At 67.3% G+C, this 57,671-nt stretch carries 47 protein-coding genes and 1 riboswitch (1 of these 48 running past the window's edge); of the genes, 16 read left to right on the top strand and 31 right to left on the bottom strand.

The window, feature by feature from the left end; all coding sequences use genetic code 11:
* On the top strand, window positions 1–131 hold the 3' end of the coding sequence (locus D2E24_RS08305) for a DMT family transporter (protein WP_125968878.1). Its footprint begins 865 nt before the window's first position; the window shows 131 of its 996 coding nt (coding positions 866–996); its start codon lies off the left edge, out of view; it ends in the stop codon at window positions 129–131.
* 149 nt (window positions 132–280) lie between these two features.
* On the opposite strand, the gene D2E24_RS08300 is transcribed toward D2E24_RS08305, so the two are convergent.
* The 8 genes from D2E24_RS08300 to D2E24_RS08265 form a co-directional block, all read right to left on the bottom strand.
* On the bottom strand, window positions 281–1,063 hold the full coding sequence (locus D2E24_RS08300) for a GNAT family N-acetyltransferase (RefSeq protein ID WP_125968877.1): 783 nt from the start codon (window positions 1,061–1,063) through the stop codon (window positions 281–283).
* Between the two features lie 2 nt (window positions 1,064–1,065).
* On the bottom strand, window positions 1,066–1,506 hold the full coding sequence (locus tag D2E24_RS08295; protein ID WP_125968876.1) for a PH domain-containing protein: 441 nt from the start codon (window positions 1,504–1,506) through the stop codon (window positions 1,066–1,068).
* A gap of 73 nt (window positions 1,507–1,579) precedes the next feature.
* Complete coding sequence (tenA, locus tag D2E24_RS08290) at window positions 1,580–2,335, bottom strand: thiaminase II (RefSeq protein ID WP_164521064.1); 756 nt, start codon at window positions 2,333–2,335, stop codon at window positions 1,580–1,582.
* Window positions 2,324–2,427, bottom strand: a riboswitch (TPP riboswitch). Its footprint overlaps the gene before it by 12 nt.
* Window positions 2,428–2,599: 172 nt before the next feature.
* A complete protein-coding gene (locus tag D2E24_RS08285) occupies window positions 2,600–3,475 on the bottom strand; it encodes an HAD family hydrolase (RefSeq protein WP_125968874.1) in 876 nt (291 codons plus the stop codon).
* Window positions 3,476–3,580: 105 nt separating this feature from the next.
* Window positions 3,581–6,727, bottom strand: coding sequence for a bifunctional [glutamine synthetase] adenylyltransferase/[glutamine synthetase]-adenylyl-L-tyrosine phosphorylase (locus tag D2E24_RS08280; protein WP_241222929.1), 3,147 nt, complete (start codon window positions 6,725–6,727; stop codon window positions 3,581–3,583).
* A 145-nt stretch (window positions 6,728–6,872) separates the two neighbouring features.
* Window positions 6,873–7,724 carry a methylenetetrahydrofolate reductase [NAD(P)H] gene (gene metF, locus D2E24_RS08275; protein WP_125968872.1) on the bottom strand — a complete coding sequence of 284 codons (852 nt, stop codon included), beginning with the start codon at window positions 7,722–7,724 and terminating at the stop codon, window positions 6,873–6,875.
* A gap of 174 nt (window positions 7,725–7,898) precedes the next feature.
* A complete protein-coding gene (gene metE, locus D2E24_RS08270) occupies window positions 7,899–10,211 on the bottom strand; it encodes a 5-methyltetrahydropteroyltriglutamate--homocysteine S-methyltransferase (protein WP_125968871.1) in 2,313 nt (770 codons plus the stop codon).
* A gap of 218 nt (window positions 10,212–10,429) precedes the next feature.
* On the bottom strand, window positions 10,430–10,996 hold the full coding sequence (locus D2E24_RS08265) for a hypothetical protein (protein WP_125968870.1): 567 nt from the start codon (window positions 10,994–10,996) through the stop codon (window positions 10,430–10,432).
* A 201-nt stretch (window positions 10,997–11,197) separates the two neighbouring features.
* On the opposite strand from D2E24_RS08265, the gene D2E24_RS10645 reads away from it, so the two are divergent.
* Window positions 11,198–12,403, top strand: a complete 1,206-nt coding sequence (locus D2E24_RS10645; RefSeq protein WP_164521063.1) for a hypothetical protein — start codon at window positions 11,198–11,200, stop codon at window positions 12,401–12,403.
* On the opposite strand, the gene D2E24_RS08255 is transcribed toward D2E24_RS10645, so the two are convergent.
* The 5 genes from D2E24_RS08255 to D2E24_RS08235 form a co-directional block, all read right to left on the bottom strand.
* Window positions 12,367–13,023 (bottom strand): response regulator transcription factor, encoded by a 657-nt coding sequence (locus D2E24_RS08255; protein ID WP_125968868.1) that lies wholly within the window; start codon window positions 13,021–13,023, stop codon window positions 12,367–12,369. The genes D2E24_RS10645 and D2E24_RS08255 overlap by 37 nt on opposite strands.
* Before the next feature lie 3 nt (window positions 13,024–13,026).
* Window positions 13,027–13,584 carry a SixA phosphatase family protein gene (locus D2E24_RS08250; protein ID WP_125968867.1) on the bottom strand — a complete coding sequence of 186 codons (558 nt, stop codon included), beginning with the start codon at window positions 13,582–13,584 and terminating at the stop codon, window positions 13,027–13,029.
* Window positions 13,585–13,626: 42 nt separating this feature from the next.
* Window positions 13,627–14,682: a tRNA (adenine-N1)-methyltransferase gene (locus D2E24_RS08245; protein ID WP_125968866.1), complete on the bottom strand. Its 1,056-nt coding sequence runs from the start codon at window positions 14,680–14,682 to the stop codon at window positions 13,627–13,629.
* Window positions 14,683–14,802: 120 nt separating this feature from the next.
* Window positions 14,803–16,290 carry an ATP-binding protein gene (locus tag D2E24_RS08240; protein WP_241222928.1) on the bottom strand — a complete coding sequence of 496 codons (1,488 nt, stop codon included), beginning with the start codon at window positions 16,288–16,290 and terminating at the stop codon, window positions 14,803–14,805.
* A 93-nt stretch (window positions 16,291–16,383) separates the two neighbouring features.
* Window positions 16,384–17,604, bottom strand: coding sequence for an ATP-binding protein (locus D2E24_RS08235; protein WP_125968864.1), 1,221 nt, complete (start codon window positions 17,602–17,604; stop codon window positions 16,384–16,386).
* 223 nt (window positions 17,605–17,827) lie between these two features.
* Between D2E24_RS08235 and D2E24_RS08230 the strand changes: the two genes are divergently transcribed.
* Window positions 17,828–18,325, top strand: coding sequence for a GNAT family N-acetyltransferase (locus tag D2E24_RS08230; protein WP_125968863.1), 498 nt, complete (start codon window positions 17,828–17,830; stop codon window positions 18,323–18,325).
* A gap of 40 nt (window positions 18,326–18,365) precedes the next feature.
* Here the strand turns inward: D2E24_RS08230 and D2E24_RS08225 are convergent, their stop codons facing one another.
* The 4 genes from D2E24_RS08225 to D2E24_RS08210 form a co-directional block, all read right to left on the bottom strand.
* On the bottom strand, window positions 18,366–18,578 hold the full coding sequence (locus D2E24_RS08225) for a hypothetical protein (protein WP_241222927.1): 213 nt from the start codon (window positions 18,576–18,578) through the stop codon (window positions 18,366–18,368).
* Between the two features lie 69 nt (window positions 18,579–18,647).
* A complete protein-coding gene (locus tag D2E24_RS08220) occupies window positions 18,648–19,493 on the bottom strand; it encodes an ABC transporter ATP-binding protein (RefSeq protein WP_125968862.1) in 846 nt (281 codons plus the stop codon).
* Between the two features lie 209 nt (window positions 19,494–19,702).
* Window positions 19,703–20,950 carry a glycogen synthase gene (gene glgA, locus D2E24_RS08215; RefSeq protein WP_125968861.1) on the bottom strand — a complete coding sequence of 416 codons (1,248 nt, stop codon included), beginning with the start codon at window positions 20,948–20,950 and terminating at the stop codon, window positions 19,703–19,705.
* Window positions 20,951–21,143: 193 nt separating this feature from the next.
* Window positions 21,144–21,605, bottom strand: coding sequence for a tripartite tricarboxylate transporter TctB family protein (locus D2E24_RS08210; protein ID WP_125968860.1), 462 nt, complete (start codon window positions 21,603–21,605; stop codon window positions 21,144–21,146).
* Between the two features lie 215 nt (window positions 21,606–21,820).
* Here D2E24_RS08210 and D2E24_RS08205 point away from each other — a divergent pair, with 215 nt between their 5' ends.
* The 4 genes from D2E24_RS08205 to D2E24_RS08190 all read left to right on the top strand — a co-directional run bounded on the left by D2E24_RS08205 (window position 21,821) and on the right by D2E24_RS08190 (window position 25,408).
* Window positions 21,821–22,387 (top strand): hypothetical protein, encoded by a 567-nt coding sequence (locus D2E24_RS08205; RefSeq protein WP_125968859.1) that lies wholly within the window; start codon window positions 21,821–21,823, stop codon window positions 22,385–22,387.
* Between the two features lie 92 nt (window positions 22,388–22,479).
* Window positions 22,480–23,631 (top strand): hypothetical protein, encoded by a 1,152-nt coding sequence (locus tag D2E24_RS08200; RefSeq protein ID WP_125968858.1) that lies wholly within the window; start codon window positions 22,480–22,482, stop codon window positions 23,629–23,631.
* Between the two features lie 79 nt (window positions 23,632–23,710).
* A complete protein-coding gene (locus D2E24_RS08195; protein ID WP_125968857.1) occupies window positions 23,711–24,349 on the top strand; it encodes a response regulator transcription factor in 639 nt (212 codons plus the stop codon).
* Between the two features lie 639 nt (window positions 24,350–24,988).
* On the top strand, window positions 24,989–25,408 hold the full coding sequence (locus D2E24_RS08190) for a hypothetical protein (RefSeq protein WP_125968856.1): 420 nt from the start codon (window positions 24,989–24,991) through the stop codon (window positions 25,406–25,408).
* Window positions 25,409–25,494: 86 nt separating this feature from the next.
* On the opposite strand, the gene D2E24_RS08185 is transcribed toward D2E24_RS08190, so the two are convergent.
* Together D2E24_RS08185 and gltB are read right to left on the bottom strand one after the other, a co-directional pair.
* Window positions 25,495–27,027 carry a glutamate synthase subunit beta gene (locus D2E24_RS08185; protein WP_125968855.1) on the bottom strand — a complete coding sequence of 511 codons (1,533 nt, stop codon included), beginning with the start codon at window positions 27,025–27,027 and terminating at the stop codon, window positions 25,495–25,497.
* A gap of 1 nt (window position 27,028) precedes the next feature.
* Window positions 27,029–31,594 (bottom strand): glutamate synthase large subunit, encoded by a 4,566-nt coding sequence (gene gltB, locus D2E24_RS08180; protein WP_125968854.1) that lies wholly within the window; start codon window positions 31,592–31,594, stop codon window positions 27,029–27,031.
* Window positions 31,595–31,852: 258 nt separating this feature from the next.
* Between gltB and D2E24_RS08175 the strand changes: the two genes are divergently transcribed.
* Window positions 31,853–33,133: an O-acetylhomoserine aminocarboxypropyltransferase/cysteine synthase family protein gene (locus D2E24_RS08175; protein ID WP_125968853.1), complete on the top strand. Its 1,281-nt coding sequence runs from the start codon at window positions 31,853–31,855 to the stop codon at window positions 33,131–33,133.
* A gap of 108 nt (window positions 33,134–33,241) precedes the next feature.
* Here D2E24_RS08175 and D2E24_RS08170 read toward each other — a convergent pair whose 3' ends face one another.
* From D2E24_RS08170 to D2E24_RS08120, 11 genes are all read right to left on the bottom strand, one after another.
* Window positions 33,242–34,777 (bottom strand): aminotransferase class I/II-fold pyridoxal phosphate-dependent enzyme, encoded by a 1,536-nt coding sequence (locus tag D2E24_RS08170; RefSeq protein WP_125968852.1) that lies wholly within the window; start codon window positions 34,775–34,777, stop codon window positions 33,242–33,244.
* A 194-nt stretch (window positions 34,778–34,971) separates the two neighbouring features.
* A complete protein-coding gene (gene rlmN / locus D2E24_RS08165; RefSeq protein WP_125968851.1) occupies window positions 34,972–36,150 on the bottom strand; it encodes a dual-specificity RNA methyltransferase RlmN in 1,179 nt (392 codons plus the stop codon).
* A 113-nt stretch (window positions 36,151–36,263) separates the two neighbouring features.
* Entirely contained in the window at window positions 36,264–37,250 is a 987-nt protein-coding gene (locus D2E24_RS08160) for a phosphatidate cytidylyltransferase (RefSeq protein WP_125968850.1), read from the bottom strand.
* A gap of 69 nt (window positions 37,251–37,319) precedes the next feature.
* The gene (frr, locus tag D2E24_RS08155) at window positions 37,320–37,874 is read right to left on the bottom strand and encodes a ribosome recycling factor (protein WP_125968849.1); all 555 of its coding nucleotides are present in this window, start codon (window positions 37,872–37,874) and stop codon (window positions 37,320–37,322) included.
* 50 nt (window positions 37,875–37,924) lie between these two features.
* On the bottom strand, window positions 37,925–38,665 hold the full coding sequence (gene pyrH / locus D2E24_RS08150) for a UMP kinase (RefSeq protein ID WP_125968848.1): 741 nt from the start codon (window positions 38,663–38,665) through the stop codon (window positions 37,925–37,927).
* A 251-nt stretch (window positions 38,666–38,916) separates the two neighbouring features.
* Window positions 38,917–39,768: a translation elongation factor Ts gene (gene tsf, locus D2E24_RS08145; RefSeq protein ID WP_125968847.1), complete on the bottom strand. Its 852-nt coding sequence runs from the start codon at window positions 39,766–39,768 to the stop codon at window positions 38,917–38,919.
* Between the two features lie 88 nt (window positions 39,769–39,856).
* Entirely contained in the window at window positions 39,857–40,669 is an 813-nt protein-coding gene (gene rpsB / locus D2E24_RS08140) for a 30S ribosomal protein S2 (RefSeq protein WP_125968846.1), read from the bottom strand.
* A gap of 300 nt (window positions 40,670–40,969) precedes the next feature.
* Window positions 40,970–41,452: a peptide deformylase gene (gene def / locus D2E24_RS08135; protein WP_125968845.1), complete on the bottom strand. Its 483-nt coding sequence runs from the start codon at window positions 41,450–41,452 to the stop codon at window positions 40,970–40,972.
* The gene (locus tag D2E24_RS08130; RefSeq protein WP_125968844.1) at window positions 41,453–43,489 is read right to left on the bottom strand and encodes an AMP-dependent synthetase/ligase; all 2,037 of its coding nucleotides are present in this window, start codon (window positions 43,487–43,489) and stop codon (window positions 41,453–41,455) included.
* Between the two features lie 53 nt (window positions 43,490–43,542).
* Window positions 43,543–44,037: a hypothetical protein gene (locus D2E24_RS08125; RefSeq protein WP_125968843.1), complete on the bottom strand. Its 495-nt coding sequence runs from the start codon at window positions 44,035–44,037 to the stop codon at window positions 43,543–43,545.
* 165 nt (window positions 44,038–44,202) lie between these two features.
* Window positions 44,203–45,324: a GuaB3 family IMP dehydrogenase-related protein gene (locus D2E24_RS08120; protein WP_125968842.1), complete on the bottom strand. Its 1,122-nt coding sequence runs from the start codon at window positions 45,322–45,324 to the stop codon at window positions 44,203–44,205.
* A gap of 117 nt (window positions 45,325–45,441) precedes the next feature.
* On the opposite strand from D2E24_RS08120, the gene D2E24_RS08115 reads away from it, so the two are divergent.
* The 8 genes from D2E24_RS08115 (at window position 45,442) to D2E24_RS08080 (ending at window position 56,068) form a co-directional block, all read left to right on the top strand.
* Window positions 45,442–46,659: an NADP-dependent isocitrate dehydrogenase gene (locus D2E24_RS08115; RefSeq protein WP_125968841.1), complete on the top strand. Its 1,218-nt coding sequence runs from the start codon at window positions 45,442–45,444 to the stop codon at window positions 46,657–46,659.
* A 124-nt stretch (window positions 46,660–46,783) separates the two neighbouring features.
* Window positions 46,784–48,562: a substrate-binding domain-containing protein gene (locus D2E24_RS08110; protein WP_125968840.1), complete on the top strand. Its 1,779-nt coding sequence runs from the start codon at window positions 46,784–46,786 to the stop codon at window positions 48,560–48,562.
* A 254-nt stretch (window positions 48,563–48,816) separates the two neighbouring features.
* Window positions 48,817–49,317, top strand: a complete 501-nt coding sequence (locus D2E24_RS08105) for a YraN family protein (protein WP_125968839.1) — start codon at window positions 48,817–48,819, stop codon at window positions 49,315–49,317.
* Window positions 49,317–50,846: a YifB family Mg chelatase-like AAA ATPase gene (locus D2E24_RS08100; protein WP_125968838.1), complete on the top strand. Its 1,530-nt coding sequence runs from the start codon at window positions 49,317–49,319 to the stop codon at window positions 50,844–50,846. The genes D2E24_RS08105 and D2E24_RS08100 overlap by 1 nt, the downstream gene beginning before the upstream one ends.
* The gene (locus D2E24_RS08095) at window positions 50,843–52,330 is read left to right on the top strand and encodes a DNA-processing protein DprA (RefSeq protein ID WP_125968837.1); all 1,488 of its coding nucleotides are present in this window, start codon (window positions 50,843–50,845) and stop codon (window positions 52,328–52,330) included. The genes D2E24_RS08100 and D2E24_RS08095 overlap by 4 nt, the downstream gene beginning before the upstream one ends.
* On the top strand, window positions 52,299–54,161 hold the full coding sequence (locus tag D2E24_RS08090; RefSeq protein WP_125968836.1) for an FAD-binding protein: 1,863 nt from the start codon (window positions 52,299–52,301) through the stop codon (window positions 54,159–54,161). Before D2E24_RS08095 ends, D2E24_RS08090 begins: the two co-directional genes overlap by 32 nt.
* A gap of 251 nt (window positions 54,162–54,412) precedes the next feature.
* A complete protein-coding gene (locus tag D2E24_RS08085; RefSeq protein WP_125968835.1) occupies window positions 54,413–55,369 on the top strand; it encodes a 2Fe-2S iron-sulfur cluster-binding protein in 957 nt (318 codons plus the stop codon).
* Between the two features lie 21 nt (window positions 55,370–55,390).
* On the top strand, window positions 55,391–56,068 hold the full coding sequence (locus D2E24_RS08080) for an O-methyltransferase (RefSeq protein ID WP_125968879.1): 678 nt from the start codon (window positions 55,391–55,393) through the stop codon (window positions 56,066–56,068).
* A gap of 21 nt (window positions 56,069–56,089) precedes the next feature.
* Here D2E24_RS08080 and D2E24_RS08075 read toward each other — a convergent pair whose 3' ends face one another.
* Complete coding sequence (locus tag D2E24_RS08075) at window positions 56,090–57,352, bottom strand: Na+/H+ antiporter NhaA (RefSeq protein WP_125968834.1); 1,263 nt, start codon at window positions 57,350–57,352, stop codon at window positions 56,090–56,092.
* Window positions 57,353–57,671: the final 319 nt, after the last annotated feature.

Genomic DNA, 57,671 nt, shown 5'->3' with positions numbered 1-57,671 from the left:
GGCAGGTGCTCGGCAGCGTCGTCATCGACCATTTCGGTCTGTTGGAGACGCCGCGCAAGCCGGTGCGCATCCTGCACGTCGTCGGTCTGGCCGTCGCGTTCGCCGGCATCGCGCTGATCCGTCTGACCTGACGACGACGGCCGGTTCCCGGCTATCCCCGACCGCCTACCTTGCGAAACGGCGCCCGGCAATGCTGCCGCGGCGCCGTTTCGTATAAGAATATTTCGTATAAGAATAGGATGGCCCGTATTCCGCCGACGCGCGTCGCCGCGCGGAGGCGTCATCGCACCGGCTCGGGATGTCCCTGGTACAGGTAATAGGTATCCGTATGGTCCGACGCGCCGTCGTCGCCGACGCGGTCGCACCGGCTCGTGTAGTCGAGCGTGCGCGCGGCGACGCGGGTCAGGCCGCGACGGTCGTAGAATCCCACGTCGCACGACGTGTCGGTGTACAGGAAGTAGTCGCGCACGCCGCATGCGCGGAACGAGCGCATCATGCGGGCGAAGAGTCGGCCGCCCACTCCCCTGCCGCGCATGCACGGTCCGACGAGGAAGAGCGTCACCTCGGCGGCGTACGACCGGCCGGCGTCGCGCAGCAGCCGGGCGTCGACGCGCGCGATCGCCAGTTCGACGCGCAGCGCGCGACGGCCCGCCTTGGATGCCAGCAACGGCATCGACACGAACGCGGAGCGCAGATGGTGACGGTTGAGCCGCGTCAGACGGAACCGGCGGCGACGTTCCTTGCCCAGCCGCGACGGTTCGACCCGACCGAGGATCACGCCGACCGGCCGGCCGGCGGGCGCAACGGTTCCAACGGAGCCGGCACGGTCATCGGCACCGGTGAAACCGTCGGCACCGGCATCATCAGTATCGTCGGCGGGAATCTCGACCGCGACGAACGCTTCGGTCGAACGGGCCAGACAGTATTCGAAATCCGCTTCGGCGAGCCGGTGGGAACGCTCCTCCCCCAGTTCGGGATCGGCGTACCAGGTGCGGCGGAGGATCTCGATGAGCGCCGGATGGTCGTCGCGGCGCATGCGCCGCAGGCGGATGGTCGACGGCATGGTCAGTACCGCCCGTAGTCGGGATCAGCGTATCCGGCGTCGTCGTACGATTCGCCGTACGATTCGCCGTCGCCGACGCCCATGTATTCGCGGGCGCTCACGCGGTTCACGCTGCGGGCCTCGTCGACGGTGTGCTGGATCAGGCGGCGCACCTCGAACCCGTCGATGACGTTCCTGAGCACGGTGCGGCCGCCGGACGACTGGTCGCGCGTCTCCAGCACGATCGTGGACAGGCCGAACAGACGCTGCAGCAGGCTGCGCGTCACGGTCATGTCGACCACGCGGAACAGCTTGGTCACGTCGTAGGTTTCGCGCAGCACGCCGCTTTTGACAGCCAGTTCGTCCTCGGTGAGCGTGTACGTGGTGAACGTGAACGGCGTCCTGCACCAGTTGCGCTTGCGCTGGCTCCAGATGATCGCCCCGTCGGCCATCGTGCGTGACATTTCGACTCCTTGACTCCCGGCCGGAATCCGCACCCGGCCCCCGGCACCATCCTACGCCGTCGGGGGCACCGGATCAGGCGGCCGGCTCGCCGGACCGATCGTCCCATTCGGGACGCCACGAGTAGTGCATGTCGTAGGCGCTGGCCCAGAACATGTACTCGTGCTCCACGCCGGTGACGAAGATGTCGACGAGCTTCCGGCGATGCGCCTCGTCCAAACCGTCCACGAGCCGTTCGATGTGTTCGATCAGCCATGCCGACCCGCTCCAGAACTCATCAGTACGGTACATCTCGATCCAGCTGCGGTACGGGTTCCCGTCGAGCCCGTCGGCGAATTCGGCGGCGAGGCGCTGGCCGTAGTCGGCGTACACCCAGGCGCACGGCAGCACGGCCACGAGGATGTCGACGAGCGGATTGCCGTAGGCGATGGCGAGGATGTTCGACGTGTACGCGCGGGCGAACGCGGACTGGCGCACCGTGTCCATCTCCTGCTCGGTCACGCCATAGCCGGCCATGTAGGTGCGGTGCAGCTGCGATTCGACGTTGAAGATGCTGTTCTGCACGTTGGCCATGAACCGCATGACGTCCAGGTCGTCGGTCTTGGTGGCGGCCAGCGCGTGCACCTTCGCATAGTCGTTCAGGTAGCGGTAGTCCTGCAGCAGGTAGAAGGCGAAGCGTTCGCGGGCGAGCGTGCCGGCGCCGAGTTCGCGCAGGAACGGCTGGCGGTAGCCTTCCTCCCACACGCGGTCGGCGGCTTCGCGCAGGCGCGTGGCGAACGGCGGCAGATGGTTGAGAGTGATGGGTCCGAACGATGCGGCGTCGAATGACATGATGCTCCCTTCGATGGTGTTGGCCAACAGGTTCCAAGGGTCAGGCTCGAAGCCTTTCTCAACCCGGTTCACGGGTTCCCCTGCAATCGCGTTCATTATCGCGCGCGGCGGTGACAGTACGGCGTAGGAAACGCCGATGATACGGCGATCCGGGCCACATTGCGGGCGACGGCGCTGACGACGGCTCGGCATCGCCGGCATCGGCGCCGATCGCCGACGCACGTCGCCGGACGTCGCCGCACGTCGCCGCACGTCGCCGCCGCGTCAGATCAGGCCGAGCCGGGCGAACGCGTTGGCGACGCCGGCGTCGTGGATGTCGGTGGTGACGATGTCGCAGAACCGTTCGATGCCGTGGACCGAGTTGCCCATGGCCACGCTCGTGCCGGCGGCCTTGAGCATGGCGGTGTCGTTGTCGCTGTCGCCCACGGCGATCGTGTCGGCGATGTCCACGCCGAGCCGGGCGGCCACGTCGCGCACCGCGGTGCCCTTGTCGACGCCGTTGATGAGCAGTTCGCCGTTGTTGGGCGAGATGCGGTCGTACGAGGCGTGCACGGTGGTGAACCAGGGTGCGAGCGCCCGGCTCGTCTCCTCGAAGGTGACGTCCGTGTCCGGCTGGGCGAAGTAGGATCCCTTGCTCACGTGCGTGGACAGCACTTGGCCGAGCGTGGCGCCTTCGGGCACGTCGATGTCGTCGAGCAGGTGCCAGTGGCGGGCGAATTCGCCGCTGTTCCATATCCTGCCCTTGGATTCGAGGTGGCGTGCGTAGCCTTGCGAGATGTACATGCCGTCGTCGCCCTGCCATTGGTAGGCGAGGATGCCATGTTCGGCGAAGTGGGCGTGGGCCGCGTCGATCGCGTCGGCCGGGACCAAGTGGCGGAAGAGGATGCGTCCGTCGATGTTGGCCTGGGCGCCGGCGACGGAGACGATGCCGTCGAAGCCGAGGTCGAGGATGTCGCGTTCGATCTTGGGGATGGATCGGCCGGTGCAGATGAAGAGCCGGTGTCCGTTGCGTTGGGCGGCGCGGCAGGCTTCGCGTGCGGATTCGGGGACGATGTGGCGTTCGTCGGCGAGGGTGCCGTCGATGTCGAGGAAGACGAGTTTGCGGGTGCCGGCGGCAGCGGTGTTCGTGGGGTCGTTCATCGTGTGGTTCCTTGCTGGGGTTCCCCGGATGGTCCTTTCGGGGCGCTTCCGGATTGCGGGTGGCGTGGATGAGATCAGGTCGGGTGGTCGTGGCGAGTCGCTGGCTTACAGGCCGTAGAAGAGCCGTTCGGTCACTTCGCGTGCCTTGCGCATGGCGGAGAGCAGGTCGTTCTCGAACTGCTGGCCGCGGTGCGAGTCGTAGCCGAGGTAGACGGCGATGCCGCCGAGCGAATGCGTGTCGTCGGGCAGGATGTCGGCCTGGTTGGCGCGGCCGTTCCACAGGTAGTTGCCGTTGCGTGCCGCGGTGCACCGGTGCCATGCGTCGCGTAGGACGAGCGCGTCGGCCGGGTCGATCAGACCGAGCCGTTCGAGTTCGTCGAGTGCGCCGATGGTGGTGTTGACGCGCAGCGATTCGTGCGCGCCGGCGTGGCGCAGCTGCAGCAGCTGCACGGTCCATTCCACGTCGGACAGGCCGCCCTTGCCGAGTTTGAGGTGCCGTTCGCGGCGTACGCCGCGCGGGAGACGTTCGGCCTCCATGCGCGCCTTGAGCTTGCGGATCTCGCCCAGCTGCGTGTCGGTCAGGTCGGATGCCGGGTAGCGTAGCGGGTCGGCGAGCTCGTGCAGGAAGTCGTCGGCGAGCGCCCGGTCGCCGGCCGCGTGGCGGGCGCGCAGGAGCGCCTGGTGCTCCCATGTGCTGGCCCAGGATGCGTAGTATTCGCGGCAGGAGTCGTAGGAGCGTACGAGGGGGCCGTTCTTGCCTTCGGGGCGCAGGTCCATGTCGAGTTCGATCTTGGGTTCGAGGGTGACGGGTCCTTGGAGGATCTGCCGCATGGTCTCGCATACCTTGCGTGCGAACCGGTTGGCGGTGCGGTCGAGTTCGTCGCGCTGTTCTCGGGTGAGGGGTGCGGCGTCGTCCGTCATGTCGGGTCCGCCGGTGGTGGGCCGGTAGATGACGATGACGTCGGCGTCGGAGCTGAAGTTGACTTCGCGTCCGCCGTAGCGTCCCATGCCGATGACGGCGATGCGGGCGGGCGGCATGGTCGGGTCGCAGCCGTCGTCGGCGCATTGGCGGTTGACGGACCAGGTGAGTGCGGCGTCGAGGATCGCGTCGTACACGTCGGTCATGGAGGCGAGGCAGGCGTCGTCGTCCATGACGCCGCTCATCCAGGCGAGGCCGATGCGTTCGATCTCGTGGCGTCGCATGGCGCGCATGGACGTGGCGAAGTCGTTGATGTCGGCGGCGTTGCGGTTGAGCGAGGATGCGCATTGCACGTCGAGGCTGTCTCGGGTGCGGGCCTGGAGTCGCTTGTCGTCGCCGAGCCAGGTGACGGAGACGACGGATTTGTTGAGCGCGTCGCCCAGGAAGCGCGAGTTGGACAGGATGTGGCACAGGCGTTGGGCGGCGGAGGTGGAGTCGCGCAGGAAGCCGAGGTAGGGGCTGCCGTCGCCGAAGTTCTCTTCGAGGCGCCGCCAGTTGAGCAGACCCATGTCGGGGTTCTGGCCTTGGCCGAGCCATTGGAGGACGGCGGGCAGGAGGATACGGTTGATCTTGGCGGCGCGCGACAGGCCGCCGGTGAGGGCCTGGACGTGGCGCATGGCGGCGTCGGGGTCGGCGAAGCCGATGGATTCGAATCGTTCGGAGGCGGCCTGGGCGCTGAGCGTGGTGGTCTCGCCGTCGCCGGCTGCGGCGATGGGGAGCATGGGCCGGTAGTAGATGTCGAGGTGGAGGCGGCGGATCTCGCGGCGGGTCTCGTCATAGCGGTCGACGAGCTCCTCGGGGTGCATGCCGAGGGCGCGGGCGAGGCGGCGCAGCTCCATGTTGCGGTTGAGCTCGTCGACGTTCATGTCGCGCTTGCGGTCGAGGCCGCCCAGGCTGGCGGCGCCCAGGTCGGGGAACAGGTGGGTGCGTTTGAGCGACCACATCTGCTGGCGGTGTTCGAGGACGCGTTCGAACCGGTAGTCGAGGGCGAGGCGGGCGGCCTGGCCGCGGGACACGTAGCCGCCGTCGGAGAGGCGTTGGAGGGATTCGAGCGTGCCGCGCGTGCGCAGCGTCTCGTCGGTGCGGCCGTGGACGAGCTGGAGCATCTGGACGGTGAATTCGACGTCGCGCAGGCCGCCTTTGCCGAGTTTGATCTCGCGGTCCTTCAGGGGCGCGGCGATGAGGTCCTCGACGCGTTTGCGCATCCGCTGGCAGTCGTATACGAAGTTGTCGCGTTTGGAGGCGGTCCAGACGAACGGGCGGGTCATGTCCATGTACGACTGGCCGAGTTCGCGGTCGCCGGCGACGGGCCGGGCCTTGAGGAGCGCCTGGAACTCCCAATTCTCGGCCCACTGCTCGTAGTAGGCGCGGTGGGATTCGACGCCACGCACGAGCGGGCCGTCCTTGCCTTCGGGGCGCAGTCCCCCGTCGATCTGCCAGAGGGCGGGTTCGGCCACGCCCATGATGACCGACTGGCATACGCGCTGGAGCATCGTGGCCATCTTGGTGCTGGTGCGGGTCACCGTGTCGCGTCCGGTGTCCGGGTCGGCGGGTTCGGTCACGTAGATCAGGTCCACGTCGGACACGTAGTTGAGTTCGCGCGCGCCGAGCTTGCCCATGCCGATCACTGCGAAACGCACATGCTCGCTGCCGGGCGTGTTGGCGCGGGCGATGGCGAGCGCGCCTTCGAGCGCGGCGTCGGCCAGGTCGGACAGCTCCTCGCTGATGCGCGGCTGGACGGTCATGGGGTCGGGTGCGGCCATGTCCTGCGCGATGACGGCGGCGAGCTGGCGACGGTAGGCGCGGCGCAGCATCGTGGTCGTCTCCGCCAGGTCCGCCGCGGCGACGGGCGTGTCGGCGTCCGGGTCGGCGCCGACGGCCTGAAGGATGTGGGCGCGGCGCTGTGCGGGGTTGAACAGGTGCGAGTTGCACCGGTCGACGCTGGCGGCTTCGACCAGGTCGATGCGGAAGCGCATGGCCTTGCCCATCGCGTCGGATGCGCCCAGTACGGCGATGAGCCGGCCGAGCGCGTCCGTGTCGGGGAAGATCTCGTCGAGGGCGCGTCCCTGGGTCTGCAATGTGGTGACGATGTCGACGAGGTTGCGCAGCGCGGTGTCCGGATCGCAGGCGCTGGCGAGCGCGGTGAGGACGGCGTGGAGCCGTCCGGCGTCGACGCCTTCGTCGGCGAGCCGCGCGAACTGGGCGCGCGCTTCGGTCAGGTCCTGCAGGCCGGCGTGGATCAGGTCGCGTGCGCCGACGGTGAATTCTCGCATGGGGTCCATAGGGTCCTACTGTAGCGCCATCGCGGCGCGCATGCGGGATGATGCCTCGGCCCCGACGGGCGCGCCTGATGATGGCGGGGTCCCGTCGGAACGCGGGCGTCGTGCCGCCGGGTCCCCCAACGGGCCCGGCGACGCGTCATCGGGTGAACAGCGGCTCCACGTTGCGCCAGATGCGGCGGGCGGTGGCGGGACGGTTCATCGTGTACAGGTGGATGCCCTGCACGTCGTTGGCGAGCAGGTTGCCGATCTGCTGGGAGGCGAAGCCGATGCCGGCGGCGCGCAGCGACGGCAGGTCGTCGCCCCACTTGTCGAGCATCGTCGCGACGGCCTTGGGCACGCGTGTGCCGTTGCGGGCGGCCATCGCACGCACGGACTTGGCGGACGTGACGGGCATGATGCCTGCCTCGATCGGCACGTCGATGCCGGCGGCGCGCGTCTTGTCGAGGAACCGGTAGAAGTCGGCGTTGTCGTAGAACAGCTGCGACATGAGGTGCGTGGCGCCGGCGTCGACCTTCTCCTTGAGGTGGGCGACGTCCTCGTCGAGCGAACCGGATTCGACGTGGCCCTCCGGATAGCAGGCGGCGAACACCTTCATGTCGGGCTTGCGTTCGCGGATGTAGGCGATGAGGTCGGCGGCGTGCGGGAACACGCCGGTCTCCTCGCTTTCGCATCCGGGCAGGTGGTCGCCGCGCAGGGCGAGCACGCCGCCCACCTGCGCGTCCTCGAACAGGTCGAGCGCCTCGTCGATCTTCGCCTTGTCGGCGTAGAGGGCGGTCAGGTGCGCGACGGTGGGGATGCGGTAGTCCTTGCGGATCGTGTTGGCGATGCGCGCGGTGGCGGTGCGGTCGGCGTGCGTGCCGTGCCCGTAGGTCACGGAGATGAAGTCGGGTTTGAGGCCTTCGAGCCCGTCGAGCGTGTCGTAGATCGTGCCGATCGGCGCGTCGCGTTTCGGGGGGAACACTTCAAGGGAGAAGATCGGGGTGTGCATGGCGGGCTCCTGTGTTCGGTGGAGCGTCCCGTCCCGATGGGCCGGCTTCCGTGCGCGGCGGGGATGGACGGCGGGAACGTTCCGCAAAAGGGTATGATGGCCCGGCCGGCGCGCGTGCGTCGCACGTCGCGCCGGCTGTCGGGCCGGCTCTCGGGGAGGAGAGAGGGTGCGTGCTCAGCCGAGGCGGGCGCGCACGGACTTCGCGGCGGCGACCAGATGCTCCAGGCTCGGCCAGGTCTCGGCCTCGCCGCGGGTCTTGAGGCCGCAGTCGGGGTTGATCCACACCTTCTCGACGTCCATCTTCTTCAGGATCTCGTCGATGCGCTCCTCGATCTCCTGCTCGGAGGGGATGCGCGGGCTGTGGATGTCGTACACGCCCGGGCCGGCCTCGGTGGCGAAGTCGGCGTCGTGGATCGCGTCGAGGACGACGAGGTCGCCGCGGGACGCCTCGAAGGAGATCACGTCGGCGTCCATCGCGTCGATGTCGCGGATGATGTCGTTGAACTCCGAGTAGCACATGTGCGTGTGGATCTGCGTGGTCGGCTTGACGGCGGAGTGCACGAGGCGGAACGCGGGGATCGCCCAGTCGAGGTACTTCTTGTGCCAGTCGGAGCGGCGCAGCGGCAGCTTCTCGCGCAGCGCGGCCTCGTCGATCTGGATGACGCGGATGCCGGCGGCCTCCAGATCGAGCACCTCGTCGCGGATGGCGAGCGCCAGCTGGCGGGTCTGCTCCTCGTTGGTGATGTCCTCGCGCGGCCACGACCAGTTGAGGATGGTGACCGGGCCGGTGAGCATGCCCTTCATCACGTGGTCGGTGCGGCTCTGCGCGTACGCGGACCAGGCGACGGTGATGGGGTTGGCGCGCGACACGTCGCCCCACACGATCGGCGGCTTGACGCAGCGGGTGCCGTAGGACTGGACCCAGGCGTTGCGGGTGAAGAGGAATCCGTTGAGGTTCTGGCCGAAGTATTCGACCATGTCGTTGCGTTCGAATTCGCCGTGGACGAGCACGTCGAGGCCGATCTCCTCCTGGCGGCGGATGCATTCGTCGATGCGTTCCTTCATGAACGCGTCGTAGGCGGCCTGGTCGATGTCGCCGTGGCGCAGCTTGGCGCGTTCGGCGCGGATGTCGCCGGTCTGGGGGAAGGAGCCGATGGTGGTGGTGGGCAGCAGCGGCAGGCCGAGCGCTTCGCGCTGTTCGCGCTGGCGCTGTTCGCGGGCGGGCTGGCGTACGAAGTCGGCGTCGTTCAGGGCGGCGAGTCGGGCGACGACGGCCGGGTCGGCGGCGGTGCGCGTGCCGTCGAACAGGGCGCGGTTGGCGGCGAGGACCGGCGAGGTGGCGCGGCCGGCGGCGTCGAGTTCGCTCAGGGCGGCGATGTCGGCGGTTTCGCCGACCTTTTCGACGGCGAACGCGAAGTGCCTGAGCACGTCCTCGCCGAGCGCGTCCTCGCCCTGGGTGCTGAACGGTACGTGCAGCAGGCTGGAGGCGGTGGAGACGGCCACGTCGGCGGTGTGTTCGCGCAGCTGGTCGATGAGGGCGAGGCTGGCGGTGTAGTCGTTGCGCCAGATGTTGCGGCCGTTGACGACGCCGGCGAAGATCGTGGTGGCGGAGTTGACGCCGTAGCGTTCGATGGCGGCGAGGTTCTCGTCGCGGCCTTCGTTCAGGTCGAGGCCGAGGCCGTCGAAGCCGAGCAGGTTGACGGTCTCGTACACGTCGGCGATGTGGCCGAAGTAGGTGTTGAGCAGGATGCGCACGGTGCCGGCCTTGCCGGTGCGGGCGGGCAGGATCCTGGCGTACAGGCTCTTGAAGAGCTCCACGTCGCCCGGCTCCTTGTCGAGCACGAGGTAGGGTTCGTCGATCTGCACCCAGGCGGCGCCCAGTTCGGCGAAGCGGGTGACGATCTGCGCGTAGACGTCGGCCACGGCGTTCACGAGGCCCTGGTCGTAGTCGAGCTCCTCGGCCTGCGGGGTGCGGGCGAGCTTGAGGAACGTGTAGGGGCCGATGAGCACCGGCTTGGTCTCCACGCCCAGGGAGCGGGCCTCGAGGTATTCGTCGAACGGCTTGGTGCCGTTGAGGCGGATGGTGGCCTGCGGTTCGATCTCGGGCACGAGATAGTGGTAGTTGGTGGTGAACCACTTCTTCATCGGCAGGGCGGTCACGTCGCCGCGTTCGCCCTGGTAGCCGCGGGCCATCGCGAACAGCGTCTCCTCCGGGTTGTCGAACGCGAGGCGGCGGTAGCGCTGCGGGATCGCGTTGAGCAGGATCGCCGTGTCGAGCATCTGGTCGTAGTAGCTGAAGTCGTTGCTGGCGATCAGGTCGATGCCGGCCGAGGCCTGCAGCTGCCAGTGGCGGGCGCGCAGCGAGCGTGCGGTGGAGCGCACCTCGTCGAGCGTGGCGGCGCCCTTCCAGTAGGATTCGATGATCCTCTTCAGTTCACGGTTCTGACCGATGCGCGGGAATCCGGCGACGGAAGTGAGAACGGTCATGTTTCCTCCCCAGGATGACGGTTCGTGGTGACGTTTTTCGACCCGCTCAACCTACCACGGAACCGCCGGCTATAAGATATCAAATCGTTTTGAGTGTCGTTATCAGCTCAACTTATAACCCTAGGTATGACCCCTAAGTATGACCGTCACCACATGGCATGAATCGGTCCGGGAACCGACGAGCCCGGTAGGGGCCGCGTCGGTTCCCGGACCGCCATTCAGTCATTGGAATCGCCACGGGATGCGACGTATGCGCATATGTCTGCGGGGAGACCTCCAGCGTGGTTCGCGCCTTTGTCGGGAAGCACCATTCGTGCCGATTGCATCGCCTCATCGTAATCGATTTCACCGGATTCGTATGAGGCTTCGATATCATCAAGCCATCCTGAGATCTCGGCGTTTTCGGCACGATTCTCCAGATAATCGAAGAACCCCTCGGCCTCGTTCCATCCGGGAAGCACGGTCCCGTCCCCCAGTCCGGCCCAGGCTTGCTGCTTGTACAGGGAGGCGGTGTCGCCGTCAAGGGCCGGGAGACCGCCACTGTCACGTATGGCGGAGATCACGCCGGGATGTTCGGATTCGAAGGCCACTACGGCGGCGGACTCGTTCTCGAAGGTATCCACCAATTCGAAGGTCCGGTCAAGGAACACCACCGTATTCGTCGTCATCGCCATCGAACCCGCGATAGGTTCGGTTTCCTCGGCGTTGGCGGGGCAGACGGTCATCGACACCATCAGCCCACCAATGACGAGCGACGATACACCGTTGGCAAACATCCGTTTCATTGCAGTTCCTTTCACTGTCGTGCCGGCCTCGTTGCCGGTACTTGCACGCTATCAGCCATCGGATCCCGCGTATAGGACGATACAGAAAACCTGTATGCGTTGTGGGACAATGGCGGCATGGTCATACGCATGGACGGGCATGGCTCCCCCACGAGCAGCCGCGCAGGGTTCCGGAACGGGCCGTCTCCCGCCCGACCGCCGATGGCGGCCGTCTGCGCGGCCGCTGCCGTCGCCGTCCTGATCGAGACCGTGCTGCGATGGCCGGATGGTCATCTTCGCTCGTACCTGCTCATTCCGCTACTGGCGCTCGCGTCACTGGCCACGCTTCCGATCGTCCCGCAATCCGGCGCGTGGCTGATCGTCACGTTGTACTGCGTCGGACTGGTGTCGCCGTTCCCCATGTCGTATTCGTATACGCTGGCGTTGCTCGTCGCATTGGCCGTCATCGCCAAGGACAGCCGGGCCGCGGCGTGCATCGCCGGCGTACTGTCGGCCACCGCGCTGATGGTCGACCGGCGGCTGCTGTTCGGCTGGGGGTTGTCGGATTCGGTGGTCGTCTCGTTCGCCTACTGCATGTTCGCAATCGTGATCGGCATGGCGTCGCGTTGGCGGGCGGACCGGGCGCGCATGGCCGACCGGCTGCACCGTCAGCGGGAGCGCGAGTCGATCGCCTTGACGTTGCACGACGTCATCTCCAACGATCTGGCGTACGCGATCATGCGCATCGACGATACGCTCCGCCCCGACGCGCGTGCCGCGGACGCAGCGGATGGCATCGCCGGCGGCGGTCGGCCCGCCGGGCCGGACGGCTGCGGCATGACGTCGCACGGCGGCGACCATGCCGGCACGCTGCGGGAGCTGCGTTCGGTCCTCGACCATGCGTTGCACGGCACGCATGCGGTCATCGCCACGCTTGACGGACGCATGCCGGATCCGGAGGATTCGGCCGAACCGGAACGGCACCATCGCGCAGGCGATCGGACGGAGCGCATCGTCTCCTGCATCGACGAACAGGAGGAACGGCTGCGACGGCTGGGATTCTGCGGGCAGACGCTGCTGCCGGACACACTCCCCCATCTCAGCGAAACGAGAACCCTACTGTTGACAGGTCTGCTTGAGGAGATCTACATGAACATCGCCAAGCACGGCGACCCCGGGCACGGCTATGTGGTGGCGCTCGCCCGGGAGAACCCGGCACGGACCGGATTCCGGGAACGCGGCGGCCGGCAGGACGGAACGGACGGATCCGACATCATCGTCGTGACCGCCGCCGACACGCCACGTCGGACGCCGGCTTCGACGGGCTTGGGCAGCGGACTGGAACGATACCGGCGGATGGGCGTCGGCATCGACGTCACGGCCGACGCCGATCAGTGGACGCTGTCCGCCCGACTGCCGGCGAGGTAGGCGCGCACCGCCTCGGCGCGCGTGGCAACCCCCAGTTTGGCCTTGGCATGGCGGACGACGACGAACACCGTGGACGCCCGAATGCCCAGTAGGGCCGCGATCTCCTCGGTGTCCAGATTGTTCGCATAGCCGTCCAGCACCTGCCGTTCCCGTTCGGACAGCATGGTCCGGGAACGCTCCGCGGCCGCGGCCGCCACACGCTCATGCGCGACGGCGGCATCCATGAAACCCGATTCCATGGCACGACCGTCGGCGACCGTCCCGATCGCCGACGCCAGATCCCTCGGACGGCAGCTTTTGGATATCAGCCCCTGCGCGCCGGCGTCGATGGCCGTCTCGCGATAGTGCCCCACATCATACGACGTGATGCACAGCACCGCCGGACGCGCCGACGATTCCCGGATCCGGCGGCATACCGTCAGCCCGTCCATGTCGGTCAGCGACACGTCCAGCAACAACACGTCCGGGCACGTATCACCGCCGTACAGGCAGCGGTGCAGCGCGCCCGCACCCGATTCGACCGCCCAGAGCACCCGTCCGCCGGGGACGGCTCGGCCGACCGTCTGCGCGAGCAATGCCAGAGCGAACCGGTCGTTGTCGACGATGCCGATCGTGATCATCGGTCAGTCGACGTCGTTGGGGGTGAGCACGCCCAGCAGGTCTGCCTCGTGCAGACGCCACCGGGAGAACGGCAGGTCGGAGCCGAACACCGCGACCGACGCGGTCGACAGGCCCAGGTTGAGCAGGTCGCGCGTCGCCGGGTCGGAGGACGGCGAGGCGAGCCACTGGCTGGCGATCGACATCGTCGGCTCATGGCCGAGGACCATGAGCGTGCGATGCGCGTCCTTCGTGTGCGCCAGCTCGTCCATCACCGCCTGCATGCCCGCCTCGTACAGGCTCTGCCGGTAGTCGACCACCGGCTTGTCGCCGAACGAGCGGAGCATGCGCTCGCACGTCTGCATCGTGCGCGTCGCCGCCGAACAGGCGATCCGGTCGGGCGACAGGCCCATCGCCAGCAGGCCACGGCCCATCGCCTTCGCCTGCCTGCGGCCGCGCTCGGCCAGCGGCCGGTCGTAGTCGCCGGTCGGACCGTACGGTTCGGCCTTCGCATGGCGCATGACGATCAGCACATGCCCGTATCCCTTCGCCGCCTCGGCGACCTTGTCCGCCCTGATTCCCATCGTCGGCACTCCTTTCCCATCCGATTCCGTATCACAACACCGTCAGAGGCGGTCGACCTGCGCGTCCAGGTCGCGCAGCACCTTGCGCAGCTTGCGGTCGGAGATGTCGCGCAGCTCCAGATCCTCCAGCTGGGCGGCGCGCTCCTCGTCGGTCAGCGAATCGATGTCCGTCGTCGTGTCCTTGGCCGGACGGTCGCGCTTCTTCAACGCGGCGAAGCCCTCCGCCATCGCACGCGACACCACGAGGAAGCCCGTGTGACCGATCATCTGATGGTCCGGACGCACCGCGAGCGCCTGCACCTTCCAGCTGCGTTCCATCGTCTCCTGGATGTCAGGTTCGGTCCAGCATCCCGCGTCGCGCAGCGCCTCGGCCAGACGGGACAGCTGCGTGGTCGTCGTCACGTAGCAGATGAGCACGCCGCCGGGCGCGATCACCCGGTACGCCTGCTCCAGTCGGTTCCACGGGTCGAGCATGTCGAGCATGATCCGGTCGTACGCGTGTTCGGGCAGCTGGGCGGCGACCGAGTCGAAGTCGCCGGTCTTCAGATCCCACCATGCGGGGCGCTCGCCGTAGTAGATGGTCGCGTTCGCTTCGGCGACGCGCGCGAAGTCGGGGCGCAGTTCGATGGTGGTCAGGTGGCCGGTCTCGCCGACCGCGTCGAGCAGGTTGAGGCTCATCGCGCCCGATCCGGCGCCGGATTCGAGCACGGTCAGGCCCTTGCGGATGTCGCCCAGCTGGATGACCTGCGCGATGTCCTTCGGGTACATGATCTGCGCGCCGCGCGGCATGGACAGCACGTAGTCGGCCATGCGCGGTCGCATGACGGCGTAGTCCCAGCCGCCGATCGCGCGCGCCGCCTTCCACGGCTTGTTCGCGTCGCGTTCGGGATGCTCGCGGTTGACCTGCGCGTCGCGTTTGGCGGTGACGGTCGTCACGACGATGCCTTCGGTGCGGCCGATGACGTCGTCGTGCAGGATCAGACCGTGTTCGGTCTGCGTGCTGCCGCCGGCAGTCAGCTGGTCGGTGATCCTCTTGCCCTTGCGGTCGGTGAACTGCACCTTCTCGCCTGCGCGCAGCGTTCCGCGCCTCTCCTGCATGGCTGTCTCCTTACGGTTGTCTCGTGTCGGCTTTCCCCTGTGTAGAGGATACCAATGAATGACGTTGACGAATTCCGGGATGCGGCTGATCAGTTCCCGGCACCTCGCGCTTTTGTCATCTCAGGCCCCTCCTTCCTGAGCGGTTGCGTCCGCAAGTATGTACCGGGTGGAGCGTGCGGCTCCTACGCGCAGCAACAGACCACGGTTTATCAAGTCGGAAAGCACTTTTCTTGCCCTGCGCGGCTGGACGTCAAGTAGGACGCTGACCTCATCAGTGTTCGCATGTCCTTTCTCGCGAACGTACTGATAGACGGTATTCTGCACCGGGGTAAGCCACTCAGCAGTATCCGGCACATGTTCGACAGTATCCGGCACACCCAATGCAGTATCCGGCACATTTTCGACAGTATCCGGCACACCCAATGCAGTATCCGGCACATGTTCGACAGTATCCGGCACACCCACAGCAGTATCGCACACTTCGGCAGCGGACTGACGGTAGATGTTGATGCGCAGGTCGGTGTCGCCGCCGAGGAATTCCGGTTCGCGAAGTCCGGCCTCACGTACCGCTCCGATGATGCGCGGGATGCCGCTTCCCCAGTGCTCGATGAGCCCCATATAGGCGAATGCGGAGGCCAGCGCCTCGTTGCGGATCTTCGAATAGCCTTCCTTCATGCGGGTGAAGTTCTGCCCTGCGGGGAGCCTGCCCGGCGAGGTGATTTCCAGACGGTCGTCGTAGATGGCGACCTGGATGCTGGAATGGTCGATATAGCTGCGGTGCACCACCGCGTTGATGATGAGTTCACGGATCGCATCCGGCGGAATCTCGTACACGTCCTGACGGTATACGCCTTCGAACCGTGCGCCCATGTGAATGTTGCGCAGCACGTACTGGTATGCCTGTTCGATGAGTTCCCATGGGGCGCCCGTGAATTCGCGCCGGTCCACGAACACGGCTTTGGTGGAGCCTTTGAACACGCCGCATTGGATGACGGAACGCACCGGACCGTTGATGCCGGCCAATACCGCATACGCGTTCGTCGGTTTGAGTTCGCCATCGCGTTCGACCAATACTCCCCAGGACAGCAATTGGTTCACGGTCACCGCTCGCACCTTGTCGGCGCCATCTTTCGCGTTGGCTTTGGCGACCGCCGTCATCGCATCGCACAGCTCGGCGATGTTCTGCTCGGAGGCTTCCAGTTCAAGGCAGATGGTCTGGTCGAAGCTGCGGTTGCTGCCTTCGAACAGAAGCTCCTTAATCAGGGGCATATCCGCCTGGCGCGTGGTGCCGGCGACGCGCACGAATGTGCCTTGCTCCCGTCCCAACGACTTGATGTAGTACGGTCGTTGCCGTCCCGGCATGATTTCGGCGACGATTACTGTTTTGCCATCGACGTCCCGCATGGCGATGTCAGGAATGATCAGCGGTTCGCAACTGTCTGCGATGGCGTTGGAGATGGCGTCCATGATGGTGAACACCTGGTCCTCCGGTACACCCACCACGTTCAACGTCTGGTCTTCGATACCGAAGACGATACGTCCACCCTCGCCATTGGCGAACGCCACCGCCGTCTTGGTGTACTTGATGCTCCGGTCCGGCAACGTCACCTTATACTCGATGTTCTTCGACTCGCCGGATATCCAATCATTAACGCACACAATCCCTCCGATCTGCAGCCCTCACCCAAACACCCATCGTTTTTATCGGTCAGCTTCGTCGTCAAGCAGCCAATCCAATGCGTAGATCTGCCTGATGCCTTCGTGTGAAACCGGACGCTCGTCATCCAAGGTGATCAGCGTCTTCGGATAATTGTCCCGTACCGCACGCAGCGACGACAGTTCACGTTCCAACGTGTCCGGATCATGTACCGATTCACTCACCTGATAGTAGCGAGGCCCGTCCGCGCCATTGGTGATGAAGTCGATCTCACCGCCCGTACCTTGTCCGATGAACACGTCACCTTCCTTGCGCATCAGTTCGAGGAACACCACGTTCTCCAGAAGGCGTCCGGTATCGCGCACCCTGTTGGAGCACAGCATGCGCCTCATGCCCAGATCCACGGCGTAATACTTGCGTTCCTGCCTCAGGGCACGCTTGCCTTTGATGTCGTACCGTTGCACCGGATAGAAGATGAATGCCGCCGCAAGCCCTTCCAAGTAGTTGGACACCGTCGGGGAAGAGATCTTCGACCCCATCGAGGTCATGGCGTTCGCAATGGATGTCGGATTCACCAGATTGCCCACATTGTCGAACAGGTATCGGGTCACCGTTTCCAGCGCCCGGATGTTGGAGACTCCCAATCGAGCGGCCACATCCTTGAACAGCACGGTGTTAAGAATGCCGTCAAGGTAATCGTGCAACATCGTCTCACTGCCGGAAAAGCCCACTGTGGCGGGGAGCGCACCATCGTGCAGATAGTCGGACCATGCACGCTGCATGCTCATCCCCTCGGAGGAGCGTGCACTCCAATACTCGGCGAACGAGAGCGGCGTCATGGCGATCTCCACGTACCGGCCGGAGATCAGGGTCGCCAACGTTCCGGACAGCAGCATGGCGTTCGAGCCGGTGATGTAGAGGTCCACGCCGCCTCTGGCCTGCAGGCTGTCGAGCGTCTTCTGGAAGTCAGGCACGTTCTGGATTTCATCGATCAGCACATACCGCATGCCGCCCCCATCACCGCAGCGACGGAGAATCTCCTCGTACAGGCGGTGATATTCCAGGAGCGGTTCGTTCTCCAGCAGTTCGAGGTTGATGTGGATGATGGATTCCGGGGCGACACCGTATCGTTCGATCAGCCTCTGTTCCCAGAGCGTCATCAGCGTCGACTTGCCGCATCGGCGTACACCCGTGATCACCTTGACCACGGCCCGGTCTTTCCACTCGTCGAGTTTGTGCAGATATCTCGGCCTGTCAATCACCACAATCACCCCTTATGGAAAACGTTTTTTAAACCACACCCAACATTTACATAAATTCTAAATCTATTTTAAATCCATGTAAAGACTTGTGCACAATGCAAAACGCTTTCGCACGCGATCAGTGAAATCAAAGCTTCTTGGACGGGGACATCCAGACTACACTTCGTAACGGAATACGGCACGCGGCTCGGCATCGAGTCACACAACGGAGGGAAGGACGGACGGCATGCGGATCGAACGGGTCGAGGGCGACAGGCGTAGGTATATGGATCTGCTGCTGCTCGCCGATGAGGATGAGCGGATGGTCGCGAAGTATCTGACGCGCGGCGACATGTTCGTGCTCCACAATGACAATGGCGACACCGCCGGTGCTGCCGACGATAGTGGCGCCACCGCCACCGCCGGTCGCGTGTGCGCGGAATGCGTGGTGACCGATGAGGGCGACGGCGTGCTGGAGATCAAAAATCTGGCCGTCGCCCCGGCCTGGCAGCGGCGCGGGTACGGGCGCATGATGATCCGGTTCGTCGAGGAACGTTATCGCGGCCGGTATCGGATGCTGCAGGTCGGCACCGGCGACAGTCCGCTGACCGCCCCCTTCTACAAGCGCTGCGGGTTCACGGAACACCATCGGGTCAAGGATTTCTTCCCCGACAACTACGACCATCCGATCGTCGAATGCGGCGTGCTGCTGACCGACATGGTGTATTTCGCCAAGCCGCTGTAGCGTATGGCGCAGCGCACGTCCCGTTTCGGAAGACGAGCCGTCAGCCGGACTGGCGGCTGATGCCGCCCTTGCGTCCGGTCGATTTGAACGGGCGTGTGGTCTTCGCGCCGCGCGGCACGCCTCCGCCCACGCCGACCTGTCCCGTCCTGCCGGCGCTGGACGCGGCGGATGCATTGCCCCCGCTGTGTCCCGCTCCGGAATCCACTGCGATGCCTTTGGCCCGCAGCGCCTTGGCCCATCGTTCGTCCATCATCGTCCCATCCGCATCGTCACCGCTATCGTCACCGCTATCGTCCGTCGCCCACGTGCCGCCGTGCGATGTTCACACCGCGTACGCGTTCCAGCGTCCGTCGGCGTGGGTGACGGTCAGGTCGAGGCCGAACAGGTCGCTCAGCCGTTCGGACGTGAAGCCGCCTTCGAGGTCGCCGGTGTAGACGATCGTGCCGGGCGCCGGGTCGTTGCCGGCCACGTTGTCCGCGTACGCGTCGGCCTCGTTGCCGCTGATGCGGCCCATGATCGCCACATGGTCGAATCCGGCGGGGATCTCCTCGAGCCGGTGCGTCACGAGCAGTACGGTCCGATCGGTGTCCTCCCTGCCGATGCGGCCCAGCGCGCGCAGGGCGAGCTCGCGGCCGCCCAGATCGAGGCCGGTGGTCGGCTCGTCGAGGATCAGCAGGTCTGGGTCGGCCATCAGCGCGCGGCAGATGAGCACGCGCGTGCGTTCGCCTTCGGAGAGCTTGAACATCATCTTGCCTTCGAGGTAGCCGATGCCGAATTCGGCCATCAGGGCGCGTGCGCGCGCATAGTCCTCGTCGGTGTACGTGTCGCGCCAGCGGCCGGTGGTGGCGGTCAACGCGGTGACGACCACGTCCAGCGGGTCCTCCTCGGGCGGGAACGCGCGCGACAGTTCCGCCGACGACAGGCCGATGCGGTTGCGGTAGGAGAACACGTCGACCTTGCCGAGCCGGTTGCCGAGGATGTCGACCGTGCCGCACGACGGGAATCCGCGCGTGCTCATCATCTGCACGAGCGACGACTTGCCGATGCCGTTGGGTCCGAACAGCACCCATTTCTCGCCCCGGTTCACCGTCAGGTTCACGTCGGTGAGGATGACGCGGCGGCGACGGCGGAATTCGACGTCGGTGAGCTTCAGCGCGGGTTCGGTCATGGTGATGCTCCTCTGCTTCTGGTAATGGTCCCGGTCGGCTTCGTATACGGTTATCAGGGTATGGGGACGCGCGCGTCCGAGGGTCCGTTCCGACCGACTGCCGGACATGCGACGATGCCGGCACATCATGCGATGAACGCCCTCCCCTCGGCGTGAGGGAAGGGCGTTCATCCGACGGTCATGCCGATGCCGTCCCGGACGGCGTCAGGTCACTTGGCCTGTTCGGCGAGAACGTCCTCGTAGACCTTGACGGTCGCGTCGGCGATGGACTCCCAGCTGAACACGTCGCGGGCGCGCTCGTAGCCGGCCTGGCCCATCTTCTTCGCCAGCTCCGGATCGGCCATGATGCGGTTGATCGCGTCGGCCATGTCGTGCACGAACTTGTCCGGGTCGGTGGGCGTGCCGGTGCCGTCGTGCAGCTGGTCGATCGGCACCAGGTAGCCGGTCTCGCCGTCGACGACGACCTCGGGGATGCCGCCGGTGGCGGACGCGACGACCGGCAAGCCGCAGGCCATCGCCTCGAGGTTCACGATGCCCAGCGGCTCGTAGATCGACGGGCAGATGAACGCGTCGCACCCGTGCTCCAGGGCGCTCAGCTCGTTCTTCGGCAGCATCTCCTCGATCCAGATGATGTTGCCGCGCTCCTTGTCGAGTTCGGCGAAGGAGTTCTTGACCTCCTCCATGATCTCCGGGGTGTCGGGGGCGCCGGCGCACAGCACGACCTGCACGCCCGGGTCGACGAAGTGCAGCGCCTTGAGCAGGTACGGCAGGCCCTTCTGGCGGGTGATGCGGCCCACGAACAGCAGCGTCGGCTTGCTGCGGTCGATGTTGTAGCGTTCGAACACCTTCCAGCCCGGATCGTCGTCGGCGGGCGTGGCGAAGTCGGCCATCGTGATGCCGTTGTACACGACGACGACCTTGTCCGGGTCGAGGTTCGGGTAGGCGGAGAGGATGTCGTTGCGCATGCCGCCGGACACGGCGATCACGCGGTCGGCATGCTCGTAGGCGTCCTTCTCGGCCCAGGAGCTCAGCTCGTAGCCGCCGCCGAGCTGCTCGCGCTTCCACGGGCGGAACGGTTCGAGCGAGTGGGCGGTGATTACCAGCGGGGTGCCGTGCAGCATCTTGGCCAGGTAGCCGGCCAGGCACGCGTACCAGGTGTGCGCGTGGATGATGTCGGCGTCGACGTCGTTGGCGATCTGTAGGTCGACGCCGAAGGTCTTGAGCGCGCCGTTGGCGTCCTTGAGTTCGGCCGGGGTGTCGTAGCCGACGAGGGTCAGGGAGCCCTTGGGATCGTCTCCGGGGATGGCGGGCACGTCGGCTTCGGTGCGCACGCCGTCGAAGGCGCGCACGGTCACGTCGATGCGTTCGGCGAGCACTTTGGACAGCTCCTCGGCGTGCACGCCGGCGCCGCCGTACACCTTCGGCGGGTATTCGCGGGTCAGAATGTCAACCTTCATTGGTCACCTCTCAATTCTGTTGGTTGCTACCACCACCCAACTTTAGCCACGGAAACGGGAAAACGCACGACCGACGCGTTCGTGTTGCGTCGCTCGTGCGTTTTCGCATGATTTCCCGGCCGCGGCGGCGTCTTCCGATGCGCCATCCGGCGTCGTCGTGGCGGGGATGGCCGATCCGGCCGGGAGGCGCCGGTCAGACGGCGGTGCCGTTGGCGTCCAGATTGGGATTGTGCCGCGAGTCGCCGGCGGTGAAGAACAGGCTGAGCACGCCCACGACGAACACGGCCGCCACGGTGGCGACCAGCCACATCGGATGGCTGGGCAGCCACATGATCACGACGAATGCGACGGCGGCGAGCACGATGAGCGTCCAGCTGGCCACGCGGAACCACTGACGCACCGAATGCGGCGCCTTGAACGCCTTCGGATCGCGGTAGTTGGGGTCCGATTCGAATGCGGACGCCTCCTCGTCGGCGAAGTGCGCGGTCGGCTTCCACGGGCCGTCCTCGCCTTCCTGGATGCGGCGGGACTTCTCCTGCAATGCGTATTCGTCGATCATGCCGGCCCGGGCGCGCCCGCGGGTCTGATCGTACTGCGACGGGATTCCCCTGCGCTGGTCCTTGGCCGCCTTGCGGCGCTCTGCACGGTTCGGCATCGTTGCTTCTCTCCTTACGACTGTACGGCGGATGACTGCGCACCACTCTACCCCAGTCCCGGCCGTGCGACGCAAAGAACCGCCGTATGCGGAGACGCCGTTGCGGATGGAATCGACCAATCGTATGACCCTGCCGGCGAGCCTGCCATCATGGGAATCCTACAATGAAGACACAGGGGGGACCACCCATTCAATGACGAATCTAGGGAGGCATCATGCAAGTCCACAGCCTGCGCTTCGCGTCGGCGAAGCCGATTATCGCAGCCTTGGCCGGCGTGGTGATTCTGTTACCGCTGACATCCTGCGCCTCCACCGACGCACAGGCTCCTGCAGACGACGTCACGGTGACCGATACCGAACGGTCGAACGAGGCGACGTCCAACGATACGGATCCGGGCCATGTCCTCGACCGCGAGCGGGTCGCCCGTCTCGAGTCCATGGTCCGCACGCCGGATGACGCGATCGTCGCCGCCGGCCCGACGCCGAGTTACGAGACGGTCGCCGGGCGCAGGCAGATCGCCACCATCCGCAATGAGGATGATCTGACCTACGGCCCAGGCCATTACGTGCTGACCACGTATTGCATGGGCGAGAACTCCCTGACCATCGACTTCTCCATGGGCGACGGTCTGCAGTCCGGCACGATGTCCTGCACTCCGGAATCCTCGTCCAGACAGTTGGAGTTCATTCTCGTTGAAACGGAACGGTCGATGTCCGTGCAGATCACTCCCGACGCCACCGCTCCCGCCGAGATCGCCTACCGTCTGGACCTGCTTTCATGACCGTCAGAGGACTCCGGCGCCCCTGCCGCGATCATCACGGCAACGGTATCGCGAGGCGGCTTCAAGGTCGCCCGCGGCTTATCGATGCAGCAATGTCGGGCATGGGCGCCGCCTTGTTCTGTCTGGATTGGATCAACAGCGTCGGATTGACCGTACAGGACCACGTGCAGAATGCGCTGCTGATGATATTCACCGTGCTGCTTCCGTTCAACCCGACCATATGTAGTATCATCATCACGCTCTTGTCACTGGCAATGGCCTATGCACTCCCTGCAGCCACCATATACTGGCTTTTCTCCACACCCTGTCTTCTGGCACTGATTTTCCTGGCAAAAAGCGTTAGACGGCCGATACCTACGGCGATCATATTCTTCATCATGCAGCTTCTCGCCGCAACAGGCACGATCACGCATAACGAGGAACTGCGTTCCCTGATACTTGGCTACCAACCGCTGATAATCGCATGGGCAATCGGCACGCTCCTCGGGTGCGCCATTGAGGCGCAACGGAAGAGAACCATCGCGGAGGAAAAGGCTTCTCACCGATCCGAGCAGCTACGGGTTCTGCATGTCCTGCACGATTCCGTGGCGAACGATCTCGTATATGCGGTGACACAGTGCAAATCATTGCGCACGGAGCTTACCGACAGGGGCTCCATCGCCAAAACCGACGACGTCATCACCGCACTGGAGTCCGGTCTTGCACAACTACGTCAGCAGATCATCGAGCCAGCGAAACGGGATATCGAGACAATAGATAAACCGGGTACCGACGCCGGACATATACAGACGCCTGATACGCAGGCGTGCATCCATAGCACCATGCGGACAATCGAACAACGGCTCCGGCAGTGTGGATTCGCCGGCAAGCCGCAGATCAGTGGCAATCTCAGCGTCATACGGGAGGAAGTCATCGACGTCATCGACATGACCATACATGAGCTTGGTGGCAACATCATCAAATATGGGGAACCTGGCGCATATGCTCTCGCCATTAATGTCTCCGCGGACGGAACCGTCACCATTGTTTCATCCAACCGATATCGGCCACGGACGGATGCGCCATGCTGGTCATCAACATCGGACACATGCCACACCCCGATACTGTTGTCCAACAGACTGCGCTCCATAGGCGGCAGCATGTCGGTCAGCAGAGAGGACGGGGAATGGACCGCATGCGTTTGCATCCCTGACGCGTATCGCGACAAAGCATGGCAACACACCGATGAGGACGACAATAGATAGAGACGACAAAAACCGGCGGCACTGAGTACTTGTCGGTTCCACCCCGTACCACTAATCTCACCTCCGGAAAGCGCAGATCATGAATCATAAGCATGACCAGAATATGGATTGTGCCTCCATCGGCATCGTGGACAATGATCCGCTGGTGTCAAGGGCGCTCGAATCGATGTTCACCGACCGTCCGACTCCACTGCAGGTGTTATGGAACGTACAGTCAGGTGAAGATGCATTGCGACTGTGCATGGACTCCGACATGAGACCGGATCTGGTGCTCACCGACCTGCGCATGCCGGCCATGGACGGCAAGGAGCTTGCCGAACGTCTGCGGTCCGAATATCCCACGATGGCCGTATTGGGCATGAGCGCGTTCCAACTCGAATATACGACGGAGCAGCTCTCCGCAGCGGGCATGAGCGGGATGATCCGCAAAGAGGCGGATACGCAGGAGTACGTGCAGATGATCGGACGGATTCTGAACCGTCCCAAGATGATGGAGTGGCGAGAGCATTCGTTCGCCTTCGAACGGATGATGCTCACCGATACGGAGATCTCCGTGATGCGCGAATATCTCAAGGGCCGCACCACGGCGGCGACCGCTCGCGTGATGCACATGAGCGAAGGCACGATCAAAACCCACATGAACAATGCCTACAGGAAAATGGGCGTACACAGCCGGGCGGAGGCGATTCGCATCTGTGTACGCGAGCATGTGCTGTAGCAAATGTTCCGCAGGCAAATGCACCCACGAAAACGTTGGCTTGATCCCTTTGCTGTGAATCGAGCAAGACCTTTCGTATATGAGCTCAATGAAAACGAGCCTTGTTATTCGAATATGCTGTTCCCACAATATGGACAGTAGGCCATGCCAAGCGACTCCGAAAGCGGCAGATGCTTAGTGCAGTGCGGACATTTCCAGACGATAAACTGGATTGCGAAACCGCAGACCGCACTCACCAACCCGGAAATGCCAAAGACAGCCGTCAGCATCTGATATCGTTCATCAACGAGGACTCCGACGACGAGCAAAACCATCCCCAAAGCAATAAGAGAGTTATACAACACCCGCCATGTTCTCAAGTTCACTCTTCATCCTTTCGGAAACACGCTTAACCAGCCGAATCAGTCTGCTCTGACCCATTTCGACAGAGCAGAGAACGCCGATCCGCATGCCCCCCTGCTCTCGTGCTCCGTTATACGCTCACCGGCACAGTCCCGCAATACGAACGGCGATATCTGTCCGTTCGTATGATGTCCTCGTAGCGGTTGAGCAATCCAGTCGCCGATAATAACCGTATGCACCCCATATGCAGGACCGGCAGCAACGAGGCTAAGCCGGTCGACATCGAAAGGTATTGACATGGACGCCATTCGGGATTGGCTGATACGCCATAGGGAAACGAGTCTGGTGGGCGGCCTGCTGATGGCGGCCTTGTCGGCCTTGCCGATACAGCTTTCCTCCAAGCAGACGCAGGTGACCTGGCTGACCGTAGTGGAACTGGCGATGGCGCTATGTTCCGTGTACCTGCTGTACGCCCCACTTGGCTACGTGTCGGAAGACGACACCACCCTCGACAGGATGACCCTTCTGGCGGCACGGCACCGATTCGCCGCCTACGGGATTGCAGCCGTGATGCTGCTGCTCGTCGCGACACTGACATGGAGCGGCCTGATCGATCCTTCGCCGCTGTGGATCGACATCGTCATACGCCTGCTCATATGGTCGTCGGTGGCTCTTCTGCTGGCTCCGACGATGTATGCTCAGCGAAACCGCGAATAGACCATTCGCGACGAATGCGCTCATCATATAGGCCCGCGCTTCTCCCCAAGAGAGGCACGGGCCTATATCACAATGAGCCGGCGACGTCAGCGCGGCAGCGCCATCGGGCGCTGCGACGCGTGGATCGGCGCGGGCAGTTCGGTGGAGCCGGTCAGGTATTCGTCGACGGCGGCCGCGCAGGAGCGGCCTTCGGCGACGGCCCACACGACGAGGCTCTGGCCGCGGCCCGCGTCGCCGGCGACGAACACGCCGTCCTGCGACGTGGCGAAGCGCTCGTCGCGCGCCACGTTGCCGCGGCCGTCGAGGTCGACGGGCAGCTGGTCGACGAGCGTCGTGGTGTCCGGGTGCAGGAAGCCGACGGAGATGAGCACCAGGTCGGCGGGCAGCACGCGTTCGGTGCCCGGCTGGCGGGTGAACGGACCGTCCTCCCCCGGCGCCACGTCGACGACGCGCAGGCCGGTCACGTGGCCGTGCCCGTCGGCGACGAAGCCTTCGGTGGCGGTCGAATGCTCGACGTGCACCTTCGCCTGCTCCTCGTCGGAGCCGATGAAGTCCACCGAATCGGTGCTGTACAGGTATTCGCCGCCTTCGGCCATCGACGTGGTCTTCTGGTAGAGGCGGGCGAACGTCGGCCACGGCTGGGCGTCGGGCCGTTCCGTCGGCTCCTTGGGCATGATCTGGAGCACGGTCACGTCCTTGGCGCCCTGACGGATCGCGGTGCCCAGGCAGTCGGAGCCGGTGTCGCCGCCGCCGATGACGATCACGTGCTTGTCCTTCGCGTCGATGCCGTGCACCGGTTCGACGCCGTAGACGCGGCGGGTCGCGTCGGGCAGGTATTCCATCGCGAAGTGGATGCCGTCGAGCGTGCGGCCGGGCAGGTTCATGTCGCGCGGCACGGTCGAACCGATGGCGACGACGACCGCGTCGTAGCGCGAGCGCAGGTCGTCCCAGCTGATGTCGCGGCCGATCTCGACGCCGGTGCGGAACACGGTGCCTTCGGCCTCCATCTGCTCGACGCGACGGTCGATGAGCCGCTTGTCGAGCTTGAAGTTGGGGATGCCGTAGCGCATGAGGCCGCCGATCGCGTCGTCGCGCTCGTACACGACGACGGTGTGGCCGGCGCGCGTCAGCTGCTGGGCGCACGCCAGGCCGGCGGGGCCGGATCCGACGACGGCGACGGTCTGGTCGGTCAGTCGCTGCGGCGGCAGCGGCTTGACGAGGCCCAGCTCCCACGCCTGCTCGATGATGGTCAGCTCGTCGTTCTTGATCATCGTGGGCGGCTGGTGGATGCCCAGCACGCACGCCGACTCGCACAGGGCCGGGCAGATGCGGCCGGTGAACTCGGGGAAGTTGGACGTGGACGACAGGCGGTTGTACGCGTCCTCCCACTGCCCGCGGACCACGAGGTCGTTGAATTCGGGGATGAGGTTGCCCAGCGGGCAGCCGGTCATGCAGAACGGGGTGCCGCAGTCCATGCAGCGGGCCGCCTGCTCCTGCGTCCACGGCTGCAGGCCGCATTCGGCGTGCACGTCGAACCAGTCCCTGACGCGCTCGGCGACGGGTCGTTCGGCCAGCTCGCGGCGGGTGCGGACTTTCAGGAATCCTCTCGGGTCGCCCATGTCAGCGCGCTCCTTCCATAACCTGCTCGTACACCTGCTCCCAGGCGCCGGGCGCATTGAAATCGATGCCGTCCTCCTCGGCCTGCCGCATGGCGCGGGTCATCGCCACGTACTGGCGCGGCACGAGGTGCGTGAACCGGGCCGCCGCATGCTCCCAGTCGGCGAGCAGCGACGCGGCGAACGCGGATCCGGTCTGGTCGGCGTGGCGTTCCACCAGCCGGCGCACGGCCGGTCCGGTCTGGTCGTCGAGCGGTTCGAAGACCAGCGATCGGCGGGCGGCGGGGTTGACCTTGGCCATGTCGAGGTCGAGCACGTACGCGTCGCCGCCGGAGAAGCCGGCGCCGAAGTTGCGGCCGGTGGGGCCGAGGACGACGACGGTGCCGCCGGTCATATACTCGCAGCCGTGGTCGCCCACGCCTTCGACGACGAGCGTGGCGCCCGAGTTGCGCACGGCGAAGCGTTCGCCGGCGCGTCCGGACACGAGCATCTCGCCGGACGTGGCGCCGAAGCCGGTCACGTTGCCGGCGATGACGTTGTCGTGCGGGTCGAACGTCGCGTCGGCTGACGGACGCACGACGATGCGGCCGCCGGACAGGCCCTTGCCGGCGTAGTCGTTGACCTCGCCGATGACGCGAATCGTCTCGCCGCGCGGGATGAACGCGCCGATGGACTGGCCGCCGGCGCCGTGGAACGTCATGTCGACGGTGTCGTCGGGCAGGCCCTGCGCGCCGTGGCGGCGGGTGATCTCGTAGCCGACCATCGTGCCCAGCGTGCGGTTGACGTTGCGGATGGGCATGTCGATGGCGACCGGCTCGCCGTGCTCGAGCGCGGGTGCGGCGAGCTTGACGAGCGTGTTGTCGAGCGCCTCGTCGAGGCCGTGGTCCTGCGATTCGGTGTTGTGCAGGATCGTGCCGGGGATGGGGCCGGGCTGCATGAGCACGCCGGTCAGGTCGACGCCGTCGGCCTTCCAGCGACGCACGGCCTCGTCGCGTTCGAGGCATTCGACGTGGCCGACGGCCTCCTCGAGGCTGCGGAAGCCGAGTTCGGCGAGGATCTCGCGCACCTCCTGGGCGATGAACATGAAGAAGTTGACCACATGTTCGGGCTTGCCGCGGAAGCGGGCGCGCAGCTCCGGATCCTGCGTGGCGATGCCCTGCGGGCACGTGTTCTTCTGGCAGGCGCGCATCATGACGCAGCCTTCGACGATGAGCGCGGCGGTGGCGAAGCCGAACTCCTCGGCGCCCAGCAGCGCGGCCACGACCACGTCGCGGCCGGTCTTGAGCTCGCCGTCGCACTGGACGACGATGCGCGAGCGCAGGCCGTTGAGGATGAGCGTCTGCTGCGTTTCGGCCAGACCGATCTCCCACGGGGTGCCGGCGTGGCGGATCGCGTTGAGCGGGGCCGCGCCGGTGCCGCCGTCGTAGCCGGAGACGAGCACCACGTCGGCATGGCATTTGGCCACGCCGGCGGCGATGGTGCCGACGCCGAACTCGGAGACGAGCTTGACGTGGATGCGGGCCTTGGGGTTGGCCATCTTCGCGTCGTTGATGAGCTGCTTCAAATCCTCGATCGAGTAGATGTCGTGGTGCGGCGGCGGGGAGATGAGCTCGACGCCGGGGGTGGCGTGGCGGACGGCGGCGATCCACGGCGGGACCTTCGCGCCGGGCAGGTGGCCGCCTTCGCCGGGCTTGGCGCCCTGGGCGAGCTTGATCTGCAGGTCGGTGGCGTGCACGAGGTAGTCGGAGGTGACGCCGAAGCGCGCGGAGGCGATCTGCTTGATGCGGCTGCATCGCAGCGGGTCGTTCATGCGGTCGTCGGATTCGCCGCCCTCGCCGGAGTTGGAGCGCGCGCCGATCGTGTTCATCGCGACGGCGAGCGTCTCGTGCGCCTCCTGGGAGATGGAGCCGTAGCTCATCGCGCCGGTGGAGAAGCGCTTGACGATCTCGGACGCGGGTTCGACCTCGTCGATGGGCACGGGCGTGCGGTCGTGGCGGAACGCCATGAGGCCGCGCAGCGTCATGAGACGGTTCGACGTGTCGTCGATGTGGTGCGTGTAGCGCTTGAACATGCCGTAGTCGCCGCGCATCGTGGACTGCTGGAGCAGGAAGATCGCCTCGGGGTCGTTGAGATGGTCCTCGCCGGTGCGGCGCCACTTGTATTCGCCGCCGGTCTCCAGGCCCGTGTGCGGGGTGGCGGTCCACTGGTTCGGATAGGCGGCCCGGTGGCGGATGGCGACCTCCTCGGCGATCTCGTCGAGGCCGACGCCGCCGACCTGGGAGACGGTGCCGGTGAAGTAGCGGTCGATGGTCTCCTTGTTCAGGCCGACCGCCTCGAACAGCTGCGAGCCGCGGTAGCTCATGATGGTGGACACGCCCATCTTGGCCATGATCTTGAGCACGCCGACGGACAGCGCGTTGACGAGGTTCCGCACGGCGGTGGCCGCGTCGACCTTGAGATAGCCGGTGCGGGCGAGGTGCTCGACGGATTCGAACGCCAGGTACGGGTTGACGCAGGCCGCGCCGTAGGCGATGAGCAGGGCGACGTGGTGGACCTCGCGCACGTCGCCGGCCTCGACGGCCATCGACACCTGGGTGCGCGTGTGACGGCGCAGCAGGTGGTGCTGGACGGCGCCGGTGAGCAGCAGCGACGGAATCGGGCCCCACGTGTGGTTCGAGTCGCGGTCGGACAGGACGATGAAGTTGCAGCCGCGTGCGATCGCCTCGTCGACCTCGGCGAAGATCTCGTCGAGCCGGTCGGCGAGCGCCTTGCCGCCGCCGGCGACCTGGTAGAGGCCGCGGACGATGTACGGCTTGTAGTGGCCTTCGAGGCGGGGCGCGCGGTCGAGCCGCTTGAGTCGGGCCATGTCGTCGGAGTCTACGACGGGCAGGGGGATGAGGATCTTGCGTGCGTGGGGCGCGCCGTCCTCGAGGAGGTTGGGTTCGGGTCCGATGGCGGATTCGAGGGAGGTGACGACGCGTTCGCGTTCCCAGTCGAGCGGCGGGTTGGTGACCTGCGCGAACTTCTGGTGGAAGTAGTCGAACAGCATGCGGCTGCGGCGGGAGAGGACGGGCAGCGGGTTGTCGTTACCCATGGAGCCGAGGGGTTCCTTGCCGGTGTCGGCCATGGGGGCGAGCAGGAGGCGCAGGTCCTCTTCGGTGTAGCCGAAGGCGCGCTGGCGGCGGATCACGGATTGGCCGGAGTGGTTGACGTGTTCGCGGCGGGGCAGTTCGTCGAGGCTGATGGCGTTGCCTTCGAGCCATTGGCGGTACGGGTGCTGGGCGGCGAGGTCGTGCTTGATCTCCTCGTCGGGGATGATGCGTCCCTGTGCGGTGTCGACGAGGAACATGCGGCCGGGTTCGAGGCGGCCCTTGGCGACGATGTGCTCGTCGCCCACGTCGGGCAGGACGCCGGTTTCGGAGGCGAGGACGACGAGGCCGTCGTCGGTGAGCTGCCAGCGGCCGGGGCGGAAGCCGTTGCGGTCGAGCAGGGCGCCGACCTGGGTGCCGTCGGTGAAGACGATGTGGGCGGGGCCGTCCCAAGGTTCGATGAGCGTGTTGTTGTAGGCGTGGAAGGCGCGCACGTCCGGGTCGAGGGTGTCGTCGTTCTCCCATGCGGGCGGCAGCATCATGGAGATGGCGTGGGGCATCGAACGGCCGGCGAGGTGGAGCAGTTCGAGGCATTCGTCGAAGGTGCCCGAGTCGGAGTAGCCGGGGGTGTCGATGGGCAGGAGCGGCTTGAGCTCGCCCAGGAGTGCGGAGCTGAGCCGGCCTTCGCGGGCGGACAGCCAGTTGCGGTTGCCCTGGATGGTGTTGATCTCGCCGTTGTGGGCGAGCTGGCGGAACGGCTGGGCGAGCGGCCAGCTGGGGAACGTGTTGGTGGAGAAGCGCGAGTGGACGATCGCGATGGTCGTGGCCATGTCGGGGTGGGACAGGTCAGGGAAGAAGGGGCGCAGCTGCATGGTGGTGAGCATGCCCTTGTAGGTGATGGTGCGCGACGAGAGGGACGCGAAGTAGACGCCGACCTCATGTTCGACGCGTTTGCGGATGCGGAACGCCTTGCGGTCGAGGTCGAGTCCGGCGAGCGCGGCGTCGGGGGCGGCGACGACGAGCGTCTTGAATCCGGGCATGGAGGCGAGCGCCTGCAGGCCGAGCCCGTCGGGGTTGACGGGGACGGGATGCCAGGCGAGCACGTCGAGGCCCTCCTCGCGCACGATGGCGGCGATGGCCTGCTCCTGGCGGGCGGAGGCGGCGAGGTCGCGTTCGAGGAACGCGATGCCGGCGGCGTACCGGCCGGCTTCGGGAAGGTCGACGCCGGCGGTGGCGCGCATGAACGCGTCGGGCATGGCCATGAGGATGCCCGCGCCGTCGCCGGTGTTGGCTTCGGCGCCGACGGCGCCGCGGTGGTTGAGGTTGACGAGCACGTCGATGGCGTCGTCGACGATTCTACGCTCCGCGTGGCCGCCGAGCGTGGCGACCATGCCCACGCCGCAGGCGTCGTGTTCGGCCCCGGGGTCGTAGAGGCCTTGTCGTTGTTGGATGCTCAAGTCGAGCGGAGCGTGGAAAGTCACCGAAACCACCTTCGAATCTTTTGTGGCGGCCTTTGCGGGCCGCGGTTCTTTGGATAATGCGCCTGACAGGGTATCGCCGGCATATGTCGGACGCGTTTCGGCGTCCATATACCGAATCGGGTGAAATGTCAATACCCGTTTCGCGTGGTTTCCGTGAGGTTTTGCCGGTACGGCCCCGACGCGGGAGGGCTGCTGTCGGCGCGCCCAATAGAATGGACGGGTCATGCGCAGCAGTATCAAACGCGAAGGAGCATCATCATGACCCAAGTCGACACGACGTGCGTGCAGGGCGGCTATCGGCCGGGCAACGGCGAGTCGCGCACTCCCCCGATCATCCAGGCCACGACGTTCAGGTACACGTCGAGCGAGCAGATGAGCCGCCTGTTCGACCTGTCCGAATCGGGCTATTTCTACACGCGTCTGCAGAACCCGACCAACGACACGGTCGCGGCGAGGATCTGCGAGCTGGAGGGCGGCGCGGCGGCGATGCTGACCAGCTCGGGCCAGGCGGCGAACTTCTTCGCGCTGTTCAACATCTGCACCAACGGCGATCACATCGTCGCCTCGTCGGCGATCTACGGCGGCACGTTCAACCTGATCAACGTGACGATGGCGAAGATGGGCGTCGAATGCACGTTCGTGGACCCGGACTGCACGCCCGAGGAGCTGGAGGCGGCGTTCCGTCCGAACACGAAGGCCGTGTTCGCCGAGTCGATCTCCAACCCGGCGCTGATCGTGCTCGACTTCGACAAGTTCGTCGCGGCCGCGCACGGCCACGGCGTGCCGCTGATCGTCGACAACACGTTCCCGACGCCGGTCAACTGCCGTCCGTTCGAGTACGGCGTGGACATCGTCACCCATGCGACCACCAAGTACATGGACGGCCACGGCTCGTGCGTGGGCGGCGCGATCGTCGATTCGGGCCGTTTCGACTGGATGGCGCACGCGGACAAGTTCCCGGGACTGACCACGCCGGACGACTCGTACCACGGCGTCACGTACGCGAAGGACTTCGGCCCGGCCGCGTTCATCACGAAGGCGACCGCGCAGCTCATGCGCGACTTCGGATCCACCCCGGCGCCGATCAACTCGTGGATCATGGGCATGCATCTGGAGTCGCTGGCCGTGCGCATGGAGCGCCACTGCGCCAACGCGCAGAAGGTCGCCGAGTTCCTGGCCGCCGACCCGCGCATCTCCTGGGTCAGCTACCCGGGCCTGGAGGGCGACAGGTACCATGCGCTGGCCGAGAAGTACATGCCCAACGGCACGTGCGGCGTGATCTCCTTCGGCGTGCCGGGCGGCCGCGAGAAGGTGTCGGCGCTGCTCGACGCGTTCAAGCTGGTGTCGATCGCCACGCATGTGGCCGATGCGCGCAGCTGCACGCTCTACCCGGCAGGCACCACGCACCGCCAGCTCACCGAGCGGCAGCTCGAGGAGGCCGGCGTCGGCATCGACCTGGTGCGTCTGAGCTGCGGCATCGAGAACGCGGACGACATCATCGCCGACCTCAAGCAGGCGATGGACGCCGTGCTCGGCTGACGGTTCCTCCGCCGGCATCGCCGGACATCATGACGGGCGGCCCGTCGCGTACGCAACGCGACGGGCCGCCCCCCGTATGCCGCGGCCGTCGGCCGACGGGCCGCTCCCCTACTGGCGGTAGTAGCTCAGGAAGTCGGCGAGCTTGTCGGTCGCGTCCCGGAGCACTTCGATGCGAGGCAGGTAGACGATGCGGAAATGGTCCGGCTCGCCCCAGTTGAAGCCGCCGCCGCGCGTGATGAGGATGCGCTTGTCGTGCAGCAGGTCGAGCGCGAACTGCTCGTCGTCGGTGATGTTGAAGCGTTTGACGTCGAGCTTGGGGAAGATGTAGAAGCCGGCCTTGGGCTTGACTGCGGTGACGCCGGGGATCGCGTTGAGCGCCTCGTAGATGAAGTCGCGCTGCTCGTAGACGCGGCCGCCGGGCACGATGTAGTCGTTGACGCTCTGGTGGCCGCCGAGCGCGGTCTGCACGATCGACTGGGCGGGCACGTTCGAGCAGATGCGCATGTTGGTGAGCATGTTGAGGCCCTCGATGTAGTCGCGGGCGACGTTCTTGTTGCCGCTCAGGATCATCCAGCCGACGCGGAAGCCGGCGATCATATGCGACTTCGACAGGCCGGAGAACGTCACGCAGAACAGGTCGGGCGCGAGCGAGGCGATCGAGACGTGCTCGAGGCCGTCCATGACGAGACGGTCGTAGATCTCGTCGGAGAAGATCATGAGCTGGTGCTCGCGCGCCAGGTCGACGATCTGCTGGAGCACCTCCCTAGGGTAGAGCGCGCCGGTGGGGTTGTTCGGGTTGATCACGACGATCGCCTTGGTGCGGTCGGTGATCTTGGCGCGCATGTCGTCGATGTCGGGATTCCATTCGGACTGCTCGTCGCACACGTAGTGCACGGGGGTGCCGCCGGCGAGGTTCACGCACGCGGTCCACAGCGGGTAGTCGGGGCTGGGCACGAGCACCTCGTCGCCGTCGTCGAGCAGCGCGGACAGCGACAGGTTGATCAGCTCGCTGACGCCGTTGCCGGTGTAGATGTCCTCGATGCCCACGTTGGGCAGATGCTTGATCTGCGCGTACTGCATGATCGCCTTGCGCGCGGAGAACAGGCCCTTGGACGCGGAGTAGCCCTCGCAGTCGGTCAGCTGGCGGGCCATGTCGTAGATGACCTCGTCGGGGGTGCGGAAGCCGAAGGGCGCGGGGTTGCCGATGTTGAGCTTGAGCACGTGCGTGCCGCTCGCCTCCATGCGGGCGGCCTCGTCGACCACCGGTCCGCGCACGTCGTAGAGGACGTCGTCGAGTTTGCGGGATTTTCCGAAGTGACGCATGGTGGTTCCTTCCGTGATGGTGGCGGCCGGTCGGGCCGTCTCGTCCGCGCCGGACGATGGCGCGTCCGCGCGCGGCGTCGTCGCATCGTCGCGCGGCGTTGCGGTCCGATCCCGGCCGAGCAGCCAGTCGGCGTCGACGTCGAGCGTGTCGGCGATGAAGCGCAGCGTGTCGGTGCGCGGCACGGTCTTGCCGCTCACGTACTGGCTGACGTTGCTCTTGCCGAGTTTGACGCCGGCGCGCTGGGCGGCGTGGACCAGGTCGACCTGCTTCATGCCGCGGGCGTGCATCGCGATGCCCAGCCGTTGCGCGAATGTCGCCATGGAGGCGCCTCCTTGTCCCGAACCGAAGTTCAAAGTTCAAACCGCTGGTTCAGAACCCTAGCACCGCCGGAGTACGGAAACGCCCGGAAGTTCAATCTACGGGACGATCCGTAATTGAACTTCCGGGCGGCGCAACGCATGAATCGGTTCAGCCGACTTCACTCGGCATCCGTCAGGAACCCGTCGCCCACCGATCAGACGCTGCGGAACGACTCCTTGGTCTTGGCGGCGAGCTGGCCGCAGGCGCCGTCGATGTCCTGGCCGCGCGTGTCGCGCAGGGTCGCGGTGATGCCGGCCGCGTGCAGGATCTTCAGGAACCGCCGCTCGTCCTCGGGGTCGGACGCGGTCCAGCGCGAGCCCTCGATCGGGTTGAGCGGGATCGGGTTGACGTGCACCCAGTCGTCGCCGTAGTGGTTGAGCCTCTTGGCGAGCAGGCGCGCGTGCTCGGCCTGGTCGTTGATGCCGCGCATGAGCGCGTATTCGATGCTCACGCGGCGCTTGGACGCCAGATAGTAGTCGTGGGCGGCGTCGAGTACCTGCGTGGTGTCGAAGCGTCGGTTCATCGGCACGAGCTCGTCGCGCAGCTCGTCGCTCGGCGCGTGCAGCGACACGGCCAGACGCACCGGGATGCCCTCGTCGATGAGCTTGCGGATGCCGGGCACCACGCCCACGGTGGAGACGGTGATGTTGCGCGCCGAGATGCCGAAGCCCTCCGGCGGCATCGCGCTGATCTGGCGCACGGCCGAGATCACGGAGCGGTAGTTGCCCATCGGCTCGCCCATGCCCATGAACACGATGTTGCTCAGTCGGCCGGGGCCGCCGGCGACTTCGCCGTCGCGCATCATGCGCGCGGCGACGCGCACCTGTTCGAGGATCTCACCGGTCGACATGTTGCGCGTCAGACCCAGCTGGCCGGTGGCGCAGAACGGGCAGCCCATGCCGCAGCCGACCTGGCTGGAGATGCACAGCGTGGTGCGCGTCGGGTAGCGCATGAGCACCGATTCGATGTGGGAGCCGTCGAAGAGGCGCCACAGGGTCTTGATCGTCATGCCCTCGTCGGCGACCTGGCGGGTGACCTCGTGGATGAGTTCGGGGAAGAACGCCTCGGCCGCCTCGGCGCGCCGGGCCGCCGGGAAGTCGGTGAAGTCCTGCGCGTTCACGTCGAAATGACCGTAGTAGTGGTTCGCGAGCTGCTTGACGCGGAACTTCGGCAGGCCCAGTTCAGCAGCCTTGGCGATGCGCTCCTCGGGGGTCATGTCGACGAAGTGGACCGGCGGCTTGCCGCGGCGCGCGTGGTCCTTGGACAGGACGTCGCGGAACGCGCCGGTCGTGCCTCCGGGGGTGATGCCGGTTTCGGGAAGGTCGGTGGTCATCTGGTCCTCACCTGTCTGGTCGGGTTCGTGGATGGGGAAACGGGAAGGCATGGAATCGCCCGCCGGTCCGGTCGCCATGCGACGGGCCGACGGGCGGAGGGATCAGCGGCCGCTCACAGGCCGGTGGCCCACAGCAGGATGCACGTGAACGGGGCCGCCATCAGGATCGAGTCGACGCGGTCCATCACGCCGCCGTGGCCCTTGAGCAGGTGGCCCATGTCCTTGATGCCGATGTCGCGCTTGAGCATCGAGGCGCACAGGTCGCCGAACGTGCCGACCGCGCCGATCATGACGCCGGCGACGACCGGCACCCACCAGCGCGTCGCCCACAGGGCGGCGTCGTAGGTGCAGGCGAACACGGCGAACGCGCCGACCATCGCGAACAGCATCGACCCGATCAGGCCCTCGACGGACTTCTTCGGCGAGATGCGCGGCGACAGCTTGTGTTTGCCGAGCCATGCGCCGGCGAACAGGCCGCCGGTGTCGCTCAGCGCCGGCAGGAACACGAGCATGATGCCGTGCGCGACCGGGTGGCCGTTGAACGTCAGCGAGATGATCAGGCAGGACGCGAGCAGCGGCAGGTACAGCAGCGTGAGCAGGGACACGGCGACGTGGCTGGCCGGGCTGTGGCGGCGTTCGCCGTCCTCGTCGACGAACAGGGAGCGCACCTCGGCGCTGGCACCGGTGTGCGCGAGCTTGGCCGACACCGCCTCGGACAGACGGTCGCCGAGCTTGGCGCGCACGCCCGCGGACAGCGCGACCACGACGGCCGACGCCATCGTGCACGCGGCCATGGCCACGATGTGGTGCGGCGCGTAGTAGGTGGCGAGGAGCGTGACGGCCGAGCAGATCCACAGCGGCACCACGGGGATGTGGAGGCCCGCGGCGGCGAAGTCGACGCGCAGCTCCCACAGGGCCAGGATCATGAACACGACGATCAGCAGGACGAACAGGTCGCGGCTGATCAGCAGGCATGCGAGGATGACCGCGACCAGCACCGCCGCGGTGGCGATGGCCTGCGGCATGTTGCGGCCCGTCTTCTTGTTGATCGCGTCGAGGGCCTCCTCGGCCTCACGTTCGCGCTGGGTGCGGCTCGTCATCGCGTGCTCCTTCCCTCAAAAAACATGCCAAGGCCCCCGCGTGCGGGAGCCTTGGCCGGTCGCGGAGGATCAGACCTCCATGATCTCCTTCTGCTTGGCCTCCAGCAGGGAGTCCAGCTCGTCGGTGACCTGCTTGGTGACCTTGTCGAGGTCCTTGAGCAGACGATCGCCCTCGTCCTCGCCCATCTCGCCGTCCTTGACGGCCTTGTCGATGGACTCCTTGGTCTTGCGGCGGATGTTGCGCACCGCGACCTTGCCGTCCTCGGCCTTGGTCTTGGCGAGCTTGACGTACTCCTTGCGGCGCTCCTCGGTCAGCTCCGGCATGGTCAGGCGGATGACGTTGCCGTCGCGGCGCGGGCTGGCGCCCAGGTCGGAGTCGCGCAGCGCCTTCTCGACCGCGTTCGCCTGGGACGGGTCGAACGGGGTGACGGACAGGGTGCGCGGCTCGGGCACGCCGATGGTCGCCACGGACTTGAGCGGCATCGTCATGCCGTAGGACTCAACGCTGATGCCGTTGAGCAGGGCCGGGTTGGCGCGGCCGGTGCGGATGCCGGAGAAGTTCTCCTTGGTGTTCTCGACGGTCTTCTTCATCTGGTCCTTGGCCTGATCGACGACAGTCGCCATGGTTTTCGCTCCTTTGTGATTGGTTGGTCGGATTGTGGTCTGGTTTGCGCTCAGTCGGCGAGCGTGGATTCGGCGTCGGACACGAGCGTGCCGATGTTCTCGCCGAGCAGGGCGCGGGTCACGTCGCCCTCGCCCTCAAGGCCGAACACGCGGATGTGCTGCTTGTTGTCGCGGGCCATCGACAGCGCGGACGCGTCCATGACGGCGAGGTTGTCGACCAGCGCGCGGTTGTAGTCGAGGGTGGCGAAGCGCTTGGCGGACGCGTCCTTGCGCGGGTCGGCGGTGTAGACGCCGTCGACGCCGTTCTTGCCCATGAGCACCTCGTCGCAGTGGATCTCCAGCGAACGCTGGATGGAGACGGTGTCGGTGGAGAAGTACGGCATGCCGGCGCCGGCGCCGAAGATCACGACGCGGCCCTTCTCCAGATGGCGGATGGCCTTGAGCGGGATGTACGGCTCGGCCACCTGACCCATGGTGATGGCGGTCTGCACGCGGGTGGCCTGCCCCTCCTGCTCCAGGAAGTCCTGCAGGGCCAGGCAGTTCATCACCGTGCCGAGCATGCCCATGTAGTCGCCGCGGGAGCGGTCGATGCCGGCCTGCTGCAGTTCGGCGCCGCGGAAGAAGTTGCCGCCGCCGGTCACGATCGCGACCTGCACGCCCTGCTGCACCGCGGGGACGATCTCCTCGGCGATGCGGCGCACCACATGCGTGTCGATGCCGACGCTGCCGCCGCCGAACGCCTCGCCCGAAAGCTTGAGCAGCACTCGACGCGGCTTGGTTTCTCCAGTCATACACAGCCTTTCCGTCATCCGGCTCCGGCTCCGCCGCGGCGCGACGGACCCCGGGCCGCTGAAATTACCGTCTCTCAGACTATCCGCAAATACAGACAGCACCCGGCAGCGACGCTCCGGGACAATCGCGGCGGATGCGGACGGCGGACGGCGGAAATACGACGATGGCGGCCCGCGGAACGAATCCGCGGGCCGCCATCGGTCGGACGACTGTCGTCACCGTCATGCGGTTCGGACGATCAGGCCGGAATTCACTCGGCCTCGCCCTTGCCGACCTCGACGCGGGCGAAGGCGAGGGCCTTGCCGCCCACTTCCTCGAACAGCTTGCCGACGGTCTTGGACGGATCCTTGACGAAGGCCTGCTCGAGCAGGACGTTCTCCTTGTAGAAGGCGTTCAGACGGCCCTCGACGATCTTCGGGACGATCTTCTCCGGCTTGCCCTCGGCCAGGGACTTCTCGGTGGCCACGCGGCGCTCGGACTCGACCACGTCGGCCGGGACGTCCTCGCGGGTCAGCCACTGGGCGCCCATGGCGGAGATCTGCAGGGCGGCCTCGTGGGCCACGGCGGCGCCGGCGGCGTCGGTCGCGATCATCGCGACGATGCTCGGCGGCATCTCGGCGGACTTCTTGTGCGCGTAGACCTCGACGTGCTCGCCGGAGATCTTGGCGAACTGGCCGACCTTGACGTGCTCGCCGAACAGGGCGGCGGCCTCCTCGACGGACTCCTTGACGGTGCCGTTCTCGGCCGGAGCGGCCAGCAGGGCCTCGGCGTCGGCGGCGTCGGCGGACACGGCGTAGCCGAGCACGGTGTCGGCGAACTCGACGAACTTCGGGGTCTTGGCCACGAAGTCGGTCTCGGAGTTCAGCTCGACGGCGTAGGCGGTCTCGCCCTCGGCGGTCTCGACGACCTTGGAGGCGATGGTGCCTTCCTGGGCCTTGCGGCCCTCACGCTTGCCGGCGGCCTGGATGCCCTTGGCGCGGATGATCTCCTTGGCGCGGGCGACGTCGCCTTCGGCCTCGGTCAGGGCCTTCTTGACGTCCATCATGCCGGCGCCGGTCTCCTCGCGCACCTGCTTGATCAGAGCTGCAGTGATTGCTGCCATTGTTGTCTCCTCTAGATTCTATTGGTCCGTAAGGCCGTGCGGCGCGACGCGGACGGCGCCGCGCCGCACGGATTGGCTCGGGTCAGGCTCAGGCCTGGGCCTCGGCCTCGGAAGCGACCTCGGCCGGGGCGGCCTCGGCGCCCTCGGTCAGCAGCTCCTTCTCCCAGGCGGCCATCGGCTGCTCGGCCTCGTCGGCCTTGGCGGCCTTGCCGGAGCGCTCCAACAGGCCCTCGGCGACGGCGTCGGCCATCAGGCTGGTCAGCAGCTCGATGCCGCGGATGGCGTCGTCGTTGGCCGGGATCGGGTACTCGACGGCTTCCGGATCGGCGTTGGTGTCGACCAGGGCCACGACCGGGATGCCCAGCTTGTGGGCTTCCTCGACGGCCAGGGCCTCCTTGTTGATGTCGACGACGAACATCACGGAAGGCGTACGGTTCATGTTGCGGATGCCGCCCAGCTGCTTGTTCAGCTTGTCCTTCTCGCGCTCGAGCAGGAGCAGCTCCTTCTTGGTCAGGCCGGAGCCGCGCACGTCGGAGAAGTCCATCTCCTCGAGTTCCTTGAGACGGTTGACGCGCTTGGAGACGGTCTGGAAGTTGGTCAGCATGCCGCCGAGCCAGCGCTCGGAGACGTAGGGCATGTTCACGCGCACGGCCTGGGCGGAGACGGCCTCCTGAGCCTGCTTCTTGGTGCCGACGAACAGCACGGTGCCGTTGTGAGCGACGGTGGTCTTGATGAAATCATAGGCCTTGTCGATCATCTCGAGCGACTTGAACAGGTTGATGATGTGGATGCCGTTGCGCTGGGTGAGGATGAACTGCTTCATCTTCGGGTTCCAGCGGCGGGTCTGATGACCGAAGTGGATGCCGGCCTTGAGCATGTCGCTCATCGTGATCTGTGCCATTGCACTACCTTTCATGTCGGTTATTGCCTGGTCATGCGCACCCGCGTGCAGCCCGGGACCCGCCTGGGCGGGGCTCCGGACCGACCGACACGGGCCGTCGCGGACATGACGCGTTCTGCGGTGTGCCGGTTGACAATACTGGTGGTTCGGGCCGTCTGCGACTATGGCCGTCGCCGGGTGGCACACACGAGCGTCCACGATAGCAGACGCCCGGTACAGCCGGATGCGGCGACGCCCCGCCGTGCGCGGCGTGCGGGACGCCGGCGCGGCGGGGCGTCGGAAGGAACGGGATCGGGACCGTCAGCCGTGGGTGCGCATGTAGCGCAGCGCCTCGCGGCGCTCCTCCTTCTCCAGACGGTCCAGGTAGACGTGGCCGTCGAGGTGGTCGCACTCGTGCTGGAGCATGCGGCCCATGAGTCCGCTGCCCTCGAGCACGACCTCGTTGCCGTCGAGGTCGATGCCGCGCACGCGCGCGTAGTCGGCGCGGCGGGTCTTGTACCACAGGCCCGGCACGGACAGGCAGCCCTCGTCGCCGTACTGCTCGCCGCTCTTCTCCTCCATCACCGGGTTGAGGATGTAGCCGATCTTCCCGTCGATGTTGTAGGAGAAGGCGCGCAGGTTCACGCCGATCTGGTTGGCGGACAGGCCGGCGCGGCCCGGGTCGTCCACGGTCTCGAGCAGGTCGTCGACGAGGCGGCGCACCGCCGGGGTGATGGTCCTGATCTCCTCGCACGGGGTGCGCAGCACCGGGTCGGGGACTACGCGGATGTCACGGATGGCCACTTACTTCTCCTCGCTGTCGTTGGTGTCGTCGGCGGCGTCGGCGTCCGACGGGAGCGGCTCGCCGTCGGCCGGCTGCCGCTTGATCCTGTCCTGCATCGTATCAAACGCCTGCCTCATGCGCGGCGTGACGTTCTCCGACGCCTGCTTGACCGATTCGGACGCCTGGCGCACGGTCTCGGTGGTCCGGTCGAGGATCTGCACGGTCCTGGGCACCGGGCGGCCGCCGGACTTGGGCGCGTACAGCACGTTCTCGATCACGTCCTCGTAGCGGGCGAGCACCTTGGGGCGCACGACCTTCATGCTGGCGGTCAGCGTGCCCCTGTCCTGGCTGAACTCCTCGTCGAGGATCACGAACTTGCGCACCGATTCGGCGCGCGACACGTTCGCGTTGGCCTGGTCGACGTACTGCTGGACGAACGAGCGCACCGCATCGGACTGGGCGATGCGGTCGGCCGGCATGTCCGGGTCGAGGCCGCGCGAGGCGAGCCAGGAGCGGGTCATCTCCGGGTCGAGCTCGATGAGCGCCGAGATGAACGGCTTGCCGTCGCCCACCACGACCGCGTGCGAGACGATCGGGCAGGTGCCGATGACGTCCTCCATCGGGGCGGGGCTGACGTTCTTGCCGCCGGCGGTGATGATGATGTCCTTTTTGCGTCCGGTGATGAAGATGAAGCCGTCGTCGTCGATCGTGGCCAGGTCGCCGGTGTGCAGCCAGCCGTCGGCGCCCAGCACCTGGGCGGTCAGGTCGGGGCGGCGGTAGTAGCCGAGGAACACGCTCTCGCCGTGGATCATCAGTTCGTCGTCGTCCGCCAGACGCACCTGCGCGCAGCCGGGGTGGCCGACCGAGCCGATGCGGTTGGAGTCCTGGAAGTTGACCATGCACGGCGCGGCGGTCTCCGTCATGCCGTAGCCCTGGATGAACGTGATGCCGTCGAAGCCGTTGAAGAAGTGCGCCAGGTCGACGTTGAGCGGCGCGCCGCCGCAGGCCAGGTACTTCAGGTTCGGGCCGAGCGCGGAGCGGATCGAGGCGCCGACGGTCTTCATGTAGAACGCGTGCTCCAGGCGGGCGGGCAGCGAATGGCCGCGGCCCTCCTGCTCGTCCTTGGACCACTGGACGAAGTGGGTGACGGCCTTGGCGAAGACGCGGCCCTGGATGCCGGCGCCGGCCTTCTGCGAGGCCGCGTTGTACACCTTCTCGAACACGCGCGGCACGCCCAGCAGGTACGTGGGCTTGAAGCCGCGCAGGTCGGCGAGCAGGTGGGCGGCGGACGGGATGTAGCCCACGACGCCGTGCGAGCCGATCGCCACGTACTGGATGTATCGGGCGAAGCAGTGGGCCAGCGGCAGGAACAGCAGCAGGCGGCTCGGCTGGTAGAGCATGTCGTTGAGCACCTCGTAGCCGTTGAGCACCGTGTGGGTGAAGTTGCGGTGCGAGAGCATCGCGCCCTTGGGCTTGCCGGTGGAGCCGGACGTGTACACGATCGTGGCCATGTCGTCGGCCCTGACGCGGCCGATCGTGCGCTCCAGCTCCTCGTCGGACACCGAGCCGCCGAAGTCGGCGACGGCGTCCAGGCCGTTCGCCTTGAAGTTGAACACGTACTTGAGGCCGTCGCGCTCGGCGCGGATCCGGTCGAGCGTCTGGGCGTGCTCGTAGTCGCCGGCGAACGCGATGACCGGGTCGACGTCCTCGACGATGCTCTCGGCCTGCTTGGCGGAGTCGGTCTCGTACACCGGCACGCTCACCGCGCCGATCGCCGCGCACGCGAAGTCGACGACGCCCCACTCGTAGCAGGTGGGCGAATAGATGACGATCATGCTGCCGGGGCGCACGCCCAGGCCCATCAGGCCCTTGGCGACCTCGCGCACGCGCGCGTCCATCTGGCCGGCCGTCACGTCGTGCCACTGGCGGGTCTGCTCGTCCTGCCACTGGGCGATCAGGTCCTCCGGATCGCGCGCGGCGCGGTTGGCCAGCAGCGAGTAGATGGTGTCCTTCTCTGTCGTCGGGCGGATCGTATCCACGGAATATTCACGCAACATGAGTCCCATACTATACCGGCGCCCGACGTCCCCACCGGCCACGGGCGGCGCGGTCAGCCGATGTCGGCGTACACGCACATCCAACGGCAGCCGATCTGCTGGAGCGCGATGTTGGCCCAGTGGTCGTTGCTGCCGATCGTCAGATGGATTGCCGTCTCGATGTGCGTCGCGCTGATCAGCATGCCGTTGACCGACTGCGGGATCACCGGCAGGACGCCCATCGGATGCCCCTGCTCGGGACGGCGGCGCCGCTCATCGTCGAGCAGCACGGCCATCGTGTCGAGCTTGCGCAGGCACTGGGTGGTCACGCTGCGCTGGAGACGGTCCGCGGAGATGCGGCCGCGCACGACGTCGGTCGCCATGCAGGAGATGCGGCACGACGACAGTGCCAGCGCACGGCACTGGACCGAGTCGACCTGCCCCTCGAAGCAGCGGGCGATATGGTACGGGACGGGCTTGCGCGACAGCTCGATCTCGAGCTCGCCTTCCTCGGGAGGTATGGGCCTGCGGCTCCACGGCACGAATGATGAATCTTCCTCGGCAGTCATCGTCGACCTGCTTTCCATAGGATGCACAACGCGTCCGGGCCTCCCCCGGACACCGCGGCGTCCCCTTGGCGCCGCGGTGTCCACCTCACCACACAATGGGCCCCCGGTCAACCGACCGGGGGCCCATTGTGGATAAGTGCGCGCCGGTGTCCCGGTCCGCGGCGATCAGCGGCCGTACGAGGTGACGACCATGTTGCAGCGCTGGAAGTTCTTCACGTCCACGTAGCCGGTGGACGCCATCGCGCGGCGCAGCGCGCCGATGTAGTTCACCTGGCCGTCGGCCTGGTGGCTGGGGCCGAACATGATCTGCTCGAGCGAGCCGACCGTGCCCACGTCCGTGCGGAAGCCGCGCGGCAGGCTCTGGTGGCGGGCCTCCGAACCCCAGTGCTTGCCGCGGCCGGGGGCCTCCTCGGCGCGCGCCAGCGGGGCGCCGAGCATGACCGCGTCGGCGCCCAGCGCGAGCGCCTTGACGAAGCTGCCGGAGTCGCCCATGCCGCCGTCGGCGATGACCTGCACGTAGCGGCCGCCGGATTCGTCCATGTAGTCGCGGCGGGCCTCGGCCACGTCGGCGATGGCGGTGGCCATCGGGGCGTGCACGCCGAGCGTGGTGCGCGTGGCGGACACGGCGCCGCCGCCGAATCCGACGAGCACGCCGGCGGCGCCGGTGCGCATCAGGTGGAGGGCGGCCGTGTAGTTGGCCGCGCCGCCGACGATGACCGGCACGTCGAGGTCGTAGATGAACTTCTTGAGGTTGAGCGGCTCGTGGCCCTTGCTGACGTGCTCGGCCGAGACGACGGTGCCGCGGATGACGAACAGGTCCACGCCCGCGTCGACGACGGTCGAGTAGTACTGCTGGGTGAGCTGCGGCGAGAGCGCGCCGGCGACCGTGACGCCGGCGTCGCGGATCTCGTGCAGGCGCTGGACGATCAGCTCCGGCTTGATCGGCTCGGCGTAGATCTCCTGGATGCGCGGGGTGGCCTCGTCGGCCGGCAGGGACGCGATCTCGGCCAGCAGCGGCTCCGGATCGTCGTAGCGGGTCCACAGGCCCTCCAGGTCCAGCACGCCGAGGGCGCCGAGGCGGCCCATCGCGATCGCGGTGGCGGGGCTGGTGACCGAGTCCATCGGCGCGCCGATCACCGGCACGTCGAACTCGTAGGCATCCACCTGCCACGAAGTGGACACGTCCTCGGGATCGCGGGTGCGACGGGACGGGACGATGGCCACGTCGTCCAGCGAGTAGGCCTGACGGCCCTTCTTACCCAATCCGATTTCAATTTCCTGAGACATGACTCCCAAGGCTAATGCCCGTGCATGACAGTCCGTGTTTCGGATACGGGGCGGCCCGTGTTACAAACCTGCGCTATGACTTGCTCCATACCCCCCACATCCCGCGAAGGAGGAAGCATGGCCAAGATCAAGGTCGAAGGCAAGGTCGTCGAGCTCGACGGCGACGAGATGACCAGGGTCATCTGGAAGGACATCAAGGACCGTCTGATCCTGCCGTATCTGGACGTGGACCTCGAATACTACGACCTGGGCATCGAGAACCGCGACGCGACCGACGACCAGGTGACCGTGGACGCGGCCCGGGCGATCCAGCGCGAGCACGTGGGCGTCAAGTGCGCCACGATCACGCCCGACGAGGCGCGCGTCGAGGAGTTCGGGCTCAAGCGCATGTGGAAGTCCCCCAACGGCACGATCCGCAACATCCTGGGCGGCACGATCTTCCGCGAGCCGATCGTCATGTCGAACGTGCCGCGGCTGGTGCCCGGCTGGACCAAGCCGATCGTCGTGGCCCGCCACGCCTTCGGCGACCAGTACAAGGCGACCGACTTCAAGGTGCCGGGCGCCGGCCGTCTGACCGTCACGTTCACCCCCGAGGACGGCTCCGAGCCGATCGAGCACGTCGTGTACGACTACGGTCCGGACGGCGGCGTCGCGCAGGTGCAGTACAACGCCGACGATTCGATCCGCGGATTCGCGCGCGCCTGCTTCAACTACGGTCTGATGCGCGGCTACCCGGTGTACCTGTCGACGAAGAACACGATCCTCAAGGCGTACGACGGCCGCTTCAAGGACATCTTCGCCGAGGTGTTCGAGACCGAGTACAAGGAGCGCTTCGCGCAGGAGGGCCTGACCTACGAGCACCGTCTGATCGACGACATGGTCGCCAGCTCGCTCAAGTGGCACGGCGGATACATCTGGGCGTGCAAGAACTACGACGGCGACGTGCAGTCCGACTCGGTCGCCCAGGGCTTCGGCTCGCTCGGCCTCATGACCTCGGTGCTCATGACCCCGGACGGCCGCACCGTCGAGGCGGAGGCCGCGCACGGCACCGTCACCCGCCACTACCGCCGCTGGCAGAAGGGCGAGAAGACGTCCACCAATCCGATCGCCTCGATCTTCGCGTGGACCGGCGGCCTCAAGCACCGCGCCGACCTCGACGGCACGCCCGCGGTGCGCGACTTCGCGCTCACGCTGGAACGGACAATCGTCGACACCGTCGAATCAGGCGTCATGACCAAGGACCTGGCCATGCTCGTCGGCCCCGACCAGCCGTGGCTCGACACCGAGGGATTCATGGACGCGCTCGCCGAGGGACTGGAGCGCGCGCTGCGCTGACCGCGTTCCGGACCGGATACCCAACAGGCCGGCCGCATCCCGCCGCGGGGTGCGGCCGGCCTCGTCATGCGCCGGTACGACTACAATGTCAGCCGAACGCATACGAGCATGAAAAGGATGGATCATGACCCTTCCCGGCATCCGCCTCGCCACGCGACTGACGGCGACCGTCTCCTGCGCCGCCCTGGCCCTGTCCCTCTGCGCCTGCACGTCCGAGGGAGGGCGGACGCAGGACGACGACGCGGACGACGCGACGCCCGTGGCCGGCAGCGTCGCCGTCTTCACGCCGTCCGACGCGATGACGCTGTCGGGCGACGTGCCGCTCAACACGTGGGGGTCGTTCGTCTCCGCGCTGTCGGACGCGCTGCAGGAGCGCGACGTGGCCCGCAAGCGCATCGTCGCCTCGTCCAGCGGCGATCTGGACGAGCAGAGCCGCGCGGTGCAGGACTACGTCGTGGAGCGGGTGAGCGACGGAACGGTGTCCGACGAGGAGCTGCGCGCCACGACGCTCGTCGTCGCGCCGGCGTACGACACGGACGAAGCGACCGCACGCTACGGCGACTATGCGAGAACGCCCGTCGCCGACGGCGATGGCGATGCCGATGCCGGCAACGGTTCCGACGACGATGCCGCGACGAACGGGACCGCAGGCAACGGGACCCAGGCCGGGACCGACGACGGCACGAGCGATGGCACAAACGGAGATTCGGACGACGACACGGATGCGGCGGCCGTCTCGCGGCTCGCCTCGTCGCTGAACCTGGCGCGGGAGCACGGCATGCACGTGGTGATGCTGTCCGACACGGTCGACGGGGCGACCCCGGACGCGATCGTGGCGATGGCCGACGCCGAGGGCATCGGCCGCATCCAGGCCCGCAAGCTCGCCGACAAGCTCGACCTGGACAAGACCAGCGCCGACAACCCCAAGGCGATCGAGGTGCTCCTCCCCGTGACCGGATGGCAGGAGACGGACGATACCGACGCCGCCGGGACCGATTCCGCGTCGTCCGATTCGTCCGGCGACACGCGATCCGACGATGCGGCGGCCTCGGACGAGGCGTCCCGATCCGACGCCTGGACCGACACGGCGCAATCCGACGGCACGGCCGGCGAGAGCGGCGAGGACGCCGACGCGCGCATGGGCGCCGCGTTCGCCGCATCCCTGTTCAAGGGCGTCTGGTCGGTGCTGCAGCCGTATTTCGAGGACGGCAAGGCGTTCAGCCCGTCCGGCCTGCTCGACGCCCACAGCACCGACGACGACTGGAGCCGCGTCGCCTTCGCCGACGACGCCGGCGACGCGATCGCGAGCCGCCTCGCGTCGGACGAGGAGGACGTGCACACCCGCATCGACGGCGTCATCGCGATGAACGACCATGCCGCGCAGCAGGTCGTCGCCTCGCTGCAGCAGCTCGGCTACACCGGTTCGGCGGCCGACATCAACCCGTCGATCACGATCTCGGGCATCGTGGAGAACATCACCGGACGCAAGGACCTGCAGCGCAACGCCGTCCCCGACCCGATCAAGGCCCCGCAGGCCGATGCGACGGACGCCGACGACGAGGCGGAGGCGAAGCGCGACCTCGACGAGTTCAACCGCCGCTGGCCCATCGTCACCGGCTACGGCGCCTACGTGGACGCGATGCCGGGCATCGTGGGCGGCAGCCAGTGGATGACCGCACTGGAGGACCGCGCCGGGCTGGCCGACGACACGGCGGCCGTGTGCGCGGCGCTCAACGACGGCGGCACGCCCGCGAGCGCCGGCGTCGCCTCGCTCGGTTCGACCACGGTCGACGGTCATAAGGTGCCGACGGTGAGCCGTGACCTGCTGGCGGTGAGCGCGTCGAACCTCAAGGAGACGCTCATCGATCCGGGGTATATCTCACTGGCCGACGCCGGCCTGTGACGGTCTGCCTGTGATGGCCGGACCGTGCCGGACGGTCCGTGACGGACCGTCGGTTCGTCCGCTGTCTTCGATCGGCGGCGGTTCCTGCGCTTGCGGGGACCGCCGCCGTCGTTTATGGTCCGGCGTGCCTCCGGTTGTCCACAATCCCCGGGTTGTCCACATCGGGTTGTCCACAACACGCCGGCGACCGGGGTCTGCGTCCACAATCCCCGTTCGCCCTTGTGCGGGTGCGGCCGGTCGTCTTCGATGGACGTATGGATACCTACTTCTCCACCATCCCTCCCGCCGAGCGCACCGCCCTCGGCGGCACCGGCCGCATCGACGGCCTTGACGCTTCCGATGCGTCCGATCCGGATCCGGAGGCGCTGGCGGCGCGCCTATCCGATGTGTCGCTCCCGCCCCGGGAGCTGGGCGCGCTGGGCGAACGGTATGCGGCCGCCTGGCTTGCCGCGTCCGGGTTCACCGTGCTGGAGCGCAATTGGCGTTGCCGCTACGGCGAGCTGGACATCGTGGCCCTCTCCCCGGAGCGCTCCCTCGTCTTCGTCGAGGTCAAGACGCGCCGCGGAGTGCGCTACGGTCCGCCGCAGGAGGCGGTGACCGCCCGGAAGCGCAACAGTCTGCGCGCGGCCGCCGTCCAATGGCTGACGGACAGCCGTCATCGCGTGCCGCATCGGGGCGTGCGCTTCGACGTGATCGCGATCGTCGCCGCCGCGGGAGCGCCTCCGGTCCTGCGTCATATCCGGGAGGTGTGCTGATGACGATCGGAAGCGCATTGTCCGTGGGGCTGGTCGGTCTCAAGGCGTTCGTCGTGCAGGTGCAGGCGTTCGTCTCGCCCGGCCTGCCGTATTTCTCGATCATCGGCCTGCCGGACGCGTCGTTGAGCGAGGCGCGCGAACGGGTCAAGTCCGCCTGCCAGGCGAGCGGCATGAAGTGGCCCGAGACGCGGGTCACGGTGAACCTCTCCCCCGCGTCGATGCCCAAGCGCGGCTCGTCGCACGATCTGGCGATCGCGGCCAGCGTGCTGAGCGCGGCCGGGGTCATCGCCCCCGGTTCGCTCGACGGGACGATCGTGCTGGGCGAGGTGAATCTCGACGGCACCGTGCTGCCCATCCACGGGCTGCTGCCGATCCTGCTGCACGCGCGGGACCGGGGGCTGCGCCGTCTGATCGTGCCGGCCGGCAACGAGGACGAGGCGTCGCTGGTGGACGGGATGGACGTGGTGTGCGTGCGTCATGTGGGCGAGCTGGTCGAGATGATGGGCGGCGACGCCCGGTATACGCTTCCCGACGCCGTCCGGACCGCGTCGGCGCTCGACGCGGAGCCGTTCCATCTGCCCGGCATGGGCGACATGGCCGAGGTGGTGGGCCAGCCGATGACGAAGTGGGCGCTGCAGGTCGCCGCGGCCGGCGGGCACCATCTGCTCATGGTGGGGCCTCCGGGATCGGGCAAGACGATGCTCGCCTCGCGCATGCCGGGCATCATGTGCCCGCTCGACGAGGCGGAGCAGCTCGAGGTCGCGTCGATCCGCTCCCTGTGCGGCACGCTGCCCGCATACGGGATCAGCGACGTGCCGCCGTTCGAGGCGCCGCATCACACGTCGTCCACGGCGGCGCTCGTCGGAGGCGGCGCCGGGCTGGCCGGTCCGGGGGCGATCACGAGGGCGCATCGCGGCGTGCTGTTCATGGACGAGGCGCCCGAGTTCTCGTCGCGCACGCTCCAGACGCTGCGCGAACCGCTGGAGTCGGGTTATGTGGCGCTCTCCCGTGCGAAGGGCACCACCTACTATCCAGCGCGTTTCCAGATGGTCATGGCCGCGAACCCGTGCCCGTGCGGGTTCGCCGGCGGCACCGGGGAGCGCTGCACCTGCCGGGAGCGCGACCGCATCCGGTATTTCTCGCGACTGTCGGGGCCGATCCTCGACCGCATCGACATCCAGGTCGAGGTCCCCGCGGTGGACCGCATCGGCGCGGGCCGTGCCGTCGGCGAACGGTCCAGCGCCGACATGCGCGTGGCGGTGGTCAGGGCGCGGTCCGTCGCCAAGGAGCGGTTCGCGCCGTTCGGATGGTCGTGCAACGCGCAGGCGTCGGGTCAGTGGCTGCGCGAGCATACGTCGAGCAAGGCCATCGAACTGGTCAACCGCGCCCTGGAGGACCGGAGGCTGAGCCTGCGCGGCGCCGACCGGGCGATGCGCCTGGCGTGGACGCTGGCCGACATGGAGGGGCTCGGCTCCCCCGGCCCCGAACAGATGCATCAGGGCATCCTGCTGAGGGCGAGGGTGTCATGAGCGCCGCTCCCGTTCCCGAATCCGTTCCGCCGCGGATTCCCGCGCCCGCGCCGCCGCCGGACGATCCGGACGAGGACACGCTGTGCCGGGCCGCGCTCACCGCGTGCCTCGACGGCGCCGACGCGCTCATGGTGGCGCTCCTCAAGGGCCTGCCCGACGCGGCCGCCGTATGGCGGCTCGTCGTCGACGCGCGCCCCTGCGCCGAACCGCATTCCGCGGCACTGGCGCGCAAGGCCCTCGACGAGGCGTTCCTCACCGGCCTCGTCGCCTGGGGCCGCCGTCCGCTGGCCCGGCATGTCGAATCGTTCCATACCGCGTTGGCGGGATGGCATCGTCGGATGGAACGCCTGCCGTCCCTCGACCCGCAGGCGTGCCGGCGATGGCTCGGACTCGACCGCGGCCGGCGGATCATAGGACCGTCCGGCCCATGCTGGCCGTCCCGGCTCGACGATCTGATGATCCGCCGCGAATGGGCGCCGCCGCTGTGCCTGTGGGTCGCCGGCGAGCCGTCGGCGCTCGTCTCCTGCCCGGCGCCGCTGGCCGTGGTCGGCTCGCGGGGCGTCAACGACTACGGGTCGCGCGTGGCGCGCACGCTCGCCTCGCGCGCGGCCCTGCACGGGCATCTGGTCGTGTCGGGCGGCGCGATGGGCACCGACGCGGCCGCGCACTGGGGTGCGCTCGACGCGCTGGCCCGCGCCGACGATCCGGACGCCGTGGGCCGTACGGTCGCGGTGTTCGCCGGCGGCCTCGACCATGTCGGCCCGCAGTGCAACAGGGAACTGTTCTCGCGCATCCTCGACTCGGGCGGCGCGCTCGTCAGCGAGCTGCCGCCCGACGTCGTGCCCGAGGCGCGCCGGTTCCTGCTGCGCAACCGCATCATCGCCGCGCTCGCGTCCACCGTCGTCGTCGCCCAGGCGCGGCTGCGCTCCGGCGCGCTCAACACGGCCGGATGGGCCGCCGAACTCAACCGCGAGGTGTACGCCGTGCCCGGCGACATCACCACGCCCGGCAACGCCGGCTGCAACCGGCTCATCGCCGACGGCAAGGCGATGATCCTCACCTCGGCCGACGCCGCCGACGGCATCTGCCATCCGTCGCACCGTCCGCTCCCGCCGCCCACGCCGGACCGCGGCGCGCACGCGCAGCCGGACGGTCGTACCTCCGCACCGGCGAGCGGGCGGACCGGGCCGAACGACGGCGACGCGCCCGACGCCGACCCGGATGGCGGATACGTCGGCACGCAGGATGCGGCCGACACCTTCCGCCCCGTCCTCGCCGCGATCCGGCGATGCCGGCGCGACCGGGTGCCGGCGAGCGCCGAGGCGATCGCGCAGCGGGTCGAGGGCATGGACCTGCCCGCCGTGCTCGTCATGCTCGGCGAGATGGAGATGGCGGGCGCGCTCGCCGTGCGCGACGGCGTCGTCGTCCCGGCGTCTCCCCACAATCGTGGGTATGAGTCCGAAGCATATCGAAGACATGTATGACGCCGTGATCGTGGGCGCCGGCGCGGCCGGCCTGTCCGCCGCGCTGGCGGTGCTGCGGTCGGCGCAGATCGCGCGTCTGCGCGACGAGGGCGTCGATCCGCGCATTCTGGTGATCTCCAAGCTGCAGCCGCTGCGTTCGCATACGGGTTCCGCCGAGGGCGGCATCGCCGCGAGCCTGGGCAACGTCGAACAGGACGAGTGGCGCTGGCACTACTACGACACCGTCAAGGGCGGCGACTGGCTGGTCGACCAGGACGCCGCGGCCCTGCTGGCCCAGTACGCGCCCGAGACGGTCATCAACCTGGAACGCGACGGCGTGGCCTTCTCCCGTACCGGCGACGGCCATATCGCGCAGCGCCGCTTCGGCGGCCACACGCGCGACTTCGGCGCCGAACCGGTGCGCCGCGCCGCCTATGCGGCCGACCGCGTCGGCCATCAGATCCTGCACACGCTGTGGCAGCAGTGCGTGGGCGCCGGCGTCGAATTCGCCGAGGAATGGCATGTGACCGATCTGGTGCTCGACAGCGACGGCGAGCGTGTCGCCGGCGTCGTCGCCTTCGACACGCACAAGGGCGTCACGCACGCCGTGCACGCGCGCAACGTGCTGCTCGCCACCGGCGGCGCCGGCCGTCTCTTCCACACCACGTCGAACTCGTGGGACCTGACCGGCGACGGCATGGCGCTCGCCCTGACCGCCGGCCTGCAGCTCGAGGACATCGAATTCGTGCAGTTCCATCCGACCGGACTGGCGCACACCGGCATCCTCCTGTCGGAGGCGGCGCGCGCCGAGGGCGGCGTGCTGCGCAACGCCGACGGCGAGGCGTTCATGGAACGCTACGCGCCCGGCCACGCCGACCTGGCGGCCCGCGACGTGGTCAGCCGCTCCATCCGCGCCGAGATCGACGCGGGCCGCGGCGTCGCCGACCCCAAGGATCCCGACGGTCCCAGGGACTGCGTGTGGCTCGACATGACCGGCATCGACGCCGACCACATGGAGGCCGTGCTCCCGCAGGTCAGCGAGACGATCCGCAAGTACGCCGGACTCGACCCGGTGCACGACTGGGTGCCGGTCAAGCCGACCGCCCACTACACGATGGGCGGCATCCCCATCGGCACCGACGGCGTCGTCTACCGTTGGGACGGCGAGGAACGCCATCCCGTCGAAGGCCTGTTCGCCGCCGGCGAATGCTCGTGCGTGTCCGTGCACGGCGCCAACCGTCTGGGCGGCAACTCGCTGCTCGACGCCTGCCTGTTCGGCACGCAGGCCGGCCGCACGCTCGCCGACCGCATCGCCGACGCGCCCGTCGCCGTCGCCGGCATCGACGCCGACATGACGTCCGACGCCGACGATCCGGTCGACACCGCCGCCGCGGCACGCCGCGACGACATCGCCGCATTGCTCGCCGGCCCCGCCGACGCCGACGATCCGGACGCCGACGACAACCCGTACCGTCTGGCCGCCGACCTGGGCGCCGTCATGGAGCAGGCGCTCGCGGTGCGCTGCGACGCCCCGTCGATCGCCCGCGCCGCCGACGAGCTGCGCGACGAGCTGCGACCGCGCGCCGAACGGCTGCGCGCGCACGAGTCCGCGCCGACGTTCAACCAGGAGCTGACGGCGATCTGGGAGGTGCGCCATCTGGTCGATCTGGCGGGCGTGATGCTCGCCGCGTCCGACGCCCGCCACGAGTCGCGCGGTTCGCTGTGCCGCACCGATTTCCCGGAGCGCGACGACGAGCGCTTCCTCGCGCATTCGATGACCGCGGCCGGCGAGGAGCCGCTGTGGCAGCCGGTGCATATCGTCGATATGCCGCCGCAGGAGCGCAGCTACTGACGGCCGGGCCGTTCCGTCCGGCGTCTCCGCCCGTGTTCCCGACCGGGCCGGCCGTGCCATCCGGCCGGCCCGCTCCCGTGCGAAGGCCCGCCGAAGGCCGTTTCCCCCTGCTCACCGGCCGCGCATCCGGCGCGCAGGTCGATTACGTCGATTGCGCGCCGATTGCGCGATGACGGGGACCGGGCCTTGGCAGGCCATGCCCTATGGCAGAATGTATTGTCGATTCTTGTGACTTCAGGAGGCTGATGAGTATGAGCGGCACGAACGATGTGCTGACCCGAGTGACGCTGCGCGTGAACAGGTTCGCGCCCCGTCCCGAACGAGAAGGCCGTTCACGCGGGGCGAGCCCGTTCGCCCGCAAGGCGTCCCCGTTCGGCTCGTCGGCCGAACCGCGCGCGCGTCGTCCGCGCGGCCGCCAGTGGGTGCAGGAGTACGTGCTCGACGTGCGCCCGCAGGACACGGTGCTCGACTGCCTCCTCACCATCAAGCGCACCGTCGATCCGACGCTCGCGTTCCGCTATTCGTGCGGCCACGGCATGTGCGGATCCGACGCGGTGGCGATCAACGGCACGCCGACGCTGCTGTGCACCGCCGCGGTCGCCGACTGGGCCAAGCCGGCCGTGCCGGTCGACGCCGACGGCTTCCGTCGCACCGGTGACGCCGACGCGACCGCCGCCGACGATGACGCTGCCGCCGCAAGCGCTGCCGCAGGTGCCGCCACAGCGTCCGCCGATCTGGGCGTCATCGAACTGTCGCCGCTGCCCGGCTTCCCCGTGCTGCGCGACCTGATCGCCGACATCGACCCGATGCTCGACCAGATCCGCAAGCTCAAGCCGTACCTGCAGGCGGACGGCGTGCTCGCCACCACGTCCGAAGGCAAGGTGGACGTGTTCGAATACCTGCAGCATCCCGAGGAGCTGGCCCGCTACGAGACGCTGACGAACTGCATCGCCTGCGGCGTGTGCGAAGGCAGCTGCCCGGTGTTCGCCGGCGGCGACGCGTTCATCGGCCCCGCCGCGCTCATCGCCGCGTCCCGGTTCGTCAACGATTCGAGGGACACCGCCACCGATGCGCGTCTGGACGCGATCGACACTCCGGACGGCGTGTCGGCGTGCCAGTCGGTACGCGCCTGCACGCTGCAGTGCCCGCGCGGCATCGACGTGGGCGAGGAGATGTGGCAGATCGTCGCCAAGGTCAAGGAACGCTGAGACCGTTCGGAACGTATGGCTATGGACAAGACGTCGTATACGAACCTGTCGCGGGCGTGGGAGTTCGCCGAGGACCACGCGTTCTCGCGGCAGTCGCCGCAGATCGCCAAGGCCCGGGAGATGGCGCATAAGGCCGGCTTCCCGCAGGGGCCGGCCGGTCAGGCGGAGCTGCTGTCGCTGCTGGTGCGCATGACGGCCGCGTCGTCGGTCATAATGGTCGGCACCGGGTCGGTCGTCGAGACGCTGCAGCTGGCGGCCGGTCTCGACGGCGCGGGCCAGCTGACCGCGGTCGACTCGTCGGCGCAGGGCATCGCATTGGTGCGGAGCCTGTTCTCGACGATGGCCGACCAGACGACGGCCCGGCTGCGCGCGGTCAACGCGCCCGCCCAGGTGTTCCTCCCCCGCCTCAACGCGGGCGACTACGATCTGATCGTCGTCGCCGGCGACAGCGACAACTATGCGGCGACGTTCGAGCAGGCGCCGCGGCTGCTGCGCACGCACGGCGTCATCGCGTTCACCGACGTGTTCGCGCTTGAGGATGCGGCCGCGAACGGCGGCACGCTCAACCCGGCCGACCGTTCGCGCAAGGCCGTGGCGATGCGCGAGCTCGTGTCGCTCGTCGAGGCCGACGAGCGGTTCGTCACGACGCTCACGCCCACCGGCACCGGCGTGCTGTTCGCCGTCAAGACCGCCGACTGACGACGGTACGGTTCAGCTCTTTCAGCCCTTTCGCCCCTTCATCGCCCACCGCTTCGACTGCCGGTGCAGCAGCACGCCGCTGACAGCCGCGGCGATCAGCGATGCGGCGAGCACGCCGAAGCGCGCCTCGGCGGACAGTTCGGGATTCGTGTACGCGAGCGACGCGATGAGGAACGATACGGTGAACCCGATACCGCACGCGCACGCGGCCGGGAACAGGTCGGTCACCTTGAGTCCGCGCGGCATCGCCAGTCCGCCCAGCCTCGTCGAGATCCATGCCGTCGTCATGATGCCCAGCGGCTTGCCGACCACGAGCGCGACGATGATCGCGATGACGAGCGGCGAGAGCATGAGCGCCGGCGTGAGCGACGCGAAGCGCACGCCGGTGGCGAACAGCGCGAACACCGGCAGGGCGACGAGCGCGGAGAGCGGCTGGAGCTTGTGCGCGTAGCGCTGCGCGCGCGGGGTCGTCTCGCCGAAGCGTTCACGCGCCGGGGTGAGCAGGCCTACGAGCACGCCGGCGAGCGTGGGATGCACGCCCGCCTCGAACATCATCACCCAGGCGAGCACGCCCACGACGCCCACGGCGATCCACGGGACGCGCCGCATGCGCACCAGCACGTACCATGCGGCGGCGCACGCCGCGATGCCGAGGAACCAGTACCAGGCATTGAGCGAGGAGAAGAACACGGCGATCAGGATGATCGCCAGCAGGTCGTCGACGGTCGCCAGCGTCATGAGGAACGCGCGGATCGAACCGGGCAGTCCCTTGGCGAACAGGGCGAGCACGGCCAGCGAGAACGCGATGTCGGTGGCGGTAGGCACGGCCCAGCCCTGGGCGAGTTCGGCGAACGGGACCGTCTGTCCGCCGGTGAGCACGACCGTGCCGCTCTCCCCCGAGCCCCATTGCGAGAACAGCGACGCCACGGCGACGAACAGGACGGGCGGGACCAGCATGCCGCCCACCGCGCACAGCATCGGCACGGCGGCGGCCTTCGGATTGGCGAGGGAGCCGGTCGTCAGCTCCTGTTTGAGGTCGAGGCCGACGGTCAGGAAGAAGACGGTCAGCAGGCCGTCCTGCGCCCAGTGGCCGATCGGCAGGTCGATGTTGGTGTGCGGCACGGCGACATGCGTTTCGGCGACCGTCTCGAACAGGTGGGCCGTGGCCGGCAGGTTCGCCAGGATCAGCCCGACGAGGGCGAATCCGAGCATGATGAGTCCCGAGATGCGGTCCGATCCCGCGATGCGGCGGACCGCCGCCCCGATTCCACGACGTTGCGCCATCGCGCCTCCGTTCCATGATTGATCCGTCCGGTTCCGTCCGGTCCGTCCGGTTCGCCGGCCGCGTCCTGCGGCGGCGCGACCGGGCCGCCGATACGGCCGTACCCCGATACGACGAGCGTCCACCGCAAAAGTGCGGCGGGCGCTTGATTGCGTCGTCCATTCTACCCGAGGACGCGGGTCCCGTTCAGCCCGGCGACGTGCCTCACGTTTTTTGAGCGCGTAGGGTGTGGTGGTGCCTCATCGGGAATGAGCGCGAACGGTATCGGTCCTGTTTGGCTTGTCTTATGGAAGACAGGATCAGCATGGCGACGAAGCGGCA

It is taken from the genome of Bifidobacterium samirii, assembly GCF_003952945.1.
Taxonomy (GTDB): domain Bacteria; phylum Actinomycetota; class Actinomycetes; order Actinomycetales; family Bifidobacteriaceae; genus Bifidobacterium; species Bifidobacterium samirii.
This window is presented reverse-complemented; position numbering and strand designations above follow the sequence as displayed.

What these genes read in the sequence shown, in the direction of transcription:
- D2E24_RS08075 (WP_125968834.1), bottom strand. Translation starts at nt 57,352, where the DNA reads ATGGCGCAACGTCGTGGAATCGGGGCGGCGGTCCGCCGCATCGCGGGA.
- D2E24_RS08120 (WP_125968842.1), bottom strand. Translation starts at nt 45,324, where the DNA reads ATGTCTCAGGAAATTGAAATCGGATTGGGTAAGAAGGGCCGTCAGGCC.
- rpsB (WP_125968846.1), bottom strand. Translation starts at nt 40,669, where the DNA reads ATGGCACAGATCACGATGAGCGACATGCTCAAGGCCGGCATCCACTTC.
- D2E24_RS08110 (WP_125968840.1), top strand. Translation starts at nt 46,784, where the DNA reads ATGACCCTTCCCGGCATCCGCCTCGCCACGCGACTGACGGCGACCGTC.
- D2E24_RS08230 (WP_125968863.1), top strand. Translation starts at nt 17,828, where the DNA reads ATGCGGATCGAACGGGTCGAGGGCGACAGGCGTAGGTATATGGATCTG.
- tsf (WP_125968847.1), bottom strand. Translation starts at nt 39,768, where the DNA reads ATGGCAGCAATCACTGCAGCTCTGATCAAGCAGGTGCGCGAGGAGACC.
- D2E24_RS08130 (WP_125968844.1), bottom strand. Translation starts at nt 43,489, where the DNA reads ATGTTGCGTGAATATTCCGTGGATACGATCCGCCCGACGACAGAGAAG.
- D2E24_RS08220 (WP_125968862.1), bottom strand. Translation starts at nt 19,493, where the DNA reads ATGACCGAACCCGCGCTGAAGCTCACCGACGTCGAATTCCGCCGTCGC.
- D2E24_RS08185 (WP_125968855.1), bottom strand. Translation starts at nt 27,027, where the DNA reads ATGGGCGACCCGAGAGGATTCCTGAAAGTCCGCACCCGCCGCGAGCTG.
- D2E24_RS08300 (WP_125968877.1), bottom strand. Translation starts at nt 1,063, where the DNA reads ATGCCGTCGACCATCCGCCTGCGGCGCATGCGCCGCGACGACCATCCG.
- D2E24_RS08090 (WP_125968836.1), top strand. Translation starts at nt 52,299, where the DNA reads ATGAGTCCGAAGCATATCGAAGACATGTATGACGCCGTGATCGTGGGC.
- D2E24_RS08160 (WP_125968850.1), bottom strand. Translation starts at nt 37,250, where the DNA reads ATGACGAGCCGCACCCAGCGCGAACGTGAGGCCGAGGAGGCCCTCGAC.
- tenA (WP_164521064.1), bottom strand. Translation starts at nt 2,335, where the DNA reads ATGTCATTCGACGCCGCATCGTTCGGACCCATCACTCTCAACCATCTG.
- D2E24_RS08105 (WP_125968839.1), top strand. Translation starts at nt 48,817, where the DNA reads ATGGATACCTACTTCTCCACCATCCCTCCCGCCGAGCGCACCGCCCTC.
- D2E24_RS08115 (WP_125968841.1), top strand. Translation starts at nt 45,442, where the DNA reads ATGGCCAAGATCAAGGTCGAAGGCAAGGTCGTCGAGCTCGACGGCGAC.
- rlmN (WP_125968851.1), bottom strand. Translation starts at nt 36,150, where the DNA reads ATGACCACCGACCTTCCCGAAACCGGCATCACCCCCGGAGGCACGACC.
- D2E24_RS10645 (WP_164521063.1), top strand. Translation starts at nt 11,198, where the DNA reads ATGGCGGCCGTCTGCGCGGCCGCTGCCGTCGCCGTCCTGATCGAGACC.
- D2E24_RS08285 (WP_125968874.1), bottom strand. Translation starts at nt 3,475, where the DNA reads ATGAACGACCCCACGAACACCGCTGCCGCCGGCACCCGCAAACTCGTC.
- metF (WP_125968872.1), bottom strand. Translation starts at nt 7,724, where the DNA reads ATGCACACCCCGATCTTCTCCCTTGAAGTGTTCCCCCCGAAACGCGAC.
- D2E24_RS08265 (WP_125968870.1), bottom strand. Translation starts at nt 10,996, where the DNA reads ATGAAACGGATGTTTGCCAACGGTGTATCGTCGCTCGTCATTGGTGGG.
- D2E24_RS08195 (WP_125968857.1), top strand. Translation starts at nt 23,711, where the DNA reads ATGAATCATAAGCATGACCAGAATATGGATTGTGCCTCCATCGGCATC.
- D2E24_RS08280 (WP_241222929.1), bottom strand. Translation starts at nt 6,727, where the DNA reads ATGCGAGAATTCACCGTCGGCGCACGCGACCTGATCCACGCCGGCCTG.
- D2E24_RS08170 (WP_125968852.1), bottom strand. Translation starts at nt 34,777, where the DNA reads ATGGCGACATTCGCGCAACGGCTGGGCATCGCGATGCACGCCCGCGGC.
- frr (WP_125968849.1), bottom strand. Translation starts at nt 37,874, where the DNA reads ATGGCGACTGTCGTCGATCAGGCCAAGGACCAGATGAAGAAGACCGTC.
- D2E24_RS08295 (WP_125968876.1), bottom strand. Translation starts at nt 1,506, where the DNA reads ATGTCACGCACGATGGCCGACGGGGCGATCATCTGGAGCCAGCGCAAG.
- D2E24_RS08095 (WP_125968837.1), top strand. Translation starts at nt 50,843, where the DNA reads ATGAGCGCCGCTCCCGTTCCCGAATCCGTTCCGCCGCGGATTCCCGCG.
- D2E24_RS08205 (WP_125968859.1), top strand. Translation starts at nt 21,821, where the DNA reads ATGCAAGTCCACAGCCTGCGCTTCGCGTCGGCGAAGCCGATTATCGCA.
- glgA (WP_125968861.1), bottom strand. Translation starts at nt 20,950, where the DNA reads ATGAAGGTTGACATTCTGACCCGCGAATACCCGCCGAAGGTGTACGGC.
- D2E24_RS08250 (WP_125968867.1), bottom strand. Translation starts at nt 13,584, where the DNA reads ATGGGAATCAGGGCGGACAAGGTCGCCGAGGCGGCGAAGGGATACGGG.
- D2E24_RS08210 (WP_125968860.1), bottom strand. Translation starts at nt 21,605, where the DNA reads ATGCCGAACCGTGCAGAGCGCCGCAAGGCGGCCAAGGACCAGCGCAGG.
- D2E24_RS08125 (WP_125968843.1), bottom strand. Translation starts at nt 44,037, where the DNA reads ATGACTGCCGAGGAAGATTCATCATTCGTGCCGTGGAGCCGCAGGCCC.
- D2E24_RS08080 (WP_125968879.1), top strand. Translation starts at nt 55,391, where the DNA reads ATGGACAAGACGTCGTATACGAACCTGTCGCGGGCGTGGGAGTTCGCC.
- metE (WP_125968871.1), bottom strand. Translation starts at nt 10,211, where the DNA reads ATGACCGTTCTCACTTCCGTCGCCGGATTCCCGCGCATCGGTCAGAAC.
- pyrH (WP_125968848.1), bottom strand. Translation starts at nt 38,665, where the DNA reads ATGACTGGAGAAACCAAGCCGCGTCGAGTGCTGCTCAAGCTTTCGGGC.
- D2E24_RS08225 (WP_241222927.1), bottom strand. Translation starts at nt 18,578, where the DNA reads ATGATGGACGAACGATGGGCCAAGGCGCTGCGGGCCAAAGGCATCGCA.
- D2E24_RS08100 (WP_125968838.1), top strand. Translation starts at nt 49,317, where the DNA reads ATGACGATCGGAAGCGCATTGTCCGTGGGGCTGGTCGGTCTCAAGGCG.
- D2E24_RS08190 (WP_125968856.1), top strand. Translation starts at nt 24,989, where the DNA reads ATGGACGCCATTCGGGATTGGCTGATACGCCATAGGGAAACGAGTCTG.
- D2E24_RS08255 (WP_125968868.1), bottom strand. Translation starts at nt 13,023, where the DNA reads ATGATCACGATCGGCATCGTCGACAACGACCGGTTCGCTCTGGCATTG.
- D2E24_RS08200 (WP_125968858.1), top strand. Translation starts at nt 22,480, where the DNA reads ATGTCGGGCATGGGCGCCGCCTTGTTCTGTCTGGATTGGATCAACAGC.
- D2E24_RS08245 (WP_125968866.1), bottom strand. Translation starts at nt 14,682, where the DNA reads ATGCAGGAGAGGCGCGGAACGCTGCGCGCAGGCGAGAAGGTGCAGTTC.
- D2E24_RS08175 (WP_125968853.1), top strand. Translation starts at nt 31,853, where the DNA reads ATGACCCAAGTCGACACGACGTGCGTGCAGGGCGGCTATCGGCCGGGC.
- D2E24_RS08085 (WP_125968835.1), top strand. Translation starts at nt 54,413, where the DNA reads ATGAGCGGCACGAACGATGTGCTGACCCGAGTGACGCTGCGCGTGAAC.